Genomic DNA, 56,187 nt, shown 5'->3' on the forward strand with positions numbered 1-56,187 from the left:
TTGCCCGTCTGACAGTTCCTCCTCGATCAGCCTTTCAAAAATGGCCTGCTTCGCGCTGTTCAGCTCGGCGACAGTATTGGCATAGTCGGGGTCGCCACGCTGGCGCTCGGGGCAGCAGGCTTCGACGAAGCGGTACGGATGGTCAACGATATAGCGTCGACAGATGTCGCGGCGCAGGCCCAGCAACGCGTCCTTGGCGGGGCCCTTGTCCATCAGGAAAAACACGTCCACCTGATTCAAGGCTTTCACTGCCTGCATCGTCAAGTAGTCCGGATCGCCTGCTCCGATGCCAATCACTAAAAGTTTTTTCATCATGGTGCCTCCAAGGCTCGCAAGCGCCAGACCTCGTTGAATCGCAGGTCAACGACGCCAAGGGGCTCGATATCGATACGGTTGAACATGGCAGGTGAACAGCCCAGCACATTCACCAAGGCGGCGCGGATCACGAATGGATGGGTCACGGCCAAGCAATGGCCCGGGGTCGTTTCCAGGGTCGTCAGCCAGTCACCGACACGCCGACATAATTGATTGACGGATTCACCGCCGTGCGGCGCGGCATCCGGATCGTCACGCCAGGTCCTCAGGTGTTCCGGCTCGCTCGCGAGCAACTCGTCGACGGACAACCCGCGCCATCGTCCGAAATCGCAATCGGCCAGCGCCGGGACCACACGCTGTGCGTCGCCCAACAAGGCCGCCGTCTGGCGCGTGCGCAACTCGGGCCCGCAGAGCAGATGCCGGACATCACGGTATTGGCGACCGACCCCGGGGCGCTTCGCCAGCCAGCCGGCATCCAGCGGTTCGTCCAGGCCGAAGCGAGCGCTTTTCTGGGCGGCGGTGCGGCCATGGCAAATCAAGGTCAATCGGGTGGTTTGCACGCTGCGTACTCGGGCGAGTGGATGGCGTTGGTGACAGGAAAATCCCGCCATTTCTTGTACATCACCTTATATGAAGTTAAATAAACTTGGACAAAAAGGCGTTATGTCTGACACCAACATCGGCGATACCTGACATACGCGGGGACTTCAACCAAACCCTTGCCCTACAAGGGCTACACATAATCAAAGACTTTTTAAACGGAACGTAAAAACCTCTGGACACGTAGCACCTGCTACCCAAATACTATTTTCGACTTAAGGAAAAACAACCCTGACACCCATCCAGGCAAGGAGCACGGATGCCTCTCTCCAGAGACCAGACCAGCGATCCGTGCCTGTTTTTATCGCCATCGGGACGCCAGGCCACAGGAAGCCTGCGCGAGTGGATGTTGTTCGAAGCTGCGTCCAGCGCGCCGGTTCAAACCAGTCCTGCCTTGGAGGCCCGGGAGCCGGCCTTGACCCAGGCGCCGCCACCTGCCGAACGTTGTGAACACTATGCGTGAATTCATTGAATGCGCCGAATCGGGCCTATACACCAAGCCTGCTTTCCGATTGATGCGGGAAGAGTCTGAGCACCCGCTGCTGCTGGTTTGTGAACACGCCAGTCGATTCATCCCAGGCGAGCTGAACGACCTGGGCCTGGATGAGACGGCTGCCCAGGAACATGTCGCCTGGGACATCGGCGCACTGGCCTTGGCCGAGCAACTGTCCGAAACCCTTGGTGCGACATTGCTGTCGGCCAACTACTCGCGGCTGTTGATCGACCTGAACCGCCCATTGCACGTCCCCGACAGCATTCCGGCGCAAAGCGAGATCTACCAGATCCCCGGTAACCACTCGCTGGACGACGCCACGCGCGAATACCGCCAGCAGTGCCTGTTCCATCCATTCCATGAACAATTGCGAACCTTGATCGATCGTCGCCTGGCCGACGATCGGGTCGTGCGAGTGGTAGGTATCCACAGTTTCACCCCGGTGTTCTATGGCCAGCCGCGCGCGCTCGAGGCCGGCGTGCTGTTCGGCGAAGCCAGGGAATACGCCGAGCGCATCGTCGAGGGGCTGGGCAGGCATTCGCTGCGGGTGGCCGGCAACCAGCCCTACAAGGTCAGCCCGTTGAGTGACATGACGGTTCCCGTCCATGGCGACGGCCGCGGCCTGGATTCGGTGTTGATCGAAGTGCGTAACGACCAGTTGCGCAGTCCCGAGTCGGTTCGGACCTGGAGCACCTACCTCGCCCCCCTGCTATAAACACGACAGTTTAGAAATTTCAGCCGCAAGGCTAACAATGCGTGGACAACGACAGTGATCGTCAAGCCCGGTCTACATCAGCGGGCTCTTTGGAACAGGAGTGCAATCCATGCTGGCTTTACGTCCAGTTCAATTGACCGATTTGCCGCAACTGCAGCAGCTGGCCCGCGATAGCCTGGTAGGCGTCACTTCGCTTCCTGACGACATCGATCACCTGCGGGAAAAAATCCTCGCGTCGTGTGCTTCGTTCGAAGCCGAAGTGCACAGCCCAGGTGGGGAGAATTATTTTTTTGTCTTGCAGGACCTGGAATCGGGCCACCTCGCGGGCTGCTCTGAAATCGTCGCCACCACGGGGTGCGGCGAACCGTTCTACAGCTTGCGTAACCGACCGTTTTCCAGTGAATCCCGGGAGCTGAACATCCAGCACGGCGTACCCGCGCTGTCACTCTGTCAGGATCTGAGCGGCCAAACGCTGCTGCGGGGGTTCCACATCGACGCTTCACGTGTACGCACGCCGCAGTCGGAGTTGCTTTCCCGGGCACGGCTGATGTTCATCGGCGCCCATCCCCGGCGCTTTGCCGACTCGGTGATTACCGAAATCGTCGGTTTCAGCAGCGAGGACGGCCAGTCGCCCTTCTGGAACGCCGTGGGGCAGCATTTTTTCGACCTGCCCTACACCGAGGCCGAACGTCTTTGCGGGCTGCGCAGCCGGACCTTCCTGGCGGAGCTGATGCCTCAATACCCGATTTACGTCCCCATGTTGCCAGCGGCGGCCCAGGCCTGTATTGGGCGAGTCCATCCAGACGGCCAGGAAGCCTTCGATATCCTCGAGCGCGAGGGTTTTGAAACCAATAGCTACGTGGATATCTTTGACGGCGGCCCCACCTTGCACGCCCGAGTCGCGAACATCCGCTCGATCACCCAGAGCCACTTGGCTATCGCGCGCCAGAGCCGACAGATCGACGCCACGGGTCGTTACCTGGTCAGCAATGATCGCCTGGGTAATTTCCGCGCCATCGTCGCCGATCTGGAAGTCAACGTCGAAAGCCCTGTTTTTCTACCTCCCGACATGCTGGCCGCACTGGACATCGCAGAGGGTGACCGGATCCGGGTGGCCAGCTTATGAAAGCCCGGCATGATCAAGGAGCGACACCATGATTGTCCGCCCGGTCGCCCTGACCGACCTGCCTGCACTGATGGACCTGGCGCGCTGCGCCGGCCCTGGGTTTACCAGCCTGCCGGCGAATGAGGAACGCTTGGCGCACCGGGTGCGCTGGGCCCAACGAACCTTCGCCGGGCAGGTGGAACGAGCCGATGCCGACTACCTGTTCGTGCTGGAGGATGACGACCGGCAAGTGGTGGGGATCAGCGCGCTGACGGGTGCGGTTGGGGTGCGCGAGCCCTGGTACAACTATCGCGTGGGTGTGACGGTCAGCTCGGCGCCCGAATTGGGCATCCAGCGGCAGATCCCGACACTATTTCTCAACAACGAAATGACCGGGCAATCGGAAATCTGCTCGTTGTTTCTCCACCCCGTACAGCGCCGCGGCCACAACGGGCGCCTGTTGTCGTTGGCACGCTTGTTGTTCGTTGCCGAGTTCCCGACACTGTTTGGAGAAAAACTCATTGCCGAACTGCGCGGCCATGCCGATGAACAGGGCTGCTCACCCTTCTGGGACAGCCTGGGAAGGCACTTCTTCCAGAAGGATTTCAGCTACGCCGATCAGCTGTCCGGCATGGGTAACAAGTCATTCATCGCCGAGCTGATGCCACGCCAACCACTCTATACGTGCCTGCTCACCGAACAAGCCCAGGCCGTGATCGGCAAGGCTCATCCCAATACCGAACCGGCCTTGAAGATTCTCAATGCCGAAGGCTTCGCCCATAAGGGATATGTTGATATTTTCGACGGTGGCCCTGTGGTCGAAGCACCTGTCTCGAAGATCCGTAGTGTCCGTGACAGTCAGTCGCTGACGTTGGCGATCAGTACACCGGACGATCAGGCACCGGTCTGGCTGATCCATAACCGACGCATGGAAAACTGCCGCGTTACCAGCGCCAGGGCCCATCAGCATGGCCATAGCCTGCTTGTCGACCGCGCCACCGCCCAACGCCTGCAGATGCAACCGGGCGATACCGTACGCGCGGTGCCGTTGCTCAGGCCGCGGCAACAGGCGCAAGCGGCGTAACTCCCTGGCCGTCCGTCCGCGCACGTTGCCCATTTTTGCTAGTGACGGCGAACCTCCCCGGCCTGCCGTCTTTTGGTGCACTGCAAAGCATGGCCCATGCGCGTTCGTCATAATCTTTTATCCCTGCGGCATGATAGCCTTTGGCTCTTTGGCGTTGACACTTTTGCTCAAGCCTTTCCATTCCATTGGTGGATCTCATATGTCCAGGCTTTCCCATCAAGATTTGCGTCGCAACTTCCGCCAATTGCTGGCTTCGAAAACGTGCTACCACACCGCGTCGGTATTCGACCCAATGTCGGCCCGCATCGCTGCCGACCTGGGGTTTGAAGTGGGTATCCTCGGCGGCTCCGTCGCGTCCTTGCAGGTGTTGGGCGCACCGGACTTTGCCTTGATCACCCTCAGCGAATTTGCCGAACAGGCGACTCGGATTGGCCGCGTGGCACAATTGCCGTTCATTGCCGACGCTGACCACGGCTACGGCAACGCCCTAAATGTGATGCGTACCATCATCGAACTCGAACGCGCCGGCGTGGCTGCGCTGACCATCGAAGACACCTTGCTGCCGGCCCAGTTTGGCCGCAAATCCACCGACCTGATCAGCGTGGCCGAAGGCGTCGGCAAGATCCGCGCCGCCCTGGAAGCCCGCGTCGATCCGGAGATGGCAATCATCGCCCGGACCAACGCAGGGATACTGCCGGTCCAGGAAATCATCAGCCGCACCCAGCAATATGAACGTGCCGGCGCCGACGGGATCTGCATGGTGGGCGTACAGGATTTCGAGCATCTGGAAAAGATCAGTGAGAACCTGAACGTGCCGTTGATGCTGGTAACTTATGGCAATCCGCTGCTGCGCGACGACAAGCGCCTGGCAGAGCTGGGTGTTCGGATCACCATCGATGGGCACGGTGCCTATTTCGCTGCGATCAAAGCCACTTACGACAGCCTGCGGGAGCAGCGTCAGATCTTCACCCAGGCATCAGACCTGAGCGCCACCGAGCTGACCCATACCTATACTCAACCCGAGGAATACATTCGTTGGGCCGAGGAGTACATGAGCGTCAAAGAGTGACTTGATCGCTGTGCATCAACCGGCCATCGCGAGCAGGCTCACGATGGCGGTGCCAGCGTGAACGAACTTCAGTGCCCGCTGCGCAACATCTCCTTCGGCACGTATTTGCCGATCTCGAACTTGCCGATAGCGGCGCGGTGGACTTCATCCGGGCCGTCGGCCAGGCGTAGCGTGCGCTGCATGGCATACATGTAGGCCAGTGGAAAGTCGTTGGAAACCCCAGCCCCGCCGTGAATCTGGATCGCCCGGTCGATGACTTTCAAAGCCACGTTCGGCGCAACGACCTTGATCTGGGCGATTTCGCTCTTGGCGACTTTGTTGCCGACGGTGTCCATCATGTACGCCGCCTTCAATGTCAGCAGGCGAGCCATGTCGATTTCCATACGCGAGTCGGCGATCTTGTCGATATTGCCGCCCAGGCGCGCCAACGGCTTGCCGAATGCGGTGCGACTGATGGCGCGCTGGCACATCAACTCCAATGCGCGCTCAGCCATGCCGATCGAGCGCATGCAGTGGTGAATTCGACCTGGGCCGAGGCGGCCTTGGGCAATCTCGAAACCGCGGCCCTCGCCCAACAGGACGTTTTCGTACGGCACCCGCACATTGTCGAACAGCACCTCGGCGTGGCCGTGGGGCGCATCGTCATAACCGAACACCGGCAATGGCCGGACGATCTTCACACCGGGGGTGTCCACCGGCACCAGGATCATCGAGTGCTGGGCGTGACGGGGTGCATCGGGATTGCTAAGGCCCATGAAAATCAGGATTTTGCAGCGCGGGTCGCAGGCGCCTGAGGTCCACCACTTCTTGCCGTTGATCACCCACTGGTCACCGTCGCGCTCGGCACGGGCGGCCATATTGGTGGCGTCGGAGGAAGCGACGTCCGGTTCGGTCATGGCGAAGGCCGAGCGAATTTCGCCGCGCAGCAATGGCTCGAGCCAGCGTTGCTTCTGTTCTTCATTGGCGTAGCGCACCAGCACTTCCATGTTGCCGGTATCCGGCGCCGAGCAGTTGAACGGCTCCGGCCCCAGCAGCGAGCGCCCCATGATCTCCGCCAGCGGCGCGTATTCCAGATTGGTCAGGCCTGCGCCCAGTTCGGATTCGGGCAGGAACAGATTCCACAGCCCCTCGGCCCTGGCCTTGGCCTTGAGCTCCTCCATGATCGCCGTCGGCTGCCAGCGGTCGCCTTCAGCCACTTGTCGTTCGAAAACCGCTTCGGCCGGGTAGACATAGGCATCCATGAACGCGGTGACACGCTCACGCAGTTCCTGCACCTTGGGGGAATAGGCAAAATCCATGGGAAGCACCTTCTTGGCAGAGGTTGTTTTTAGGTCATGAAATCGATGCTAGTTGAGCTACGAAAATTTACCTAACCTATTCTCGGCGTGTATTAACATTCATCACCGATATATGGTTCACTGATTTGCATCGCCACCCGGCACCTCATACAAGCCCAAGAATAAGAGTGCAGCGCCATGAATCTGAGCAAGGTCGACCTCAACCTTTTCATTGTCTTCGATGCGATCTACACCGAAGCCAACCTGACCCGCGCCGGGCAGATCGTCGGCATCACTCAGCCCGCCGTGTCCAATGCCCTGGCGCGTTTGCGCGAGACCTTCAACGACCCACTGTTCGTGCGCACCGCCCAGGGCATGGTGCCCACGCCGATGGCCCAGAACATTATCGGGCCGGTGCGCAACGCCCTGTCGCTGCTGCGGGTGTCTGTGCAGGAAAGTCGGATCTTCAATCCGCTGCAAGCGGTCAAGACTTATCGCATCAGCATGACCGACCTCACCGAGGGCGTGATCCTGCCGCCATTGTTCCAGCGCCTGCGTCGGCTGGCGCCGACCGTGGCCATCGAAAGTTTCCTGTCCAAGCGCCGGGAAACCACAAAGGAACTGGCCGCCGGGCGCCTGGATTTCGCGGTCGACGCCCCGCTCAACACCGACCCGCAAGTGCGCCACGTCAAGCTGATGGAGGACCGTTACGTCTGCGCCATGCGCAAGGGCCATCCGCTGGCGAACAAGGAAAAACTGAGCCTCGACGATTACCTGGCCCAGACCCACGTGCATATTTCCAGCCGCCGCAACGGGCTGGGTTATGTGGACCTGGCCCTCGGCAAAATGGGCATCCAGCGCAAGATCGCCCTGCGCTCCCAGCATTACCTGATGGCTTCCCAGGTGCTTCAACAAACCGACATGGTCATGACCGTTCCCGAGCGCTTCTCGCGCCGCCATGACTTGCACGCGTTCCTGCTGCCCGTCAATGACGTGCCGCCGGTGGAAACCCATCTCTATTGGCATGAAAGCACCGATCAGGATCCGGCCAACCGGTGGATGCGCGAGCAGATGATCGAGCTCTGCCAACAGGTGACGGCCCATGAGAAGAAGCTAGAGAAGGTTTAGGACGGTCGGAAGATTGTGGGAACGAGTTCGCTTGCTCCCACAGGCCCCGATTGCTTGACGTGAACGTCAACCTGCCATTAGCTTAGCGCCAACTCCTATCGTTTCGAGCGCTTCCATGAGCAGCCAGACCTACAGCATCTCCGATCTCGCCCGCGAATTGGATATCACCACCCGAGCCATCCGCTTCTATGAAGAACAGGGCCTTTTGCGTCCGGAGCGTCGAGGCCAGGAACGCGTCTACTCGCCACGGGACAAGGTCAGCCTGAAACTGATCCTGCGCGGCAAGCGCATTGGTTTTTCCCTCGCCGAATGCCGTGAGCTGATCGAGCTGTACGATCCCACCAGCGGCAATCAGAAACAGCTGCACAGCATGCTGGCAAAAATTGCCGAGCGTCGCGAGCAACTCGAACAGCAACTACTGGATATCGAGCAGATGAAACTGGAACTCGACACCGCCGAGGAACGTTGCATCCAGGCGCTGGAGCAGACGATCAAGGGCGAGGAAATCGTCCAGTAAGAACATCGTCCCACACCGAGCCCACCTTTATTACTACAGGTCAATCGCCATGTCCCTCCCCTCTTTTGTACGCCTGATCGAAGTTGGCCCCCGCGACGGCCTGCAGAATGAATCGCAACCGATCAGCGTTGCCGACAAGGTCCGCCTGGTGGACGCCCTGAGTGCCGCCGGCCTGGGTTATATCGAGGTCGGCAGTTTTGTCTCGCCCAAATGGGTGCCGCAGATGGCCGGTTCGGCTGAAGTGTTCGCGCAGATCCAGCGCAAGCCCGGTATTACCTACGGCGCGCTGGCGCCGAATCTGCGGGGGTTCGAGGACGCGCTGGCGGCAGGCGTCAAGGAGGTAGCGGTGTTCGCGGCGGCGTCCGAAGCTTTTTCCCAGCGCAACATCAACTGCTCCATCAAGGAAAGCCTGGAACGCTTCGGTCCGATCATGGCGGCAGCGCAACGCAACGGTGTCAGCGTGCGCGGTTACGTCTCTTGTGTACTGGGTTGTCCCTATGAGGGCGCGGTCTCGGCCGAGCAAGTCGCCTGGGTCGCCAGGGAACTGTACGACATGGGCTGCTACGAGGTTTCCCTGGGCGACACCATTGGCACTGGCACCGCCGGCGCCACGCGCAAGATGTTCGAAGTGGTTTCGGCCAACGTCCCTCGGGAAAAGCTGGCAGGGCATTTCCATGACACCTATGGCCAGGCAATGGCCAACGTCTATGCCAGCCTGCTGGAAGGCATCGCAGTGTTCGACAGCTCCATCGCCGGCCTTGGCGGTTGCCCGTATGCCAAGGGCGCCAGCGGTAACGTCGCAACTGAGGACGTGCTGTACCTGCTCGATGGCTTGGGTATTGAAACCGGTGTCGACCTGGACGCATTGATCGCCGCGGGCCGGCAGATCTGTGACGTGCTCGGCCGCCCGTCCGGTTCGCGCGTCGCCAAGGCCCGTAACGCACACTGAGGTGTTACCGCTGGCTTTGTAACACCGGTGAAACGAGTAACACGGAAACAATTTGTCAGGTTTGGGCCAATGGATTTTTCAGACATAATTCTCAACTCATTGTTTTATAACAACTTTTAAAAGTTGGCACGGCACCTGCTATATCTCCTGCACAACAAGAATAAAAAAAGCAGCAACCCCAATAAAAACAAGACGAAACGACTCTGGCATAACAAAAACAACACGGCAGAGACGCAGCTAACAGATTTTTTTGGAGAAGGTGTGCTTTTCAGGGTGCTTCCAGGAGCAACCCGCAACCGGGCAGAGAACAATAAAACTACCTTCAGGTAGCTCCCGAATCGGTTGGATCGCCAGGCGAAAAAGCAGATCAGCGCTCAAAAAAATACGTTTGCTCTTGATCCCGGATGGGGATCGCCAAAAACAGCGGTAAAGGGCCACGGCTACCAAAAACAACAACAGGCCGCCCCTCAATAATAAGAAAAGAGCACGCGACGACAAAATTAAAGGGGAGCTTCGGCTCCCCTTTGTGCTTTCCGGGATTTTTATTTTTCGATCAATCCTTGAATGCGGCGTGTCAGTTTCGACGTTTTGCAAGACACACCGCATCGCGAGCAAGCTCGCTCCCACAGATGTTACTCAGCCGTCACGATCGCGCAGTTCCTCCATGCTGATCTCCCGCATGCGGAATTTTTGGATCTTGCCGGTGACTGTCATCGGAAACTCTTCGACAAATTTGAAATGACGCGGCGTCTTGAAGTGAGCAATGCGCTCCTTGCACCACGCCTGCAGTTCCTGCTCGGAGGCGCTGTGGCCGGGATGGAACTTGATCCACGCGACGATTTCCTCGCCATAGCGCGAGCAAGGAATGCCGATTACCTGCACATCGGCCACGGCGGGATGGGTGAAGAAGAACTCCTCCAGCTCACGGGGATAAACGTTCTCTCCGCCGCGGATGATCATGTCCTTGTTCCGCCCGACAATGCGCACGTAACCCTGCTCGTCCATGGTCGCGAGGTCGCCGGTGTGCATCCAGCCCTGGGAATCGATGGCCTCGGCGCTGCCCTTGGGGTTGTTCCAATAGCCGAGCATCACGCTGTAGCCCCGGGTGCACAGCTCACCGATGGTCCCGCGAGGGACGATATCGCCTGCCGTGTCGATGATCTTGCTTTCAAGTTGCGGCTGGGTACGTCCCACTGTGGTCACGCGTAATTCCAACTCATCCGTAGGACCGGTCTGCAACGACACCGGACTGGTTTCCGTCATGCCGTAGGCAATCTGCACTTCAGCCATGTGCATCTCGTTGATGACACGCCGCATCACCTCGATGGGGCATGTGGCGCCAGCCATGATCCCGGTGCGCAGGCTGGACAAGTCGAAATCCCCTCGCTGTGGCTGATCGAGCATGGCGATAAACATAGTGGGAACGCCGTACAACGCAGTGGCCTTTTCCTCGGCAACGGTGCGCAGGGTCAGCAACGGGTCGAAAGCATCGTTGGGGTAGATCATGGTGCTGCCGTGCGTCACGCACCCCAGGTTGCCCATGACCATGCCGAAGCAGTGATACAGAGGCACCGGGATCACCAGTCGGTCGCCAGCGGTCAAGCCCAGGCTTTCGCCGACCATGTAGCCGTTATTGAGAATATTGAGGTGACTGAGGGTCGCGCCCTTGGGAAACCCGGTGGTGCCGGAGGTGTACTGGATATTCACCGGTTGGTCGAAATGCAGGCTCTCCTGGCGCTCGGCCAGTTGCCCCGGCGACACCGCAGCGCCGAGGGCAGCCATCTGCGACCAAGGCAGAAAGCCCGAGGGCGGCTGCGAATCGAGGCTGATCACACCGCGTAGATCCGGCAGGCGCTCGCTTCGCAATTGCCCGATCGATTGTTCTGCCAGCTCTGGTGCCAATGCTTGCAACATGGCGTGGTAGTCCGAGGTCTTGAACGCTCCCGCGCACACCAGCCATTGGCAACCGGATTGCTGGAGCACGTACTCCAGCTCTGTGGCGCGATACGCCGGATTGATGTTGACCAGAATCACGCCGATCTTCGCAGTGGCAAACTGACTGACGCACCACTGCGCGCAGTTGGGCGCCCAGATGCCCAAGCGGTCGCCGACCTGCAAGCCCAGCGCCAGGAAGGCCCGGGCGTGCAGATCGACAGCTTCGGCCAGTTCTCGCCAGGTGTAGCGCAGGGACTGGTGACGCACCACCAGCGCCTCGCCGTCGGGGAATTGCGCTACAGTCTGGTCGAACGCCTGGCCGATGGTCTGCGCGAGCAAGGCCTTGGCCTGGGAGCCGCGGGTATAGCTGGGTTGCGGGTGAGAACCGGGTTGATCCATGACGCGCCCTCTTATCTTTATTAGTGGGGGTATCTGTGAATCTCATGCAAAAGCGGCCCTACTCTCGCCCAAGTTGACGTTAACGTAAAGAGCAATTGACAGCCGTTCGTCACAGGCTTACGTTAACGTAAAGGTGAGAGCAGTCCTGCTACTTTCCGCACCCGACAAAAAAGCCAAAAGGTGTTCCATGAGCTACCCATCCCTGAATTTTGCCCTCGGCGAAACCATCGATATGTTGCGCGACCAGGTCCAGTCCTTCGTCAAGGCAGAGTTGACGCCTCGGGCGGCCCAGATCGACATCGACAATCTGTTCCCTGCGGACATGTGGCGCAAATTCGGTGACATGGGCCTGCTGGGCATCACCGTGCCGGAAGAATACGGCGGCGCCGGCCTGGGTTATCTGGCCCACGTGGTCACCATGGAAGAAATCAGCCGCGGCTCGGCCTCGGTCGCCCTTTCCTACGGCGCTCACTCCAATTTGTGCGTCAACCAGATCAACCGCAACGGCACCCATGAGCAAAAGAGCAAATACTTGCCCGAGCTGATCAGCGGCGAACATGTCGGCGCCCTGGCCATGAGCGAACCGAACGCTGGTTCCGACGTTGTTTCGATGAAGCTTCGAGCCGACAAGCGTGGCGACCGCTACGTGCTCAACGGCAGCAAGACCTGGATCACCAACGGTCCGGACGCCAACACTTATGTCATCTATGCCAAGACCGACCTCGAAAAAGGCCCGCATGGCATCACCGCTTTCATCGTCGAGCGCGACTGGAAAGGTTTCAGCCGCAGCAACAAGTTCGACAAGCTCGGCATGCGCGGTTCGAACACCTGCGAGCTGTTCTTCGATGACGTCGAAGTGCCGGAGGAAAACATCCTCGGCGTCCTCAATGGCGGCGTGAAAGTGTTGATGAGCGGCCTCGACTACGAGCGTGTGGTTCTGTCCGGCGGCCCGACCGGCATCATGCAGGCCTGCATGGACCTGATCGTGCCGTACATCCACGACCGCAAGCAGTTCGGCCAGAGCATCGGCGAGTTCCAGCTGATCCAGGGCAAGGTCGCCGACATGTACACCCAGCTCAACGCCAGCCGCGCCTATCTGTACGCAGTGGCTCAGGCTTGCGAGCGCGGCGAAACCACCCGCAAGGACGCCGCCGGGGTCATCCTCTACAGCGCCGAGCGCGCCACGCAAATGGCGCTGGATGCCATCCAGATATTGGGGGGCAATGGCTACATCAATGAATTCCCGGCTGGCCGTCTTCTACGGGACGCGAAGCTGTACGAAATCGGCGCCGGCACCAGTGAGATCCGTCGCATGTTGATTGGACGCGAACTGTTCAACGAAACCCGCTAACGGAGCTGACCATGGCCACGCTGCACACTCAGCTCAACGCTCGCTCACCGGAGTTCATCGCCAACCGCGATGCGATGCTCGGACAAGTCGAGGCCTTGCGCACCTTGCTCGCTCATGTCCAGCAAGGTGGGGGCCCCAAGGCACAGGAGCGGCACACTTCCCGGGGCAAACTGCTCCCACGCGAGCGCATCAATCGCTTGCTGGACCCGGGTTCGCCCTTTCTCGAAATCAGCCCACTGGCGGCCTACGAAGTGTACGGCGAAGACGTGCCGGCGGCCGGGGTAATCGCCGGCATCGGTCGCGTGGAAGGCATCGAATGCATGATCGTCGCCAATGACGCGACGGTCAAAGGCGGTTCGTATTATCCCCTGACGGTGAAAAAACACTTGCGGGCCCAGGCCATCGCCCAACAGAACCGCCTGCCGTGCATTTACCTGGTGGACTCCGGCGGCGCGAACCTGCCGCGCCAGGACGAAGTGTTTCCCGACCGAGAGCATTTCGGTCGGATCTTCTTCAACCAGGCCAACATGAGTGCCCAAGGCATCCCCCAGATTGCCGTGGTCATGGGCTCCTGCACGGCGGGCGGCGCCTACGTGCCGGCGATGGCGGACGAGGCGATCATGGTCCGCCAGCAGGCGACGATTTTTCTCGCCGGCCCGCCCTTGGTAAAAGCAGCGACCGGCGAAGTGGTCAGCGCCGAAGACCTGGGTGGCGCCGATGTGCACTGCAAGATTTCCGGGGTAGCCGACCATTATGCCGACAGCGACGAGCATGCCCTGGCATTGGCCCGTCGCAGCGTGGCCAACCTCAACTGGCGCAAGCTTGGCGATGTGCAGCAGCGCGCGCCGATCGCGCCGTTGTATTCGTGCGACGAGCTCTACGGTGTGGTTTCAGCCGATGCAAAACAACCGTTCGATGTGCGGGAGGTCATTGCGCGGCTGGTGGACGGCTCGGTGTTCGATGAATTCAAGGCGCTGTTCGGAACGACCCTTGTGTGCGGCTTCGCCCATTTGCATGGGTATCCGATCGCCATCCTCGCCAACAACGGCATCCTGTTCGCCGAGGCCGCGCAGAAAGGCGCGCACTTCATCGAACTGGCCTGTCAGCGCGGGATCCCGTTGCTGTTCCTGCAAAACATCACCGGTTTCATGGTCGGGCAGAAATACGAAGCCGGCGGCATCGCCAAGCACGGCGCAAAATTGGTGACCGCAGTGGCCTGCGCCCGGGTGCCGAAATTCACGGTGATCATCGGCGGCAGTTTCGGCGCTGGGAACTACGGCATGTGCGGTCGCGCCTATGACCCGCGCTTCCTGTGGATGTGGCCGAACGCGCGGATCGGCGTGATGGGTGCCGAGCAAGCTGCCGGCGTACTCGTGCAGGTCAAGCGCGAACAGGCCGAACGCAGCGGCCAGCCCTTCAGCACCAGCCAGGAAGCCGAAATCAGGCAACCGATTCTCGATCAATATGAAGAACAGGGACACCCCTATTATTCCAGCGCGCGACTGTGGGACGACGGCGTCATCGACCCGGCGCAAACCCGCGACGTGCTGGGGCTGGCCCTGTCCGCGTCGCTGAACGCGCCCATCGAACCGAGCCGCTTCGGCGTGTTCAGGATGTGACCTGGAAAATGCCCATGAATCATTACAACACGCTCGAACTGCTCACCGACCCTCGCGGCTTTGCCACCCTGTGGCTCAGCCGCGAGTCGAAAAACAACGCTTTCAACGCCGAGATGATCCGCGAGTTGATTCTCGCCTTGGACGAGGTCGGCAGCGATCCAACCCTGCGTTTTCTGTTGCTCCGCGGTCGTGGCAAACACTTCAGCGCCGGCGCCGACCTGGCCTGGATGCAGCAGTCCGCCGAGCTCGATTACCACACCAACCTGGACGATGCCCGGGAACTGGCGGAGCTGATGTACAACCTCGCCAAGTTGAAGATTCCTACCTTGGCGGTCGTCCAGGGTGCGGCGTTTGGCGGAGCGCTGGGCCTGATCAGCGCCTGCGACATGGCCATCGGTGCCGACGAAGCGCAGTTCTGCCTGTCGGAAGTGCGCATCGGCCTGGCCCCGGCGGTGATCAGTCCGTTCGTGGTGCAGGCCATCGGTGAGCGCGCGGCGCGACGTTACGCCCTGACGGCCGAACGCTTCGGCGGGCAACGTGCGAAAGAAATCGGCTTGCTGTCGGAAAGTTACCCGGCCGAGGCGTTGAACGATCAGCTCGGGCAATGGATCGACAATCTGTTGCTCAACAGTCCAGCGGCCATGCGCGCCAGCAAGGAGTTGCTGCGTGAAGTCGGCAACGGTGCGCTCACGCCTGCGCTACGCCGCTACACCGAAAACGCCATCGCCCGGATACGTGTCAGCCCTGAAGGCCAGGAGGGCCTCCGGGCGTTCCTGCAAAAGCGCGCACCTGGCTGGCAAACCGAGTCGAACAACAAGGAGCCGCGTCAATGAGCGCCCCTGCCCTCACTACGTTACTGGTCGCCAACCGGGGTGAAATCGCCTGCCGCGTCATGCGCACAGCCAAGGCCATGGGCCTGACCACCGTTGCCGTGCACAGTGCCACGGACCGTGACGCGCGCCATTGCCGTGAAGCCGATATCCGGGTCGACCTGGGTGGAAGCAAGGCCGCCGACAGCTACCTGCAAATCGACAAAGTGATCGCCGCAGCCCAGGCCAGCGGTGCACAGGCCATCCACCCTGGCTACGGTTTTCTTTCCGAGAATGCCGGGTTTGCCAGGGCTATCGAAAAAGCCGGGCTGATCTTCCTTGGCCCTCCTGCCTCGGCCATCGACGCCATGGGCAGCAAATCCGCCGCCAAGGCCTTGATGGAAACCGCCGGCGTGCCACTGGTGCCCGGCTACCACGGTGAAGCCCAGGACCTGGAAACCTTCCGCGCCGCTGCTGAACGCATCGGTTATCCAGTGCTGCTCAAGGCGACCGCGGGCGGCGGCGGCAAGGGCATGAAGGTCGTTGAAGACGTCAACCAATTGGCCGAAGCACTGGCATCGGCGCAGCGCGAAGCGCAATCGTCGTTTGGCGACGCGCGCATGCTGGTGGAAAAATACCTGCTCAAGCCGCGCCACGTGGAAATCCAGGTGTTCGCCGATCAACACGGCCACTGCCTGTACCTCAACGAACGCGATTGCTCGATCCAGCGCCGGCATCAGAAAGTCGTCGAGGAGGCGCCCGCTCCCGGCCTCAGTCCGGCGCTGCGCCGGGCAATGGGCGAGGCCGCCGTGCGCGCCGCCCAGGCCATCGGTTATGTCGGCGCGGGCACGGTGGAGTTCCTGCTGGATTCGCGGGGCGAGTTCTTCTTCATGGAGATGAACACCCGGCTGCAGGTCGAGCATCCCGTCACCGAAGCGATCACAGGCCTCGACCTGGTGGCCTGGCAAATCCGCGTGGCCCAGGGCGAGCGGCTGCCCATCACGCAAGAGCAAGTTCCGTTACAGGGCCATGCCATCGAGGTGCGGCTCTACGCCGAGGATCCGACCAACGATTTCCTCCCCGCCACCGGTCGCCTGGCGTTATACCGCGAATCTGCTGGGGGCGAAGGTCGACGGGTCGACAGCGGTGTCGAGGAAGGTGACGAGATTTCGTCCTTCTACGACCCTATGCTGGGCAAGCTGATCGCCTGGGGTGAAAACCGTGAACAGGCCCGTCTACGGTTGCTGGCCATGCTGGACGAGTTCGCCATCGGTGGCCTCAGGACCAACATCGGCTTTCTGCGGCGCATCGTCGGCCATCCGGCCTTTGCAGCGGCGCAGCTCGATACCGGATTTATCCCACGCCACCAGGCGCAATTACTGCCTGAACCTGGCGAATTGGACGACGACTTCTGGTATGCGGCGGCCCATGCCTTTGCCTCGGGCATGACATCACGTGTTCGCGCTGATGACTTCAATTCTCCTTGGGCCGATAACACCGGGCTGCGCCTGGGACTGCCCAGGGAAACCACCCTGCATTTGAGCTGTGACGGCCAGGATCGGGCGGTGACGATCGACGTTACCACCCGTTGTGCCGAGCTCAAGGGCGAGCATCTGGTCATCGAACGCAACGGTCTGCGTCGCAGCCATCGGGCTATTCGCCAGGGTGACAGCCTTTATTTGCAATGGGGAGGCGATCTGCATCGCATCGATTCCTACGACCCCTCAGCCGCCGCCGAAGCCAGCCACAACCACCAGGGCGGCCTGCTCGCCCCCATGAACGGCAGCATCGTCCGGGTGCTGGTGACAGCAGGTCAAACGGTGGAAGCCGGCACGCAGTTGGTGGTGCTTGAAGCCATGAAGATGGAGCACAGCATCCGCGCGCCCAAGGCTGGCGTGATCAAGGCGCTGTATTGCCAGGAAGGTGAGATGGTCAGCGAGGGCAGCGCGCTGGTGGCACTGGAAGAATAGGCATCGGCCCGTATCCCGGGCCGATACGCTTCAGAACCTGATGGTTGCCTGCACAACCACGCCGATAATGCGGCATTGCTCGGTGTACAGGGTTTTCGGGTAAGTAGGATTGAGCGGGACCAGATAACGCTGGCCGCTCTCTTCGATCAGTTTGCGAAAAGTCGCATCGCTGCTACCGGGCAGTTGGGCGATCACCAGTTTGCCGGGCTCCGCCTCGATGGCAGGATCAACCAGGATCGACATGCCTTCGGGGATGCTCAGCCCGCTCGGCGCGGTCATCGCGTCACCCACCACGACCAGCCAGAAAGCGTCTCCCTGGGCATGGTAGTCCGTCAGCTCGTAGCGCGGCGGCTGGTATTCGACCAAGTCGCCCTCGCGGACCGCGCCGATGTCATGCCAGTCGTTGACCGGGTAGCGGAAGTACGGGTTGTACTTCTGCGCCAGCGCCATGCCTTCGTCAGTGGAGGTGTCTGGTTCGCGGATCACCATTGCCACTTCCAGGAACTCGAGTCCGAGCTCCTGAAGCACCCTGTTCATGTCTTCAAGACTGGGTTGCCGACGCTTGGTCAGCCAATGGCCGACACCGCCCTGGGACATCCCCAAACGTTCTGCAAGCACCACTTGAGTGATGTGCAGCTCCTTCATCTTGGCCTTGACCAACTCTATCCATTTATCCATGAACGGCACGATACGTGGATGACCACGCCCATCAAAACACAAATTGTAGTATTTAAATCGTCGTCACAATTACGATGCGTACTAAGCTGGGATTCAGGATCTCATACCAACACGGAGCAACTCGACACCATGGACAAGCCCAACAAAGACGAGCCCGCCCTCCTTCCAGACGGCCATTTCCCCTCGCTTCAGGATTGCCCTGCGGCCAAACGCGCCCTGGACTATTACTTGAAACCGGGTATTGCGGACGCCCAGGCGGAACATCGTTTCTTCGACGTGAACCGCAACATCAGCGGGGAGGAAGCCCTGGTCCATGCCTGCGACCTGCTGCGCTGCGCAGCCGCTACCGCCCAGGAATCAGCCAGCCGCCTCAGCGGCCCGAGCCGCGACCTGGCATTTTCGGTGGTGCACATGATCGACCTGGTCAAGGTCATGCTCGATCGGTCCCTGGACGGTTACCCCACTCGCTCGGCGTAACGCCTGGAGAGGGTCCGCATGCGGACCATGGGAAATAATTTCCAATAGGTGCAATAAAAACATTTGACTTGCAAATGATAATGATTATTATTGCATCAACTGATCGCGAGATCAGTCGATAGGCCAGAAGACCTTGGTCGGACTTCTGGAATATCTCCTCATCAGGCTAATCACGGTTTTTGACCCGGCTTTTTGCCGGGTCTTTTTTTTGCCGATTTTCGGCTTATGGCTTCAGGCTAATGAAGTCTTTAGGTGTCGCTAAATTCGGTGTCGGCGATGATAGCAAACGCACATTCGTTTAAAAACGCCCTGTGCTGCGTCGGTAGGAAATGATCGACAGGCAGCACTTGAGAATCAGTCAACGACCCCCTAACCTGCTAATGCGTCCAGGGAGGACGCCCCCTTTCCTCGGCAGCAAATCATCCCGGTTTTCCCTTCCTTGCGTGTAAAGTAACGGTCATGAAAATCCCAGGCAGGAATCGTGACCGTGGCTAAATCTTCCTTTGATATCAGCGCCAGTTTCGACAGCGGCAACATTGAGGTGGTGGACGTCAGCAATCCCTTGCAATCGTTGCTGAAGATCAGACCCGACACCCGCAGCGCCCATTTCCAGTGGTTCCACTTCAAGGCCAGCGGCTTGCACGTCGGCCAGGAATATTCCTTCCGGCTGCTCAATGCCAGCCAGTCCTCCTACAACAAGGCATGGACCGGCTACCAGGCTGTCGCTTCCTATGACCACGTCAACTGGTTCCGTATTCCTACCCAATTTGAAGGCGATGCCCTGCGCTTTTACCTGGAAGCCGAACAACCTCACGCCTGGTTTGCCTATTTCGAACCTTACAGCCGCGGCCGCCACGATTGGCTGATCGAACAAGCGCAGCACAAGGCCGGTACCGAACTGCTGGCGACTGGCAAAAGCGTCGAAGGCCGCGACATTCAATTGCTGCGCAAGGGCAGTGGTGCAGAAGGACGGTGGAAAATCTGGATCATCGCGCAGCAACACCCCGGTGAACACATGGCCGAATGGTTCATGGAAGGCATCATCGAACGCCTCCAGCACCAGGACGATGCCCAACTGAACCGGTTGCTGGCCAAGGCCGATCTGTACCTGGTGCCCAATATGAATCCCGACGGCGCGTTCCACGGCCACCTGCGCACCAACGCGATGGGGCAAGACCTGAATCGGGCTTGGCAGAGCGCCAGCCCGGAAGTCAGCCCTGAAGTATTTTTCGTACAGCAGCAAATGGAAAAGTATGGCGTCGATGCGTTCCTGGACGCTCATGGCGACGAAGAAATCCCCCACGTGTTCACGGCAGGTTGCGAAGGAAACCCCGGCTACACGCCGCGCATCGCCGAACTCGAAGAACGTTTTCGCAGCCACCTCAAACGCCAGACCAAAGATTTCCAGACCGCCCACGGCTACATGCGCGACGAACCAGGCCAGGCCAATATGACCTTGGCCTGCAATGCCGTCGGCCAGAAATACGACTGCCTGTCCCTGACCCTGGAAATGCCGTTCAAGGACCACGACGACCATCCGGCCCCACGCACCGGCTGGTCAGGCAAACGTTCGATGCAACTGGGCAAGGACGTGTTAAGCACCCTCGAATCCATGGTCGACGAGTTGCGTTGACGAGCCAACACCCCGGTACTCGTGGCGATAGAGCTTGTTCTTTCGCCACGGGTCGTACGGTTAGTCCCTGCCCCGCAACATGCTGTCCAACACCTCATCCCGGCGCACCCACCCGTGAAACAGCGCCGCCGCCAGATGCACCAGCACCGTCAGGAACAACAGGTAAGCCAGGTAGCCATGAGCCTTGCGCAACAGTGCAAAGGTCTGGGCATCCGCGGGCAGGATGGAAGGCAACCGAAGCGATTCGCTGAGCATCACCGGGTCTCCCGCCGCCGATATCATGGCCCAGCCCAACAGCGGCAGCACCAGCATCAGGGCATACAACAAGACATGCGAAGCCTTGGCCGCCAAAGCCTGCCAGCCCGGAAGGTCGGCCGGCAGCGGTGGTACCTGCGTAGTGAAGCGCACCAGCAGGCGCAAAATCACCAATAGCAAGATAGCGATGCCCAGGGGCTTGTGCAGTTGGAGCAACCACGCATGGCGCTCAGACACCGAGGCGACCATGCCAGCGCCGATGAACAACATGGCAATGACCATCAGGGCCATCAGCCAATGCAGCAGCCGAGCCAGCGGCGCAAAATGTCGAGGGGCGTTCATGGACGGGACTCCTGAATGGCGGGCAACTGGCTGACTTCGCTGGTACGGCGCAGATACGAACTGGCGTAGGCAGCCGAACGCGCGGCCAACAGCGGATCATCGGAGCCTTCGATTCCGCTGGGCAGGATCAGCGGGTCATAGTTGATGTCACGGCAATCGCCGTTGTCCTGCGCCTGGGCGCGCTCCAACACCAGGGTACCGGCGTTGAGCACCTTGCGGTCGGCGGGCCAGGCCTTGCTGGCGTCGTTGACCGGATCGCCAGGGTTGGCCAAGGTGATATTCAGCTGCCAGCGCAGTGGCCCGGCAGCCAAGCGTTTGGTCAGGTCCTGTTCGAGAAAGTCGGCGCCTTGGGGTGGGGTCGCATCCGCCGCGTCCTGGCTCATGGGTGCCACGCCCCAACGCACTGCCTGGCGTTGTCCGCCTGGGCCAACCAGGTAGAACGCATTGATGCCGTTGTAGGTTTCAGTGGCATAGCTGGCCGAAGGCTTGGCCGTCTTGATCCATTGCAGGAACGGCACTGCCTCGGGATGCGCGGCGAAGAATGCCGGCACTGCCGCGGGGTTTGGCTTGCCCGTGGCCGGGTCCGGCGACTGGGCCTGTTGAAACTGATAGAAGGCCTCTGGCGTAGCCACGGGGAACACCGGCATGCTGTTCATACCCGTGCGCCATTGCTGTCCGTCGGCCTGGGTAAAACGCAACGCCAGGCTCCGGATCGGCACACTGCCGTCCGGTGCGTAGGGGTTACCGCTCGGCAGCGCAAAGCGGCCAACCACCGGCGTGCGCGGCTCATTGAACACCCCTGCGCTGGAGTAGGCGCGGGCCTCGCCACTGCTTTCAAAATAGCCGGCAACGCAGACGCCTTTGGAGTGATTGCGTCGGAACCCGGGGTGAGCCCCATTATTCGTTTCGAGGACATTGACCAAGGCCTTGGGAGTCAGGCGTTGTGGGTCGAGCGTGCCATTGACGTAGGCAAACGCCCCGGCCAACGCAGCAACGACTACCGCAATGGCCGTCAGGCGCAATGTCAGGCTGGCGGCGCTCAACGGCCGCTGGCGTTCAGAAGAAGGGTCAACCATTGGGAGACTCCAAGGCACAAGGCCGTTTGTGGAAAGGACCCGTCAGACGAAAGCCCAACGGGTTTATTCCCACGCTCCATATTTATTTTTCCTTCGCTGGAATAATCTGGCTCCCGGATCGTCTTCCCATCCAACGCAGTCACTGCCCAGCGAAGCCACCGGCTCATGAACGAACTCGACGACCAACTGCGCCTGCTCATCCCACGGCTACGACGTTTTGCCGTGTCGCTGACACGCAACCCCAGCAATGCCGATGACCTGGTCCAGGCTTGCCTGGAACGGGCCTTGTCGAAATGGAACGACAAGCGTGTGGACGGTGATTTGCGGGCCTGGCTGTTCTCGATTCTCTACCGGCAGTTCCTCGATGCCCATCGTCGTTCAAGACGGTACGCGCGCATGCTGGAGTTCTTCACCGGGCGCGACGATGCTCATCCGTCCGCCGAGCGCAGCGTCATTGCCCAATCGTCACTCCAGGCTTTCGATCAGCTACCTGCCGAACAGCGCGCGCTACTGCTGTGGGTATCGGTGGAAGGCTTGAGCTACCAGCAAGTGGCCGACATCCTGGACGTACCGACCGGCACCGTGATGTCGCGCCTGTCACGCGCCCGCCAGGCCTTGCGTCAACTCAGCGACGGCGAAATCGCCCGCCCTGCCCTGCGAATACTCAAATGATCAGCATGCCCCCCAGCGACAACGACTTGCACGCCTACGTCGATCATCAACTGAGCGAAGCCGACCGGCAGCAAGTGGAGACTTACCTGGCCAACCACCCTGCCGCGGCCAAGCGCGTGCGAGCCTGGCAGGACGCGCAGCACCTGCGCACGACCCTGAGCGCAGCGTTGCACCAGCCCGCCAATCCGAACCTGGATCCGGCGACCATCCGTGAACGCCTCAGGCATCGAACCCACCGCCAATTGGCCAACGCGGCGGTGTTGGTAGTGGCAATGGGAGTCGGTGGCTTCGGTGGCTGGCACGCCCGGCAAATGACCCTCCTCAGTGCCGCAGCGCCCATGGCTGACGCCCTGCAGGCGTATCGATTGATTGCCCAGCAAGGCGTCTTGCCCGCCGACTACCAGTCGGGCGACGAGCAGGATATGCAAGGTTGGCTGGATCGCTATTTCACCCAGGCCGACCGCTTGCCGGACCTCACGAGAGCGGGTTTCAAACCGGTCAGCGGACGATTGCTCAGCACCGATCAAGGCGCGGCTGCGATGGTGGTCTATCAGGATGCCAGCGGGCAGAAGATCAGCTTCTATATCCGCCCACCAGGCCCGAGAAATTTCCTGCTGCCCCGTGGCAGCCGGCGTGACGGTGAACTCCAGGCCGAATACTGGTCCGGACCTGGGTACAACTATGCGATGGTCATCCCAAGCGATACGCCGGCGGCGCAGACGCTCAAGCAGACCCTGGACTTCTGACAACACCTGTCCCCTGCAACAGTCCGGAAGACTTCATTCAGCCCTGCCCGAACACCTGCGAAGGCCTGCGCAGCAGCGGGTCGAACGGGTTGATTCGCGGTCCGATCAGGGCGGCTTCGCGCTGGAGCATTTCCACCACCGTCGGCAAGCGATCCGGCCCGAGCCGGTCGCTGATCGTCGCCACGCTCAACGCCGCCACCGCCCGACCTTCGCGATCGAGAATAGGCACGGCCACCCCGGCCATGCCTTGCAGCACACCGGTGTTGCGCCCGGCATAACCCAGCGTGCGGACGTTTTCCACTTCCGTGCGCAGGAAGACCTCGTCGTACAGATGAAAATCCTTGAGCCGCGGCAAGTTGTATTGAATCACCGTGTCACGCTCTTCCTCTGGCAGGAACGCCAGGATCGCCAGGCTGCCCTGCCCCACGCCCAAGGCCACCCGGCCGCCGATGTCGCCGGTGAATGTACGGATCGGAAACGGCCCCTCGCTGCGATCCAGGCAGATCGCGTCGAAGCCACAACGTGCCAGCAGAAATAGCGAATCCCCCAGCGACGCTGACAACCGCAACATCGCAGGCCTGGCCAACTCCCGCAGATTGCCGGTGTTGCCGGCGCGGGCGGCCAGGGCAAAGAAATCCAGGCTCAAGCGGTAGCGTTTGCTGCGCGCATCCTGCTCGACCATGCCCTCATCCATCAGGTTGCGCAGCAAGCGGTGCGTGGTGGGCTGGGAAAGACCGATGCGTTGGGCAAGTTGCGTGACGCGCTCTCCCCCCTCAGCGGTCTCGCCCAGGCTCCGCAGCACGGCAAACAACCGGGAGACCGAGCCGACCCCAACTTCACCCTTATCAATATTCCGATCAGTGGAATCCGACATATAGTTTCTCTTAAAATAATTTACTCACTGAATGAATATGAAAATAATCATCGCTTCAGTGAAATAGTCTGTTGAGCCCATCCTATTCTTCGTCCTACTCTGCGTCCAGACAGGGGCGATTCGAACAACAGCGGCAGCCGACTTGAAATCGAGCGCCAACGCACCCCGCGACATCCTTTCGTATCTGCCCATACAAAAAAGCGCGCCTCGCGGCGACGCATAACAATCTCAGGTGGAGCGCAGTCATGGCTTTCGTGCAACTTCAAGACTTGAGCAAACGTTATGGCGAACTGGACGCCGTGGTCGCCACCAACCTCTCGGTGGAGAAAGGCGAATTCGTCTCCCTGCTGGGGCCGTCCGGTTGCGGCAAGACCACCACCCTGCAGATGATTGCCGGCTTCGTCGAAGCCAGCAGCGGCCGCATCCTGCTGGATGGGCGCGACATCACCCACGCCAAGCCCGCCAGCCGAGGCCTGGGCGTGGTGTTCCAGAGTTACGCGCTGTTTCCCCACATGTCCGTGAAGGACAACGTCGCCTTCGGCTTGCGCATGCGCAAAGTACCCGGCGCCGAGTTGCAGTCGCGGGTTGATCGCGTACTCAAGCTGGTGCGCCTGGACCGGCATGCCGAGCGTTACCCACGAGAGCTTTCAGGCGGCCAGCGCCAGCGAGTGGCACTGGCCCGCGCGCTAGTCATCGAGCCTCCGGTGTTGCTGCTCGACGAGCCGCTGTCCAACCTCGACGCCAACCTGCGCGAAGAAATGCAGTTCGAAATCCGTCGTATCCAGCGCGAAGTCGGCATCACCACGCTGATGGTCACACACGACCAATCCGAGGCGCTGTCGATCAGCGATCGGGTCGTGGTCATGCAGGCCGGCCGTATCACCCAGATCGACGCGCCCTACACTCTTTATGAACACCCGCGCACCGAGTTCATCTCCGGCTTCGTCGGCAAGGCCAACCTGCTGCCCGGCGAACGTGACAGCGCCGGAATCGTGCAAGCCAGCAGCGCAGGTAAAGGCGAGCTGACCTTGAGCCTGCGCCCGGAAAAAATCGATCTGTGCGACTCCGGCTCGGGACGGCTGCAAGGCACCGTCACCAACCGTTTTTTTCTCGGCAGCCAATGGCTTTACGGCGTCTCCACCAGCCTGGGCGAACTCAGCGTAGTGCGGCGCAACGACGGCTCGGCGCCCCTGGCCGAAGGCACCGCCGTCGGCCTGGACTGGGATCCGGCGTTGCTGCGGGTGTTGAGCGCCGACGAGGTGCTGGCATGAAGCTGCTCGACGCCATGAAGCGCGGTCGCCAAGGCTACTGGATGTCCGCGCCGGCGCTGGCCTTGTACCTGGGCCTGCTGGTGATTCCCCTCGGCCTGACGCTGGTGCTGTCGTTCAACGTCTTCGACTACGGCTCGGGCATCAACAGCGAGGCGTACACCTTCGAGCACTACACCAGCCTGTTGGGCGACCCGTACTTCTACGAAATCTTCCTGCGCACCTTCTGGATCAGTGCCCTGACCACGCTGCTGTGCGTGGTGATCGGTGTACCCGAGGCCTACATTCTCAGCCGGATGGGTGCGCCGTGGCGTTCAATCTTCCTGATCCTGATCCTCACGCCGTTGCTGATCTCGGTGGTGGTACGAGCGTTCGGCTGGAGCTTGCTCCTCGGCGCCGATGGCCTGGTCAACCAGACGCTGCAAGCCCTTGGCGGCTCGCCGATGAAACTGCTCTACACCCCGTTCGCGGTGGTCATCGCGCTGGTGCACGTAATGCTGCCGTTCATGATCATTCCGGTGTGGACCTCACTGCAAAAACTCGATCCAGCCGCCGAACAGGCCGCCCTGTCCCTGGGCGCGAGCCAATTCACCGTGATCCGCAAGGTGGTGCTGCCACAGATCATGCCTGGCGTGTTGTCCGGCACGTTGATCGTGTTCGGCCTCGCCGCCAGTTCGTTCGCCATTCCCGGCCTGCTCGGCGGGCGTCGCTTGAAGATGGTCGCCACGCTGATCTACGACCAATACCTGTCGGAACTGAATTGGCCGATGGGTGCCGCCATCGCCGTCGCGCTGTTGCTGCTCAACCTGCTGATCATGCTGTCCTGGAACCGCATGATCGAAGGCCGCTACAAGAAGTCATTGGGGTAATTCTTCATGTCCAGGAACGGTCCTTTCGCCCTGTTGTTTCATGCCTTGGTGGTGGTGTTCATGCTGGCGCCGCTGGTGGTGGTCTGCCTCGTCGCCTTCACGCCGGAAAACACCTTGAGCCTGCCCACTACGGAATTTTCCCTGCGCTGGTTTCGCGCCGTTTTCGAACGCGCGGACTTTGTCGATGCGTTCTACAACAGCCTGATCCTGGCGTTCAGCGCGGCCTCGCTGGCGACCCTGATCGCCGTGCCGGCGGCGTTGGCGATCACCCGGCTGGAATTCCCTGGCCGGGACTTTTTCAACGGCCTGTTCCTGTCACCGATCATCATTCCGCATCTGGTGCTGGGCGTCGCGCTGCTGCGGCTGTTCGCACTGATGGGCGTGAATGGCAATTTCAGCTGGCTGATCTTCGCCCATGTGCTGGTGATCACGCCGTATGTGCTGCGCCTGGTACTGGCGTCGGCCATCGGCCTGGATCGCAGCGCCGAGCAAGCCGCGCAGTCATTGGGGGCTGGTCGCTTCACGCTGTTCAGGCAGATCACCTTGCCGATGATCCTGCCAGGGGTAGCCGGAGGCTGGCTGCTGGCGTTCATCAACAGTTTCGATGAAGTCACGCTGTCGATCTTCGTCACCTCGCCGGCCACGCAGACTTTGCCAGTACGCATGTACGTCTACGCCACCGAATCCATCGATCCGATGATGGCGGCGGTGTCGGCGCTGGTGATCGCGCTGACCGCGCTGACGATGATTCTGCTCGACCGGGTCTATGGCCTGGATCGGGTCCTGGTAGGCAAACAATGAGGGCGCCATGGCTCTGCTGAAACGACTGGCCGAAAGCGATCGCCCGGCCCTGGACTTCATGCTCGACGGCGAACCGGCCAGCGGCTTGCTGGGCGATACCGTGCTGACCGCCGTGCTGACCTGCAGCGAACACCTGCGTGGCAGCGATTTCAGCGCAGAGCCCCGTGCCGGCTTCTGCCTGATGGGCGCGTGCCAGGATTGCTGGGTCCGCCTGGGCGACGGCCGCCGCGTGCGCGCTTGCTCGACAATGCTCGAAGCCGGCCAGCAGATCAGTCGCGAACCGGGGCGCCAGGTATGAAACCTATCGTCATCATCGGCGCCGGCCCCGCCGGTATCCGCGCCGCGCAAACCCTTGTCGCCCATGGCCTCTATCCGGTCCTGCTGGATGAAGCCGCGCGCGGTGGCGGGCAGATCTACCGGCGCCAGCCCGCCAACTTCACCCGGCCGGCGGACAAGCTGTATGGCTTCGAAGCAGCAAAGGCCAACGCTATCCACCAGACGCTGGAGGAGCTGCGCAAGCAGCTCGATTACCGTCCCGACACGCTGGTATGGAACGCCGAAGCCGGTCAGTTGGACACCTTGCACGAGGGTCGCGCCGCTCGCCTGGACTACGCCAGCGTGATCGTCGCAACGGGCGCCACCGACAGGATTTTGCCGGTGCCTGGCTGGACGCTTCCCGGTGTCTACAGCCTGGGCGCGGCGCAGATCGCCCTGAAGTTCCAGGGTTGCGCCATCGGCGAGCGAGTGGTGTTCGCCGGCAGCGGGCCCCTGCTCTACCTGGTGGCGTACCAATACGCCAAGGCCGGTGCCAACGTCGTTGCCGTGCTCGACAGCTCGCCGTTGAGCGCCCAGATTCGCGCCCTGCCCGGTCTGCTCGCGCAACCGGCCACGCTCGCCAAAGGCCTCTATTACCGCGCCTGGCTGACGACTCATGGAATCCCAGTACATCAAGGCGCCAGCCTCGGGCGCATCGACGGTGCGCGTCGGGTGCAATCGTTGAAATGGCGCAGCAAAAAAACCGAGCGCACCCTCGATTGTGATGCTGTCGCCTTCGCCCATGGCTTGCGCAGCGAAACCCAACTGGCCGATCTGCTGGGCTGTGAATTTGCCTGGAGCCCGCTCAACCGTGCCTGGCTGCCGCAACGCGACAGCGCCGGACGCAGCCGCTCGGCCGGTGTCTACCTGGCCGGAGACGGCGCCGGGATCATGGGGGCCGACGCCGCCGAAATGGCCGGAGAGCGGGCGGCCCTGGCGCTGCTCGAAGACCTCGGTTACCGAGTCGATCCGCAACGTTGCGCCCAGCTGGAACAGTCCCTCGAACGCATCGGCCATTTCCGCCAGGGCCTGGAGCGGGCCTTTGCCTTTCCCGAGGATTGGGCGAGTCGCACGACTGACGACTTGATGATCTGCCGCTGCGAAGAAGTCAGCGCCGGAGATATCCGCCAGGTGGTGGGCGAAGGTCACTGGGAGATCAACCGGGTCAAGGCTCATTGCCGGGTCGGCATGGGCCGCTGCCAGGGGCGGATGTGCGGTGCGGCGGCGGCAGAAATCATCGCCCATGAAAGTGGCCGCGCCGTACGGGACATCGGTCGCCTGCGAGCACAGGCGCCAGTCAAACCCGTGCCGTTTGGCCTGGAGGTCGAGCCATGATCGAGGTCGATGCGGTGATCATCGGTGGCGGCATCGTCGGCGCCTCGGCGGCGTTGTTCCTGAGCAAGGCCGGCCGTCGCGTGGCGCTGCTGGAGCGGGACTTCTGCGGCTCGCATTCCAGCGGTGTGAACTACGGTGGCGTGCGGCGCCAGGGCCGTCCGTTGTCGCAACTGCCGCTGTCGCAACGGGCGCATGAGATCTGGGGGCAATTGCCGCAGTTGATCGGCATCGACGGCGAGTATCAGCGCAGCGGCCATTTGAAATTGGCTCGCAGTCTCGATGACTTGCGTGCGTTGCATGACTATGCCGCCAACAGCCAGGGCTTTGGCCTCGATTTGCAACTGCTGGATCGCGACGAATTGCGCAGGCGGTTTCCGTGGGTCGGCACCGTCGCGCTCGGCGCCTCGCTGTGTCCGGATGACGGTCATGCGAATCCACGCCTGGTCTCGCCAGCATTTGCCCAGGCGGCCCGCAGGCATGGCGCGCAGGTGCACGAACAGTGTCCGGTCAACCAAGTGACGCACGACGGCCAGTGCTTTGCCGTGCGCACCGAAACCGATGTCGAATTCCGCGCACCTTGGCTGCTGAACTGCGCCGGGGCCTGGGCGAGCCGCTTCGCCGCGCAGTTTGGCGAAGCAGTGCCCATGCACGCCGGGCATCCGGCGATGCTGGTGACCGAGCCGCTGCCGGTGGTGATGGACGCCAGCACCGGCGTCGAGGGCGGCGGCATCTATGCCCGACAAGTCGCCCGGGGCAATTGCGTACTGGGCGGCGGCCAGGGTTTTGCGCTGGACGATGCCCGCGCCCGTCCCGGCCAGAGCGCGGTCATCGAGATCCTGCGCCAGGCCGTCGAACTCTATCCCTTCCTGAAGGGCGCCCAGGCGATCCGCACCTGGAGCGGCACCGAAGGCTACCTGCCCGATCGCCAACCGGTGATCGGCCCCAGCAGCATCCAACCCGGTCTCCTGCACGCGTTCGGCTTTGCCGGCGCAGGCTTCCAGATCGGCCCGGCGGTGGGCCAGGCGCTCACCGAAATCATCTGCAGCGGGGCCTCGTCCACGCCGCTGGATGCGTTTTCAATCACCCGGTTTCACTCCATCTCCGTTGCTTGATAGAGGAAGGTCGCGCCAATGAATAACGTCAAACGCAGTGCACTGTTCGGTTTCTGCTCGCTGGGCTCCGCTTGCCTGGGCGCGCTGCTCCCGGTCACCCAGGCCTTGGCCGAGCCGACGCTTTACCTGGGCATGAACGGCGGCACCATGGAGCGGCTGTACGCCGACAAAGTCCTGCCGGCCTTCGAGAAAGCCAACAACGTCAAGGTGGTAATCGTGCCGGGCACTTCGGCCGATATCCTGGCCAAGGTCCAGGCCAGCAAGGGCAATCCGCAGATGCACGTGATGTTCCTGGACGACGGCATCATGTACCGCGCCATCGCCATGGGGCTGTGCGACAAGCTGCAGGACAGCGCGCCCCTGGCGCAGATCCCGGCCAAGGGCCGCATCAAGGATCAGGCCGTCGCCGTCAGCCTCGGCGTCACCGGCCTCGCCTACAACACGCGGCTGTTCAAGGAAAAAGGCTGGAACACACCGACCTCGTGGATGGACCTGGCAGACCCACGGTTCAAGGACAAAGTAGTGTTTCAATCCGTGGCCTCGTCCACCTTCGGCCTGCACGGTTTCCTGATGTTCAACCGGATCCAGGGCGGCAGCGAAACCGACGTCGAGCCAGGCTTCAAGGCCTGGCCGAACACGGTCGGACGCAACGTGCTGGAGTACATTCCCAGCTCGGCGAAAATCTCCGAGATGCTGCAGACCGACGAAGCGGCGCTGTTCCCACTGACGCCGACACAGGTCACCGCGTTGAAACTCAAGGGCATGCCGGTCGAATACGCACAACCGAAGGAAGGCGCGGTGGTGCTGAACGTCGCCGAATGCGCCATCGCCCAGAACAGCGAACCTGAACTCGCGCAAAAACTCGCCGCGTTCCTGCTGACGCCCGAAGCCCAGGCCATCGCCCTGGAAGAAGGCGATCAGATTCCGTCCAACCCCAACACACCGACCACCGACAAGACGCGTGGCCAGGTGGAAGCAATGAAGCAGTACCTGGAAACCGCGATCGCGGTGGATTGGGATCAGGTCAACGAACAACGTCCGGCCTGGAACGCACGCTGGAACCGCAGCATCGAGCGCTAGGCCGCTGCCGCTGCGTTTTTTGTTTATCATGCGGGCCTGCGCGGGTTTCACCTGCGCTCGGCCCCTTGATAACAGCGATCTCCACCATGCACACCCTCACCCAACTCCAAACCGGCCAACTATCGGGCATTACCCGACTGAAGCTGTCATGCGGCCTGACGGAGTTTCCCCCGGAAATTTTCGATCTCGCGGACTCGCTGGAAATCCTCGACCTGAGCAACAACCAGCTCGACACGTTGCCAGCGGATCTCCATCGCCTGACTCGCCTGCGAGTGTTGTTCTGTTCGGATAATCGCTTCGTCGAACTGCCCGAATGCCTGGGCCGCTGCAGCGCATTGACCATGGTCGGCTTCAAGGCCAACCGCATCGAGCGCGTGAGCGGCGCAGCCTTGCCGCCCCTGCTGCGCTGGCTGATCCTGACCGATAACCGCATCAGCCAGCTGCCGGAGGAGCTGGGCCGCCGTCCCCACCTGCAAAAGTTGATGCTGGCCGGCAACCGCCTGCGGCAGTTGCCGCAAAGCCTTGCACAATGTCATCGCCTCGAATTGCTGCGTGTTTCCGCCAATCAACTGGCCGAGCTGCCGTCGTGGTTGTTGGAAATGCCGAGTCTCAGTTGGCTGGCCTACGCCGATAACCCACTGGAAGCCGAAGCCGATGCCCAAGCGCTGCATGTCGCCACACCGATCGACTGGTCGCAATTGAGCGTGCAACAGTCATTGGGCGAAGGAGCATCGGGCGTGATCCACCAAGCGCTATGGCAACCGCCAGGCCAGGCCGGGCGCGACGTCGCGGTGAAGCTCTATAAAGGCCAGATGACCAGCGATGGCTCGCCGCTGCATGAAATGCATGCGTGCATCACCGCTGGCAAGCATCCAAACCTGATCGAGGTGTTGGGTCAGGTCAACGGTCACCCTGAGCAGCAGGAAGGGTTGGTGATGGCCCTGATCGGCCCTGACTACCGCAACTTGGCCGGGCTGCCGAGCCTGGAATCCTGTACGCGTGACGTCTATCCCGATGAACTGCGCCTGAGCGCCGATGTGGCCGTGCGCATCGCCCAAGGCATTGCCCGTGTGGCAGGTCACCTTCATCGGCGAGGTCTCACCCATGGGGATCTCTATGGCCACAATATCCTCTGCAATGACCAAGGCGATTGCTTGCTGGGGGATTTTGGCGCGGCGTCTTTCCATGCCCCGATTGATGACCGGCAGGCCCGCGCGTTGCAACGCATCGAGGTGCGCGCCTTCGGGATTCTGCTGGGGGAGTTGCTGACGCGGATCGAGCCGGCCCTCGGTATCGAGGATCTTGCACGATTGACGGATCTGGAGGCGCGCTGCTGCCAGCCGGATGTGCTGGCGCGGCCGGGGTTTGACGAGATTGAAAGTCTACTGCGCTAGCGTGGCGAGGGAGCTTGCTCCCTCACCACCGCGGCTTCGGCTTAACCCGCCAGGCCGACAAACATGTCCTGCACGTCGTCATGATTGTCGAGGCCTTCGAGGAACGCCTCGACTTCGGCCATCTGCTCGTCGGTCAGGCCACTGACCGGGTTCTTCGGCTGATAGCCCAACTTGGCGGACAACACCGTGAAGCCCTGCTCCGGCAACGCCTTTTGCACGGCATCGAGGTCGGCGGGATCGGTGATGAACAATGTCGCGCCTTCTTCGCCCGGTTCGAAATCCTGGGCACCGGCCTCGATGGCAGCCATTTCCGGATCAGCTTCGGGGCTGTCAGGGGCGGCTTCGATCATGCCCACATGGTTGAAATCCCAGGCTACCGAACCCGACGCGCCGAGTTGGCCCTTGCGGAACGCAACGCGAATCTCCGCCACGGTACGGTTGATGTTGTCGGTCACGCACTCAACGATCAGCGGCACCTGATGCGGTGCGAAGCCTTCGTAGGTCACACGATGGTATTGCACGGTTTCGCCAAGCTGGCCGGAACCCTTCTTGATCGCACGCTCCAGGGTCTCGCGGGGCATCGAAGCCTTTTTGGCCTGCTCGACCACCAGCCGCAGGTGTGCGTTGGTGGCGACATCGGCACCGTTTCGCGCCGCAATGGTGATTTCCTTCACCAGTTTGCCGAAGATCTTCCCCTTGGCGTTGGCAGCCGCTTCTTTGTGTTTAACCTTCCACTGTGCGCCCATTACTCACTCTCTTGTCTGACGCGCCGAGACATCTGCCGGCCGGCGCTGTGGCGCAAGTTTATACGCCCTAAACCGGCTGATCGACCAAAAAATCGCGACGGCCCCATCGACTTTTTCACAACATGTTGTAGGGGGTTTCTGAAATAGCGATTTGGGGACAGCGTCACGCGCCGGGGTTTCGTACCCTTTGTACTCTCTCCCTCAGCCAGGATGTGCCGCGATGCGCAACGACACGGAACACCCTTTCAGCCTGACGATCATTCAAAGCGATATGCGCCTGCAGGTCCTGAGGCTCCACGGTCGGGAAGCTCTCAATCAACCGTACCGCTTCGACCTCGACCTGATTGGCCTGATGCCGCCGATCAGTCCTGACGTTTTGCTGGGGCAAGCAGCCTTCCTGCGCCTGGAGGGTCAGGCGGTCATACATGGCGTTGTGCACAGCATCAGCCTGACCGCGGGCTCTGCGCATCGCGTTGGTTATCGCATGACGCTGGTGCCTTACCTCCAGCAGTTGGAACAAGGCCCGCGGCGGCGGATCTTTCATCGGCTCAGTGTCGTAGAGATCTTGCAGAACCTGCTGGAAGACAACGCACTGCCTGCCCATAGCTATCGCTTCGAACTGCCAAATGGGCAGTATCCGCGTCGCCCGTTTTGCATCCAGTACGAGGAAAGCGACCTGACGCTGCTGCAGCGCTTATGCGAAGAGGAAGGCATTCACTACCACTTCGAACACTCGCCTCAAGGCCATGTCCTGGTGTTTGCGGAGGACCCAAAGAGTTTTCCTTTACAGTCGGCTGGACTGCTCCCGCACGCAGAGGCGGATAAGCGCGGCACTATCACGCGGTTGTATCAACGCCATCATTCGATCCCCCCTGGGCCGCCCGACGGGTTTCGTGATCGGGCAGTGGCCGAAGAAACCAACCCCACGTTACCGTCCTGCCAGGATTCAACGCACGAAAGAATGCGTGACGACCCCGCGAAAACCCACCGTTTCCAGGCGGGCCGGCGGCGTCTCGAACGCTTGCGCTATCGAAAACGGGAGATCCACGGACATACCACCTCATCGGCCATGCGCAGCGGTCATATCGCACAGATCGATGGGCATCCGGTATCGACGTTCAATGATCAATGGCTGATTACCGAGGTCCGGCACCGTGGACGGCAATTTTCCATCCTGCAGAGGAACCTGCCGGACACGCCAGCGGCCAAGCACTACCGTAACCGGTTCAGCGCGATCCCCTGGTCTTCCGTGTACCGACCGCCCATCAAGCATCCCAAGCCATGCATACCCGGTTATCACCTCGCCTACGTGCTTGGCCCGCCAGGTCAGGTCGCGATACCTGACAAACAAGGCCAGATCATGGTCAGCCTCTGGCGTCGCGATGACGAAGGCGTAGCGCTGCCGGTGTCGCACCTGGCAGCAGACAACCTCCCTTCATGGGTGGGCGGCAGCGAGGTACTGGTGAGTTTCCTTGACGGCGATCCCGACCGGCCGGTGTTGTGCGCAAGATTGCTCGAACCCGGCCCGGACGACGGCGGCACCTCATCGGCGCCCCCTTCGGCGCCGGGCGACAACGATGTGAGCCTTCTATTTGACTGGCTCTTGAACCCACCGGATATGACGCCTTGAGGAACCCCATGGCCTGGCCGAGAAACTGGCTCCCCCCGGGCCGCATGACAAGAACATTCTGCGAGCGAATCATAAATTCATGAGGTCAACTTGATCTGCCTCATGCGAACCCAACGAAACGGGCTTACAGTCCAAGCACAACGCTGCTCTAGACAGCGCTTTACCCTGATGACTGGAGATACCCGCATGCCCTGGAAAAATTCCGCAAACCGCTACAGTACCGTCACGGTCACTTTGCACTGGTTGATGCTGGTGCTGCTGGCCGTGGTTTATGCCTGCATTGAGTTCCGGGGGATTTTCCCGAAGGGCAGCGACGGTCGAACGTTGATCAAGGAAGCGCACTTCATGCTTGGCCTGACCGTGTTCGTGCTGGTCTGGCTGCGCCTGTTCGCCCGGAGCATGGGCAAGGCACCCGCAATCTTTCCGGCTTCGCCCGCATGGCAAACCTTCCTGGCGCGCCTGATGCACTGGGCGTTGTACCTGTTCATGATCGCCATGCCACTGCTGGGTTGGCTGATCACCAGCGCCGAAGGGCATCAGGTGATGTTCTACGGTTTTGACTTGCCATTGCTTGTCGAGCCGGACAAGGCGTTTGCCGAGCAACTGGAAGACTGGCATGTGCTTGGCGGCACCGTTGGTTATTGGTTGATTGGCCTGCATGCGTTGGCCGGGCTGTATCACCATTATGTGGTGCGCGATAACACGTTGCTGCGGATGATGCCCAAGCGCGGTTGACCACCCCTTACTGAAACCCCCGGCGGCCCTGTAAACCGCCGGTGTGAACGAAGATCAAGCGAGTGCCCGGCTCGAACGCACCGGCCTCGACGCGAGCCTTGAGCAACATCAGCGCCTTGCCGGTGTAGAGCGGCTCCAGTTCGATGGCCTGGGTGGTTTCGATGAACGCGGCGAGATCACTGTCCACCCGGCCGAAACCACCACGGCTGCCGTCAAACAGCTCATAAAGCGGATCGGCAAGGCCCGCTGCACTAACGATGCATTCGACGTTCTGCCTGACGCCGTGATCTTCGGGCACCGCCAGGACGCCATGCACCGGGCGCCGGCCTGCTTCAGCCAGCACCAGGCCCGCCAGCGATGTTCCGGTGCCGCAGGCCAGCCACCAGCCGTGATAGTCCTCCCAGCCCAACGCTGCCAGTTGGTCACGGGCACAGCTTGCCCAGGTCATGCAGCCTTGTGCACCGGGCAGTCCCGCCCCGCCTTCCGGCACGGGCCAGAAGCCAGGGTATCGTGACTGCCAAGGCGTCCAGAAATCTGCATCATGACGCCTGCGGTATCCTTCGTAACCCAACCAGTGCAACGTCATGCCGAACGCTTTCAGGTCCAGTACTGTCGGCGTCTCCTGAGCATGACCACGCAACAGCCCCACCGTTGGAAAACCGAAGCGCTTGCCCACAGCGGCCAGGGCGTGCAAATGATTGGAATAAGCGCCGCCCAGGCTCATTACACCTGCGGCACCGGCCTGATGGGCAGCGAGCAGGTGATGAAGCAGCTTGAACCATTTGTTGCCGCTGATCAGCGGATCGATCCGGTCCAGGCGCAATACCGCCACCTCGACGCTGGCGTGGGCGAGCCAGTCCAAGTGAAGGCGTTCGAGGCGAGGTTGGGGATGCCAGTCTAGAGCGGGAAGAAGCATGGCTGCGGGCCGGGACGCAAAGGAGCCGGCATCTTAACAGCTTGGTGGCGGGTGGTTTCGGGATCTGGAAACTCCGCGTGGGAGCGAGCTTGCTCGCGATTGCTGTGAGTCAGCCACTGGATGATTTGACTAACCTGACGCTATCGCGAGCAAGCTCGCTCCCACAGGAAGGGCAAGACTTTCGGCCTGGTGCCTACAACTGCGCAGCCAACCGCGAACCCTGATTGATCGCACGCTTGGCATCCAGCTCCGCCGCCACGTCGGCACCGCCGATGAGGTGGACCGTTTGCCCAGCCGCTTCCAGGCCTTCCTGCAATTCGCGCAGCGGATCCTGGCCGGCGCAGATGACCACGTTGTCCACCGCCAACACTTGCGGCTCGCCCGTTTCGCCGATGCGAATGTGCAGGCCCTCATCGTCAATCTTCAGGTATTCGACGCTGTTGAGCATCTGCACCTGCTTGTTTTTCAGGCCCGTGCGGTGAATCCAGCCGGTGGTCTTGCCCAGGCCATCGCCGACCTTGGACTTCTTGCGCTGCAACAGGAACACCTGCCGCGCCGGCGCATGGGGTTGAGCCTTGATGCCGGCCACGCCGCCGCGGGCCTCCAGGTGCGTATCGATCCCCCACTCCTTCCAGAACGCTTCGCGGTCCTGGCTGGTGGCAACGCCCTGATGCACGAGGAACTCCGACACGTCAAAGCCGATCCCGCCGGCACCAATGACCGCAACGCTACGGCCAACCGGTTTACGCTCGAGAATCACGTCCAGGTAGCTCAACACCTTCGGATGCTCCACGCCTGGAATCGCCGGGACACGCGGTGCGATGCCGGTGGCCAGGATGATCTCGTCGAAACCGCCATTCACCAGTTGCGCCACGTCGACCCGGGTGTCGAGGCACAACTCGACGTGGGTGGTCTGCAACTTGCGCTTGAAATAACGCAGTGTTTCGAAAAACTCTTCCTTGCCTGGCACACGCTTGGCAACGTTGAACTGCCCGCCAATTTCACTGGCCGAATCGAACAGCGTCACCTGATGGCCGCGCTCGGCCGCTACGGTGGCAGCAGACAACCCGGCTGGGCCGGCGCCGACCACGGCGATTTTTTTCACCTGGGTCACGGGCAGGTAGTTGAGTTCAGTCTCATGGCACGCTCGCGGGTTCACCAGGCAACTGGTGAGCTTGCCGCCGAACGTATGGTCCAGGCAGGCCTGGTTGCAGCCAATGCACGTATTGATTTCATCCGCCCGGCCAGCGGCAGCCTTGTTGACGAAATCCGGGTCCGCGAGGAAGGGCCGTGCCATGGATACCATGTCGGCGTCGCCCTCGGCCAGGATCTGCTCGGCGACCTCGGGCGTATTGATGCGGTTGGTGGTGATCAGCGGAATGCTCACCGAACCACGCAGCTTGGCAGTGACTTTACTGAACGCCGCCCTCGGCACCTTGGTGGCGATGGTGGGAATACGCGCTTCATGCCAACCGATGCCGGTGTTGATGATTGTCGCGCCGGCCTGCTCGATGGCCTTGGCCAACTGGACGATCTCTTCCCAGGTGCTGCCCCCCTCCACGAGATCGAGCATCGACAGACGGAAGATGATGATGAAGTTCGGACCGACCGCCTCGCGTACGCGACGCACGATTTCCACGGGCAGGCGCATGCGGTTTTCGTAGCTGCCACCCCAGCGGTCGGTACGGTGGTTGGTGTGGGCCGCCAGGAACTGGTTAATGAAATAGCCTTCCGAGCCCATGATCTCGACACCGTCGTACTCAGCCTTCTGGGCCAGTACCGAACAGGTGACAAAATCGCTGATCTGCTTTTCGATGCCCTCTTCATCAAGCTCTTTTGGCTTGAACGGGTTGATCGGCGCCTGGATCGCGCTCGGTGCCACCTGCTTGGGGCTGTAGGCATAGCGGCCGGCATGGAGAATCTGCATGCAGATCTTGCCGCCCGCCTCATGCACCGCCCGCGTCACGATCTGGTGCTTGAGCGCTTCTTCTTCGGTGGTCAGCTTGGCCGCGCCGGAATAAACGCCACCCTCGTCGTTAGGGCCAATCCCGCCGGTTACCATCAGGCCCACGCCGCCACGGGCGCGCTCGGCAAAATAGGCCGCCATGCGCTCGAAGCCGCCGGGCTTTTCTTCAAGGCCGGTGTGCATCGACCCCATCAGGGTACGGTTGCGCAGCGTGGTAAAGCCCAGGTCCAGCGGGGCCAGCAAATGCGGGTAATGAGGGGCGGTCATTGGCAACTCCACAACGGGCGATCACGGAAAAATGTGGAAGCTCTGTGGCTTCCATCAGTCATGGCTGACAGCGTAAGAGTCTGAACCGGAGCGCTCAATGACCGAAACTGACAAGTTAATGATCAAAATACGCAACGCAGTCGGCACGCCAACACAGCACTACTGCTCGACAGACGGCTGCCCGCCCTTTCGCTAATCCTTTGTTTTACCGTACCCTGCCCGGTGTCCTGATGAAAAATCACGAACCTGTAAGCGGCCGTTGACTGTCCCCATGCGCAAATTTCTGTACCTGCTCCTCTCACTGGCCTTGATGGCTGCCGTTATCACCTACGCGCTGTGGACAGTGGACCGTCCGGTCGGCCATTACCTGTCAGACCTGCGCATCAACCTGGCGGTCGACCAGGGTACGCCCGTCGATCGCGGCAACTTGCTCGGTATCCAACCTGAGCTCTTTCCCACCGACTACCAAAGTCCTGAACGCCTGCGTCGCAAGTTGGCCGCCTATCTGCAGGCGGCGCGCGACCAGGGACTTCTCAATGACAAAACCATTGTGGTCCTGCCTGAGCACATCGGCACCTGGCTGATGGTCAGCGGCGAAAAAGACGAGGTGTATCAAGCCGCCACGTTGAAACAAGCCATGCATTGGCTCGCCGTCAGCAATCCGCTGGCCTTTCTTCGTGCACTGGCGGGCGCCAAGGGCGATAGCCGCCTGGACGATGCTTATCTGCGGATGAAAGCAGACACCATGGCCCAGGATTACCAGGCGCTGTTCGGTGGCCTGGCGAAGGAGTTCGGCGTGACCCTGGTGGCCGGTTCCATCGTGCTGCCCGAGCCGAGCGTCAGCGAAGGTGAGCTGAAGATCGGTCGCGGCGCGCTCTACAACAGCAGCCTGGTGTTCGGCCGCGATGGCCGTCCGATCGGCCAACCCGTGCGTCAACGCCATCCGGTATTCGACCAGCAAGAGGTGCTCGGGGCGGAAGAAACCCAGGCTTTCGAGGCCATCGATACCCCTGCCGGCCGGCTGGGCGTGCTGATCGGCAGCGACAGTTGGTATCCGCTTCATTATCGGCAACTTGATGAGCAACACGTGCAATTGATCGCCGTGCCTGCCTTTGTCATTGGCCGCGATACTTGGGACAAGCCCTGGGCCGGCTACAAAGGCCTTTCCACGCCAAGCGAAGTGAGCCTCAAGCCCGGCGAGATAACCGAAGGCCAGGCTTGGCGTCGCCTGACGTTGACCAGCCAGGTGCCGGTCAGCCAGGCCAAGGGTGGCGTCAGTGTGTTCTTGCGTGGCCAGTTCTGGGACAACGGCACAGCCGGCCAAAGCTTTATCAGCCATAGCGGCCAGCAGGTCCCCGATGGCGAAGCGCGTGGCGCTCGCCTGTTGAACCTCTGGCTGTGAGCATGAAGCCCCAGCCGATGCGCCTGGGCGACCTGTCCGTGGGTTTCGTCCATAGCCTTGCCGACGCAGTGACCAGCCATGGGAAGGATCCGCAGCCATTGCTCGAACAATACGGCCTCGACACGGCGCGCCTGGCCGAACCCGGGGCGCGCCTGTCGATTCCCCGATACATGCGCCTGGGGCATGCCGCGATCCAATTGACACAAGACCCGGCCCTGGGGTTGCTCATGGGGCAGCTCAGCCGTTTGAGCCAGGCCGGGCTCGCAGGTGTTACCGCCGCGCAGGCGCCGACTGTACGAGAAGCCGCACGGTGCATGATCCGCTTCGAGCCGCTGTATGGTTCCAACTATCGCGGGCAATCGAGCTTCCATGAGGATGCCCGAGGCGCGTGGCTGCGGTTCTACTCCATCAGCCCCTATAACACCTATAACCGCTTCGTCGTGGATTCGATCATTGCCGGCTGGCTCACGCAGTTGTCCAGCGTGAGCGAAAGAGTGCTGCACGCCGAACGCGTCGACATCGAATTCGAGGAGCCTGCCTATGGGCAGGCCTACCAGATACTTGGCAACTGCCCAATCCAATTCAGTGCAGGGCAAAACCAGCTGCGCCTGGGCCTGGAAAGCCTCGCCCAGCGCAACCCACAACACTGCCCCAGTACCTGGCGGCACCTGGTCCAGTTATGCGAAAGGGAACTGGAACAACTGACTCGCACGCGCACCTTGCGTGAACGCATCATTCAATTGCTGGGGCCTCTGCTCAGCGGCGGTCGGGAACCAGACCTTGAAGAAGTGGCGATGCGCCTGAAGCTGCCAACCTGGACGTTACGCCGCAAACTTGCGCAAGAAGGGACGCAATTCAGGGCGATCCTCAACGATACCCGTCGAGACCTGGCCATGACGTACATTCGCGACACTGAACTGGCATTCGGCGAGATCGCCTACTTGCTGGGGTTCGCCTCGGCGGAAGCCTTCCAACGCGCGTTCAAGCGCTGGAACAACCAGACACCGGGGGATTTTCGCCGCAGCCGCAAGGGAACATGAGCGTCAGCTCCCAGAGCCAGCCGTCTTCATGCCTCGTTGTTCCAAGCTAATACCGGCGCTGGCCCCTACAGCTCAGTCGCGTCTTCCGCGGGCTCCAACGGGTCCAGCTCATAGGCCTGGTATTCCAGCAGCTCTTCCTGATAGTCGTCCATTGCATGTCCTTCCAAATCGTTGAACCAAAGCCTGATGGCCTGGAATCAGCATAAAGCCGCCATGTGAATAAAACATGAAGCCAAGGCCTCATGAATTAAACGTAGCACAGCATCGGGAATTTAAAGCCAGGACATGTAGCAAGGGATTACCACCCTTGCTACAGCGACTCAGGAGGCCGGAAGCGGTTGGATCGGCTCTGTCGGCGCAGGCAGAGTGCTGGCCGGTGGCGGAGTGATGGTTTCCGTTGAAGACGGCGCGTAGGACTCGGGCTCGCTGGGTGCGATCGGCGCGGGCTCGACGGGCGGCGCAACCGGCTCCGATGCTGCAGGCGCAGGTTCGACCGGCACTGGGGCAGCCTGCTCGACCGGCGCGGCGGGGGCTGGCGCAGGCTCCGGTGCTTGCAATGCCGCAGGGGCTGGGGCCGGAGCCAAGGCAGCCGGTTCGGTCTTGGGTTCCGGCACGCCAAGCTCGGTTTTCGGCTTGTCGACGTTCTCGACGGCTTTCTTGGCTTCCGGCGGCAGGAACAGCTCCACCAGTGCAAAGAAGCGCTCATAGAACTTGGCCGCCGAAACGGTCTCACTGGCCACCTTGACCATGGAATCGTCCGATGAACCGATCGGCATCGAGACCGATCCCAACACGCCTACGCCCAGGCTGGCGGAGTTGTTGATTTTCTTCAGGGCGTAACGGTCCTGCAGGGCGTTGGCGAACATGGTGGCGCGATGGCCCGGGCCACCATCCTCGGCGCAGACCAGGTTGAAGCTGATCTCCATGTGGGTATCGCCAGTCTGCTGGAAACTCTTGTGGCCGCTGACCAGCTTCGGGTCACTGCTGGTGATGATGTAGCCCTGGCTGAGCAATGCCCGACGCCCTGCCTCACAGGTCGCCACGTCAGTCACCGGATAGGTTCGCGAGAACGTACCGGAATCATCAAAGTTCTCGTGCTCGTAAATGGCCGCTTTCTTGGAAGAACAGCCGGCTGCGACAGTCAGCAGCAATGCCAGCCCAACGGTGCGCATGTGAAATGATCTGAACATTGAACATCCTGGAGGAAACAGTCCGGCGCGTATTGTGCAACAGAACGCCGCCGGGCAGCTTGGGTAATCGTGTCTCAAAGGGGTTACAAGTCTACGGGGGCTTGCCGACGGGAAAAAGACACACGGACGACGAATTGACGAACATCCCCGCTTGCGGCAATACACAGATACAAAAAGACCCCGGCATTTCGGCCGGGGTCTCGTCGCAACGCATCAGGTTTCTCAGAAGCGCTTGATGTCCGCCTCGCTTTCCAACTGCTTGCGGAACGCCGCGAAGTCCTGCTGACCGACACGGGACGCCAGGTAGCGGCGGTACTCGGCCTTTTCTTCCTCGGTCGGTGCCGCGCCTTCGTTGACGCCGTTCAAGCGCAAAACCGTCACGCTGCCGTCAGGCAGGGTTACGCTCGCGAACGTCGGTTTGTCCTTGGACTCCGGCTTCGACATGCGGAACAGCGCCTGCAGCACAGCAGGATCGATGCCTTCCTGGCTGCGGGTCGCCGCTTCGACAGCTTTCCAGGGCTGGCCATTGACAGGCTTGTCCAGGGCAACCTTGCCATCGCGCAGGCTGGCGATCAGCTCGTCGGCCTGAGTCTTGGCACTGGCGCTGGCCTGTTCCTTGGCCAACTGCGCGCGTATAGGACCGGACACGCTTTCCAGCGGGATCTGCGCAGGCTTGCGGTGTTCCTTGGCACGCAGCACCACGACCGTTTCCGGGTCCAGCTCGATGGCCGTGCTATTGGCGCCCTCTTCCAGCACTTCCGGGCTGAACGCAGCAGCGATAACGGCGCGATTGGCCGCAATCCCTTCGCCACCTTCACGACCGAACGGTGCCGATGTGTGCACGGTCAGCTTGAGGTCCTGGGCAGGTTGCGCCAAGTCCGAGGCCTCGAACGAAGCGTCTTCCAATTGCTTGGTCGCCTCGACGAAACGCTGCTCGACCTGCTGAGCCTTCAGCTCGCGCGTCAGTTTGTCCTTCAGGCTGGCAAAGGTCGGGACTTCAGGCGCTTCGACACCCAGCAGCTTGATCAGATGCAGGCCGAAGTCGGTGCGCACCGGTGCCGAAACCTGATCCTTGCCCAAGGCATACAGCGCCTTTTCAAACTCAGGATCGTAGACGCCAGGACCGGCAAAGCCCAGGTCGCCACCATTGTTCGCCGAGCCCGGATCCTGGGAATACTCTTTCGCCAAGGCTTCGAACGATTCGCCTTTGGCCAGGCGGGCCTGGATTTCCTCGATCTTCGCCTTTGCCTGGGCTTCAGTGACCTTATCGTTCACTTCGATCAGGATATGCGCCGCACGACGCTGCTCGGACAAATTGGCGATTTCTTTCTGATACGCCGCTTGCAAGTCCTCGTCCTTGACGCTGACCTGATCGAAGAAAGAGGCCTTCTTCAGCTCGACGTAATCGATGACCACCTGATCAGGCGTCATGAATTCCTTGGCGTGCTGATCGTAGTAGGCCTTGACCTCGTCATCGGTCAGCTTCACCGCCGATGGGTCAGCCTTGAGGGTGAGCGTGGCAAAGTCGCGGGTCTGCTTTTCCAGGCGGGCAAACGCCAGCACCTGGGCATCGGTGACAAAACCGCTGCCGGCGAGACCGGCACGCAGTTGGCCGATCAGCATTTCCTGCGCCAGCATCTGGCGGAATTGCAGACGACCGTAACCCAACTGACGGATGACCTGGTCGAAACGCTCAGGACTGAACTTGCCGTCGACCTGGAATTCAGGCGTCTGCAGGATCACCTGATCCAGCGCGGCTTCGGAAAAAGCGAACTTCGCGTCATGGGCGCCTTGCAGCAACAGCTTGCGGTCGATCAGGCCCTTGAGCGCCGAGTCGCGCAGCATCTTCTCGTCCAACAAGGAAGCGTCGAAATCCTTGCCCAGCTGTTGCATGAGCTGGCGGCGTTGCATGTCGACCGCTTGGCTCAGCTCGTTCTGGCTGATCTCCTCGCCGTTGACCTTGGCCGCTTCATTGCTGTTCGAGGTGGCTTGAAAAATGGCTTCGAAACCGGTCAACGCCATCAATGCGACGATGATCCCGATGATGGTCTTGGCAATCCAGCCTTGTGAATTGTCCCTGATATTCTGCAGCATGCGTCCCCCAGAAACGGTTGAACTTCAAATTTAGGCAACCGTGGAGCGTGGGTAGAATCCGGATAGAAGAAAGGCGCATCCGAGGATGCGCCTTCTCGTAACTGGCGAAGCGGACCGGGCTCGAACCCGCGAGCCTCGGCGTGACAGCCCGGATGTTACCGGACGCATTACCGCTCCGCTGCCAAGCCAGGCATGACCCCGACCCGGATAAACTCAGTGAAACCTTAGTTAACGGCTTCTTTCAGCGCTTTACCAGCCTTGAAGCCTGGCTTTTTGGCAGCAGCGATTTGCAGCGTCTTGCCAGTCTGCGGGTTGCGGCCAACACGTGCTGGACGATCAGTCACGGAGAAGGTGCCGAAACCAACCAGAACAACGGAGTCGCCGGCCTTGAGAGCGCCAGTGACGGATTCGATTACAGCGTCCAGCGCACGGCCAGCAGCAGCTTTCGGGATATCAGCGGATGCAGCGATAGCATCAATCAGTTCCGACTTGTTCACTCTAAGTCCCCTTATATCTATTTGAGATGATTCTAAGTTTTTTTTGGTGAAAGCAAAAACGAGTGCTGAATGGCCTGCAGACACTTAAGAGCCGCTTTATAACAAGGGCTCTAAAAAACTGTCAAGGAAGGCCCCCCAGGCAAATGCGTATTAATGCGTGCTAATTCTTTCCTTAGAGTCAGACTCTCGCTTTTCTTCCTTCGCGACAATCTCCGGAGCCACATCCGGCAAGGGCTCCGGCGCGTATTGCAGCGCAATTTGCAGGACTTCGTCAATCCATTTAACGGGTTTGATCTGAAGATCCTGCTTAATGTTGTCAGGAATTTCCTTCAGATCACGGACGTTCTCTTCAGGAATGATCACAATCTTGATCCCACCGCGGTGAGCCGCCAGCAGTTTTTCCTTCAAGCCGCCAATTGCCAGGACCTGGCCGCGCAGGGTGATTTCCCCCGTCATCGCCACATCGGCACGCACCGGAATACCGGTCAGTGCGGAAACCAGGGCGGTGCACATGCCCACGCCGGCACTCGGTCCGTCCTTGGGTGTTGCCCCTTCCGGCATGTGGATGTGGGTGTCGCGCTTCTCATGGAAATCCAGGGGAATGCCCAGGCTCCGAGCACGGCTGCGGACAACCGTCAGCGCCGCCGTGATCGATTCCACCATCACATCACCCAGGGAACCGGTCTTGATCAACTGGCCCTTGCCCGGTACCACGGCGGCTTCGATCGTCAGCAGCTCGCCACCGACCTGCGTCCACGCAAGGCCGGTCACCTGGCCGATCTGATCCTGCTGTTCGGCAAGGCCGTAGCGGAATTTACGCACGCCCAGGAAATGCTCCAGCAGATCTGAAGTGACCTTGACCGCAAAGCGTTTCTCCAGCGCATGCTCTTTCACCGCCTTTCGGCAAACCTTGGCGATCTGCCGCTCCAGCCCACGCACGCCGGCTTCGCGGGTGTAGTAGCGAATGATGTCGCGGATCGCTTCCTCGTCGAACTCCAATTCGCCTTTCTTCAGTCCATTGGCCTGGATCTGCTTGGGCGAAAGGTATTTGACGGCAATGTTGATCTTCTCGTCTTCGGTGTAGCCCGGCAGACGAATCACCTCCATCCGGTCCAGCAACGCAGGCGGGATGTTCATGGAGTTGGAGGTGCAGAGGAACATTACATCCGACAGGTCGTAGTCGACTTCAAGGTAGTGGTCGTTGAAGTTGTGGTTCTGCTCGGGATCGAGGACCTCCAGCAACGCGGACGCAGGATCGCCACGCATATCGCTGCCCATCTTGTCGATTTCATCCAGAAGGAACAGCGGATTGCGCACGCCGACCTTTGTCATTTTTTGAATCAATCTTCCCGGCATCGAACCGATGTAGGTACGACGATGACCACGGATTTCCGCTTCGTCGCGCACGCCGCCAAGGGCCATGCGCACGAATTTACGGTTGGTGGCATGGGCGATCGACTCCGCCAGGGAAGTTTTACCAACCCCAGGAGGACCAACCAGGCACAGGACCGGGCCACGAATCTTTTTCACGCGCTTTTGTACAGCGAGGTATTCAAGAATACGTTCCTTGACCTCTTCGAGACCGTAATGGTCGGCATCAAGGATGTCTTCGGCACGCGCCAGGTCCAGGCGTACCTTGCTCTGGGCTTTCCACGGCACCTGGACCAGCCAGTCGATGTAGGAGCGCACCACGGTGGCTTCGGCCGACATCGGCGACATTTGCTTGAGCTTGTTCAGCTCTGCCTGGGCCTTGGCGAGGGCATCCTTCGGCAGACCAGCGGCATCGATGCGCTTTTTCAGCTCTTCGATTTCGTTGTGACCTTCATCGCCATCGCCGAGCTCTTTCTGAATGGCCTTCATCTGCTCGTTCAGGTAGTACTCGCGCTGGCTGCGCTCCATCTGTTTCTTGACGCGGCCACGAATACGCTTTTCAACCTGCAGCAGGTCGATTTCGCCGTCGAGCAAAGCCAATACGTGCTCGACGCGGGCCGAGAGGTCGATGATCTCGAGGATTTCCTGTTTCTGCTCGATCTTGAGGGCCATGTGGGCCGCCATCGTGTCGACCAGGCGTCCGGGCTCGTCGATGCTGTTAAGCGACGACAGCACCTCGGCAGGTACCTTCTTGCCCAACTGCACGTACTGTTCGAACTGCGACAGCAGGCTGCGCACAAACACCTCGGATTCACGCTCCGGCGCATCGACCTCGTCGATCAGCGAGACTTCGGCACGGCAGTGGCCGTCGACTTCGCTGAAACGTTCGACCGCCCCGCGCTGCTCGCCCTCGACCAGCACTTTCACCGTGCCATCGGGCAGCTTGAGCAGCTGCAAGACCGTTGCAATCGTACCTACGCGATAAAGTGCGTCTTCACCGGGATCATCGTCGGCAGGATTTCTCTGAGCGATCAGAAGAATCTGCTTATCACCCGTCATCGCGGCCTCCAGGGCTTCGATGGACTTCTCGCGCCCCACGAACAGCGGGATAACCATGTGCGGATATACCACGACATCGCGCAATGGCAGGAGAGGCAATTCGATGGTTGTCTTCATGATTTCGCCTCTACGGCGGCCGTAAGGCCGTAAACAGATGGAAGTAAGCTTGAAACCAAGATGGGGGCAGCCTTCAAAAAAAACAAGCGCTAAGACACGTCTAAAACGCGCTAATAGCAAAGGGGCCCGAAGGCCCCTTCTTTTATTTCAACTGCGGGACACTCAAGCGTCCGGTGCAGCCTTGGCAGCCGGCTCACTGTTTTCGTAGATATACAGTGGCTTGGACTTGCCTTCAATGACGCTTTCGTCGATCACGACTTTACTCACCTCGGACTGCGAGGGGATTTCATACATCGTATCGAGCAGCACGCCTTCGAGAATCGAGCGCAACCCACGGGCACCGGTCTTACGCTCCAGGGCTCGCTTGGCGACCGCTTTCAACGCGTCGGAACGGAATTCGAGATCGACATCTTCCATTTCGAACAGCTTGGCATATTGCTTGGTCAGGGCGTTTTTCGGCTCTGTCAGAATCTGCATCAACGCTGCTTCATCCAACTCATCCAATGTGGCCAAGACCGGCAGACGACCAACGAACTCCGGGATCAGACCGAACTTGACCAGATCGTCAGGTTCGACTTCACGCAGGGACTCACCAACCTTCTTGCCCTCTTCCTTGCTGCGGACTTCGGCGTTGAAACCGATGCCGCCACGGGTGGAGCGGTTCTGGATGACCTTTTCGAGGCCGGAGAACGCACCGCCGCAAATGAACAGGATGTTACGGGTATCGACCTGCAGGAACTCCTGCTGCGGATGCTTGCGACCACCCTGGGGCGGTACGGAAGCGACCGTGCCTTCGATTAACTTGAGCAAGGCCTGCTGCACGCCCTCGCCGGAAACATCCCGGGTAATGGACGGGTTGTCGGACTTGCGGGAAATCTTGTCGATTTCATCGATGTAGACAATGCCCATCTGGGCCTTTTCCACGTCGTAGTCGCACTTCTGCAACAACTTCTGAATGATGTTCTCGACGTCCTCGCCCACATAACCCGCCTCGGTGAGGGTGGTTGCGTCGGCGATGGTGAACGGAACGTTCAGCAAGCGGGCCAGGGTTTCGGCAAGCAGGGTCTTACCCGAGCCTGTCGGGCCGATCAGCAGGATGTTGCTCTTGCCGAGCTCGACCTCGTCATTCTTTTTGTCACGCTGGTTCAGGCGTTTGTAGTGGTTGTACACCGCTACGGCCAATACCTTTTTCGCGCGTTCCTGACCAATAACATACTGGTCAAGGATGCCGCTGATTTCTTTAGGCGAAGGCAACTTATGCGCGCTGCTTTCGGCCTGGGCTTCCTGCACCTCCTCGCGGATGATGTCATTGCACAGGTCGACGCACTCGTCGCAAATGAAGACCGAGGGACCGGCAATCAATTTGCGTACTTCATGCTGGCTTTTGCCACAGAAGGAGCAATAAAGCAGTTTGCCGTTGTCCTCGCCGTTGCGGGTGTCAGTCATTCGATCGATCCAAATCCGATAGGCTTGCAACACAAGATGAAGGCAATTGCGGGCTTTTTCAAGCCCGCAGGTGATCGGACCTGCCGACCAACCTCATTTTGAGCTGCTTATTTTAAGCGGGGCGCTGGCTGATCACTTCATCGATCAGGCCATACTCACGTGCAGCTTCAGCGCTCATGAAATTGTCGCGATTGGTATCACGCTCGATTTCTTCAAGCGTGCGCCCGCTGTGCTTGGCCATCAAGGTATTGAGGCGCTCGCGGATGAAGAGAATTTCCTTGGCATGGATTTCGATGTCCGATGCCTGGCCTTGGAAACCGCCCAGTGGCTGGTGAATCATCACGCGCGAGTTCGGCAGGCAATAACGCTTGCCATGGGCACCGGCGGTCAGCAAAAACGCACCCATGCTGCAAGCCTGACCGATACAGGTCGTCGAAACGTTGGGCTTGATGAACTGCATGGTGTCGTAGATCGACATGCCTGCGGTTACCGAACCGCCAGGGGAGTTGATATAGAGATGGATATCCTTGTCCGGGTTCTCGGCTTCAAGGAACAACAGTTGCGCACAGATCAGGTTGGCCATGTAGTCCTCTACCGGCCCCACCAAAAAGATCACGCGTTCCTTGAGCAGACGCGAATAGATGTCATAGGCACGTTCGCCACGGGCGGACTGCTCGATAACCATAGGGACCAGACCGCCTGCGGCCTGGATGTCAGAGCTCTGCTGATAAAAAGAATTGCGGGACATGTCTCGCAGTCACTCCCAAATAGTTATGTCTTGAATACGCATAAGCCAGCGCGAAGGCTGGCTTATGGTGTGTATTTCTTACCGCAGAACCATCAATCGGCTTGTGGAGCTTCCACCGGCTTGACCGCTTCTTCGTAAGAGACCGCTTTGTCGGTCACGCTAGCTTTCTGCAGAACAGTATCCACAACTTGTTCTTCCAGCACAACCGAACGGACTTCGTTCAGTTGCTGGTCGTTCTTGTAGTACCAGGACACCACTTGCTCAGGCTCTTGATAAGCCGAAGCCATTTCCTGGATCAGCTCGCGAACGCGGGCTTCGTCAGGCTTGAGTTCGAACTGCTTGACCACTTCAGCGACGATCAGGCCCAGTACGACACGGCGCTTGGCCTGCTCTTCGAACAGTTCGGCCGGCAGTTGGTCTGGCTTGATGTTGCCGCCGAACTGTTGAACGGCCTGCACGCGCAGACGGTTCACTTCGTTGTCCAGCAGGGCCTTCGGCACTTCGATCGGGTTGGACGCCAGCAGACCGTCCATGACCTGGTTCTTGACCTTGGACTTGATGGCCTGGCGCAACTCACGCTCCATGTTCTTGCGAACTTCGGCGCGGAAACCTTCCAGGCCGGTTTCCTTGATGCCGAACTGGGCGAAGAATTCTTCGTTCAGCTCAGGCAGCTTCGGCTCGGAAACGCTGTTGACGGTCACGGTGAACTCGGCGGCCTTACCAGCCAGGTCCAGGTTCTGGTAGTCCTCAGGGAAGGTCACGTTCAGGACGCGCTCTTCACCAGCCTTGGCGCCAACCAGGCCATCTTCGAAACCTGGGATCATGCGACCGGAGCCCAGCACCAGCTGAGTGGCCTTGGCGGAACCGCCGGCGAACACTTCACCATCGACCTTGCCGACGAAATCGATGTTCAACTGGTCTTCGTTCTGGGCAGCACGATCAGTCGTTTCGAAGCGAGTGTTCTGCTTGCGCAGGATGTCGAGCATCTTGTCCAGGTCGGCATCCGAAACGTCGGCGCTCAGGCGCTCGACAGCAATGGATTCGAAACCGGCAACGGTGAACTCAGGGAACACTTCGAACGTGGCAACGAACTCGAGGTCCTTGCCTTTTTCCAGCACTTTAGGCTCGACGGAAGGAGCGCCAGCCGGGTTCAGCTTCTGCTCGACCACTGCTTCGTAGAACGAAGACTGGATCACGTCGCCCACGGCTTCCTGGCGCGCATCAGCTTCGTAACGCTGACGAATCACGCTCATTGGCACCTTGCCTGGGCGGAAACCTGGGATTTTGGCCTTTTGGGCAGTCTGCTGCAGACGCTTGTTGACCTGAGTCTCGATACGCTCAGCTGGCACGGTGATGCTCATGCGGCGCTCAAGAGCAGATGTATTTTCAACAGAAACTTGCATGGATATTCCTCGTTGCACAGACGTTGGCCGGGCGTTTCCGACCCCAGAATCAAGGGCATGCATTCTAGTAGGTCAAACTCAAGAAGTCACCCTACTGAAAATGCACTGGAAACAGGCTCCGGATTTAGGACGGGACAAACGGTCATGCCCCGCCCGGATTGCAAATAAAGCGGATTCAGCCCAGGGCTCTGCGCCAATGCTTCTATATATAGAAGCGACTTGTCCGGTCACACATTGTCCAGCCTCGCAAAGAGACCGACGGACGCGTCACGCATCATCACGAAACACATTCGCGACGAACCAACCACTGCACACCGCTTCGAAAACGGCGCCGAACAGCGAAACCAAAAACGCTGAAAACAAAAACGGCGCAGCCCTTTTCAGGTTCTGCGCCGTTCTCTGCTAATTAAATAGCGACTTGTATGGTGCGGACGGAGAGACTCGAACTCTCACACCTTGCGGCGCTGGAACCTAAATCCAGTGTGTCTACCAATTCCACCACATCCGCGTATCAAGCTTTTAAAGCAAAGGCGCCAGACTGTTAAATCTGGCGCCTTTCTAGAATATGGGGTGGACGATGGGGATCGAACCCACGACAACGGGAGTCACAATCCCGTGCTCTACCAACTGAGCTACGCCCACCATATTGCCTTGTTGCCTTACTTGTGCCAAAGCTGCCTAATGGCGCACCCGGCAGGACTCGAACCTGCGACCATCCGCTTAGAAGGCGGATGCTCTATCCAGCTGAGCTACGGGCGCCTTTTTAATCTGTATTCTTGGACGATTACAAACTAAGTGCTTTCAGCTTCACCGAGTTTAAACAACCAACTCCGCTCCACCTTCTTAACCAGTGCTAGGCTGTGCCCGACAAGTGCGACGAATGTTATAGACGGCCCGATAGGTCGTCAACTCTTTTTTAAAAAAAATTCATTTAATTAAAGGGGTTAGGGGAATTTACAGACCAAGCGCCTTTGCCCTCACGCCTCGGCATGCGAGAATGCGCTCTCTTTTTTTCCCCTCTCGATGGTTAACCACGCGCAATGACTGCACAACTTATCGACGGCAAATCGATCGCCGCCAGCCTGCGCCAGCAGATCGCCCAACGAGTCACCGAGCGCCGCCAGCAAGGCCTGCGCACGCCCGGCCTTGCGGTGATCCTGGTCGGCAGCGATCCTGCCTCTCAGGTTTATGTCTCGCACAAGCGTAAAGACTGTGAAGAGGTCGGCTTCCTTTCCCAGGCCTACGACCTGCCTTCCGAAACCACTCAGCAAGCGTTGACCGATCTGATCGACCGCCTCAACGATGACCCGAACATCGATGGCGTCCTTCTCCAGCTGCCCCTCCCTGAACACCTGGATGCTTCGAAGCTGCTGGAGCGCATCCGCCCCGACAAAGACGTCGACGGTTTCCACCCTTATAACGTCGGCCGCCTCGCGCAGCGCATTCCATTGCTGCGCCCGTGCACGCCCAAGGGCATCATGACCTTGCTGGAAAGCACCGGTGTGGACCTTTACGGGCTCGACGCCGTGGTAGTTGGCGCCTCCAATATCGTTGGCCGCCCGATGGCCATGGAGCTTCTGTTGGCCGGCTGCACCGTCACCGTAACCCACCGCTTCACCAGGGACCTGGCTGGCCACGTCGGCCGGGCCGACCTGGTGGTGGTTGCCGCCGGCAAGCCTGGCCTGGTCAAGGGCGAATGGATCAAGGAAGGCGCCATCGTCATCGACGTGGGCATCAACCGCCAGGACGACGGCAAGCTGGTCGGCGACGTGGTGTATGAGACAGCCCTGCCCCGCGCCGGCTGGATCACTCCGGTGCCTGGTGGCGTTGGCCCGATGACTCGCGCCTGCCTCCTGGAGAACACGCTGTACGCGGCCGAGACGCTGCATAGCTGACAGCTGCCCCAAGCCAACCTGTGGGAGCGAGCCTGCTCGCGATAGCGGACACCAGCCAACATACCCGTTGGCTGACACGCCCCTATCGCGAACAAGCTCGCTCCCACGGGTGTTTCAGGGGCTGGCGCTTTGATCAGACTCATGGCGCTCGAACTACATTTTTTTCAGATTCAATTCGCCAGAATCAGCCTTCCATTAAACTTTATTTATTCAAGCGTCCCAGTGGCACCGGCATATAGCGCCGTCTTCACCCATACTCATAAAATGCGGCGGTTTTTCAACAAGCCACTGCTCAACGGGCATTCTTAACTCTATCGAGTCTACTCGCGTGAAAATCCGTCTTTCGATCATCAGCCTGTTTTTTGCTTTCACAGGTCCTTTCATCACGCAAAACGTCAGCGCGCAGGAAACCATTGCGGCTCCACGGGACACTTCGAAACTGCAAGTCGCTTCCGGCAGCGCCATCCTGTTGGACCTGCAGAGCGACAAAGTGGTGTATTCGAGCAATCCCGATGTCGTGGTGCCGATTGCGTCGGTGACCAAGTTGATGACTGGCCTGATCGTGCTGGATGCCAAGCAGAACCTGGATGAATACATCTCCATGACCATCGCCAACACGCCAGAAATGAAAGGCGTGTTCTCCCGGGTCAAACTCAACAGCGAACTGTCGCGCCGGGATACGCTACTGATCGCACTGATGTCCTCGGAAAACCGCGCCGCGGCTAGCCTTGCTCATCATTACCCCGGTGGCTATGCGGCATTCATTGCGGCGATGAACGCCAAGGCCAAGGCCCTGGGCATGACCAGCACCCATTATGTCGAACCCACCGGCCTGTCCATCCACAACGTATCGACCGCCCGGGACCTGACGAAACTGCTGATCGCCGCTCGCAAATACCCTTTGCTAAGTGAGCTGAGCACCACCAAGGAAAAGACCGTAACGTTCCGCAAACCGGTCTACAGCCTGGGCTTTCGCAACACTGATCATCTGGTTCACAAGGCCAACTGGGATATTCAGTTGACCAAGACCGGTTTCACCAACCAGGCAGGCCATTGCCTGGTATTGGTGACCAAGATGGGCAATCGCCCGATGGCGCTGGTCATTCTCGACGCGTTTGGCAAATACACCCATTTCGCCGATGCAAGCCGCATCCGTAGCTGGGTCGAGACAGGCAAGAGCGCCAGCGTCCCGGCCGTGGCCCTGCAATACAAAGCCGCGAAGAACCTCAAGAGTCGCCAGAGCGGTGTGGTGGAAGCGTCCAAATAGGACGGGACAGGCCAGCAAATGAATAGCCCCGACTCGTCGGGGCTATTTGCATTCAGGGCTTCAAATCACCCAGCGGGTCATAAGGCCTGGAAGAAGGCGGATCCTGGTCCTTCTCGTCCCGGGGCGCCTTGGCCGGCCCTATCGGGTCGACTTGAGGGTCGTCGAGGTCCGGGGAGTCGGGATCGAATCCCAGGTCATCGTCGCCGGATGAATGTTCGGAAGAATGCGGTCCCGAAGGTGTTTTCGACTGTGCCATAGCTGCCTCCTCGAATCATGGCCCGGAGATTCCAGGCCCTGACGGTAAGAACCCGAGGCATGCCGAGTCGTGCCCGGCAGGTGACGAACGGGGCCGGCACTCAGCGGGCGGCGCCCAACGCCTTGGTGGCACGCGCTGCCGCCTGTTCCTGCCCTGCCCCGGCCAACTCATCGGCGGCTTTCAACCAGCGCTGTGAATCGACATTGGCCGGCAGTTGCCCAGGCTGCTGGATCAATACCGCCCAACCGCCAGCGCCTTTGAAAGCCGACTCGAACGCACTGAAACTCATCAAAGAGCGGCGATTCATGCCTGAGCGCAGCAGCACCGTGCGCTTCTGTCGGTTATAACCGGCAAGGATCGCGTAGCGCGGCTCAGCCCAGAACGCCGAGCCCTCGGTATAGCGCAGCAACACCGGGTAACCGGCAGCCACCTGTTCGAGCAATGCACCAAGCTCACCGTCGAGGGGATACACCACCAGCCCGTATTCACGCGCCAGGGTTTGCAGATTCTGCTGCAAACGGCCCTCGCCGCCGGGCAGGTGCAACGGTTTTTCCAACAGCCCTGGGGTAATCACGGTGCCTTGCAGCGTCAACAAGGCCGCAAGGGATTGCGGCGCCCCCTGGAACATTTCGCCACGGAAGAACGGCACGCTGTTGAGTTCGACCCGTTCAGGCAGACGCTTGATCTGTGGCGACACGCTTCCCGCACAACCCGCCAGGGCGGCGAGACACGCCATCGCCACTACCAGTGATCGAAAAGATGAAATTACCGACGACATGATGACTCTCTTATTCAGACAGCCCCGGCGTCAGGGCCGGGCTTGGGCCGACGATCATAAGTCGCGCGCCGGCCTGGGTATAGCCATAAGCGACAGTTTCGACACCGCGATAGAACCAACCGATCCGTTGCGAACGCCAGGGATCGACTGCCCGTAACACTTGAGCGACTAGACTGTCCATTGTAGTGAGTGCATAGCCCGGTTCCGGGCAGAAGGAGGCACAGATGAGCCTGATGACGACTATTCTGATGCTGGTATTCGGCTGGCTGAGCGTAGCGGCGGCCATGTTGTGGGGCGTGCTGCGAATCGCCCGCCGTCACCATCCCGCCCCAAGGCCGGAAGCGCAGCACACCCCGAAATCTTCCAGGCGCCACGCCACCGCGCACTAGATTTCCAATGCCATGAAAAAGCCGCCCGGGGTTCAACCCGGGCGGCTTTTGTGTGCCTTGGATCAGGCTTCGTCGACCAGGGCCTTCTGCTTGGCGCGACGGGACAGCATGTTCAGCACTTCAATAGCCGCCGAGAAGGCCATGGCCGCGTAGATATAGCCCTTCGGCACATGGGCACCGAAGCCTTCGGCGATCAGCGTCATGCCGATCATGATCAGGAAGCCCAGGGCCAACATGACGACAGTGGGGTTGTCGTTGATGAATTTCGCCAGCGGCTCGGCGGCCAGCAGCATCACCAGTACCGAAACCACTACGGCAATAATCATGATCGGTAAGTGCTCGGTCATGCCCACCGCCGTGATGATGCTGTCGATGGAAAACACCAGGTCAAGCATGAGGATCTGGCCGATCGCAGCGGCAAATCCCAGGGTCACGCCAGAAGTGGCCGATTTCGGGTCATCGGGCGCCGGATCCATGCTGTGATGGATCTCGGTGGTGGCCTTCCACAATAGGAACAGGCCGCCGGCGATCAGGATCATGTCCTTCCAGGAAAACGCCTGGCCGAGGATTTCGATGACAGGCTCCGTCAACTGCACGATGAAGGCAATGGTGCTCAGCAGGCCCAGGCGCAGGATCAACGCCATGCCGATACCGATCCGCCGCGCCTTGGCACGGTGTTGCTCGGGCAACTTGTTGGTCAAGATCGAAATAAA

53 protein-coding genes and 3 tRNA genes (2 of these 56 cut by a window edge) are annotated in these 56,187 nt (G+C 60.3%); 31 read left to right on the forward strand and 25 right to left on the reverse strand.

Translation table 11 applies throughout. From position 1 onward, the window contains the following. Positions 1 to 312, reverse strand: partial view of a precorrin-6A synthase (deacetylating) gene (gene cobF / locus J3P79_RS16870; protein WP_434604379.1) — the beginning only. It extends 441 nt beyond the left edge of the window; 312 of the gene's 753 nt are visible here — the first part of the coding sequence; its start codon is at positions 310 to 312; its stop codon lies beyond the left edge, outside the window. Further along, a complete protein-coding gene (locus J3P79_RS16875) occupies positions 312 to 875 on the reverse strand; it encodes a histidine phosphatase family protein (RefSeq protein ID WP_434604381.1) in 564 nt (187 codons plus the stop codon). The genes cobF and J3P79_RS16875 overlap by 1 nt, the downstream gene beginning before the upstream one ends. Before the next feature lie 299 nt (positions 876 to 1,174). On the opposite strand from J3P79_RS16875, the gene J3P79_RS16880 reads away from it, so the two are divergent. The 5 genes from J3P79_RS16880 to J3P79_RS16900 all read left to right on the forward strand — a co-directional run bounded on the left by J3P79_RS16880 (position 1,175) and on the right by J3P79_RS16900 (position 5,381). Next, positions 1,175 to 1,378, forward strand: coding sequence for a hypothetical protein (locus J3P79_RS16880; protein WP_434604383.1), 204 nt, complete (start codon positions 1,175 to 1,177; stop codon positions 1,376 to 1,378). Then, the gene (locus tag J3P79_RS16885) at positions 1,371 to 2,123 is read left to right on the forward strand and encodes an N-formylglutamate amidohydrolase (RefSeq protein ID WP_434604385.1); all 753 of its coding nucleotides are present in this window, start codon (positions 1,371 to 1,373) and stop codon (positions 2,121 to 2,123) included. The genes J3P79_RS16880 and J3P79_RS16885 overlap by 8 nt, the downstream gene beginning before the upstream one ends. Before the next feature lie 109 nt (positions 2,124 to 2,232). Further along, positions 2,233 to 3,249, forward strand: coding sequence for an arginine N-succinyltransferase (locus tag J3P79_RS16890; protein WP_434604387.1), 1,017 nt, complete (start codon positions 2,233 to 2,235; stop codon positions 3,247 to 3,249). A 28-nt stretch (positions 3,250 to 3,277) separates the two neighbouring features. Then, positions 3,278 to 4,312, forward strand: a complete 1,035-nt coding sequence (gene astA / locus J3P79_RS16895) for an arginine N-succinyltransferase (RefSeq protein ID WP_434604389.1) — start codon at positions 3,278 to 3,280, stop codon at positions 4,310 to 4,312. A gap of 199 nt (positions 4,313 to 4,511) precedes the next feature. Next, positions 4,512 to 5,381, forward strand: coding sequence for an isocitrate lyase/PEP mutase family protein (locus tag J3P79_RS16900; protein WP_039589169.1), 870 nt, complete (start codon positions 4,512 to 4,514; stop codon positions 5,379 to 5,381). Between the two features lie 68 nt (positions 5,382 to 5,449). Here J3P79_RS16900 and J3P79_RS16905 read toward each other — a convergent pair whose 3' ends face one another. Then, positions 5,450 to 6,679, reverse strand: coding sequence for an acyl-CoA dehydrogenase (locus J3P79_RS16905; RefSeq protein ID WP_434604392.1), 1,230 nt, complete (start codon positions 6,677 to 6,679; stop codon positions 5,450 to 5,452). Positions 6,680 to 6,856: 177 nt separating this feature from the next. Between J3P79_RS16905 and J3P79_RS16910 the strand changes: the two genes are divergently transcribed. The 3 genes from J3P79_RS16910 to J3P79_RS16920 all read left to right on the forward strand — a co-directional run bounded on the left by J3P79_RS16910 (position 6,857) and on the right by J3P79_RS16920 (position 9,252). Further along, entirely contained in the window at positions 6,857 to 7,786 is a 930-nt protein-coding gene (locus tag J3P79_RS16910) for a LysR family transcriptional regulator (protein WP_039589167.1), read from the forward strand. Between the two features lie 115 nt (positions 7,787 to 7,901). Continuing rightward, a complete protein-coding gene (locus tag J3P79_RS16915; protein WP_434604394.1) occupies positions 7,902 to 8,303 on the forward strand; it encodes a MerR family transcriptional regulator in 402 nt (133 codons plus the stop codon). Between the two features lie 49 nt (positions 8,304 to 8,352). Beyond that, on the forward strand, positions 8,353 to 9,252 hold the full coding sequence (locus J3P79_RS16920) for a hydroxymethylglutaryl-CoA lyase (protein WP_434604396.1): 900 nt from the start codon (positions 8,353 to 8,355) through the stop codon (positions 9,250 to 9,252). 636 nt (positions 9,253 to 9,888) lie between these two features. Here J3P79_RS16920 and J3P79_RS16925 read toward each other — a convergent pair. Beyond that, the gene (locus J3P79_RS16925) at positions 9,889 to 11,586 is read right to left on the reverse strand and encodes an AMP-binding protein (RefSeq protein ID WP_434604398.1); all 1,698 of its coding nucleotides are present in this window, start codon (positions 11,584 to 11,586) and stop codon (positions 9,889 to 9,891) included. A gap of 187 nt (positions 11,587 to 11,773) precedes the next feature. Here J3P79_RS16925 and J3P79_RS16930 point away from each other — a divergent pair, with 187 nt between their 5' ends. From J3P79_RS16930 to J3P79_RS16945, 4 genes are read left to right on the forward strand one after another with little or no spacing between them, the layout of a single operon-like run. Further along, positions 11,774 to 12,937 (forward strand): isovaleryl-CoA dehydrogenase, encoded by a 1,164-nt coding sequence (locus tag J3P79_RS16930; RefSeq protein WP_434604400.1) that lies wholly within the window; start codon positions 11,774 to 11,776, stop codon positions 12,935 to 12,937. Positions 12,938 to 12,948: 11 nt separating this feature from the next. Then, positions 12,949 to 14,556, forward strand: a complete 1,608-nt coding sequence (locus tag J3P79_RS16935; protein ID WP_434604402.1) for a carboxyl transferase domain-containing protein — start codon at positions 12,949 to 12,951, stop codon at positions 14,554 to 14,556. Between the two features lie 14 nt (positions 14,557 to 14,570). Continuing rightward, complete coding sequence (locus J3P79_RS16940) at positions 14,571 to 15,389, forward strand: gamma-carboxygeranoyl-CoA hydratase (protein WP_434604404.1); 819 nt, start codon at positions 14,571 to 14,573, stop codon at positions 15,387 to 15,389. Next, on the forward strand, positions 15,386 to 17,335 hold the full coding sequence (locus J3P79_RS16945) for an acetyl/propionyl/methylcrotonyl-CoA carboxylase subunit alpha (protein WP_434604406.1): 1,950 nt from the start codon (positions 15,386 to 15,388) through the stop codon (positions 17,333 to 17,335). Before J3P79_RS16940 ends, J3P79_RS16945 begins: the two co-directional genes overlap by 4 nt. Positions 17,336 to 17,365: 30 nt before the next feature. Here the strand turns inward: J3P79_RS16945 and J3P79_RS16950 are convergent, their stop codons facing one another. After that, positions 17,366 to 18,013, reverse strand: coding sequence for a LexA family protein (locus J3P79_RS16950; RefSeq protein WP_434604408.1), 648 nt, complete (start codon positions 18,011 to 18,013; stop codon positions 17,366 to 17,368). A 129-nt stretch (positions 18,014 to 18,142) separates the two neighbouring features. Here J3P79_RS16950 and J3P79_RS16955 point away from each other — a divergent pair, with 129 nt between their 5' ends. Further along, positions 18,143 to 18,490, forward strand: coding sequence for a DUF6124 family protein (locus J3P79_RS16955; RefSeq protein ID WP_434604410.1), 348 nt, complete (start codon positions 18,143 to 18,145; stop codon positions 18,488 to 18,490). A 481-nt stretch (positions 18,491 to 18,971) separates the two neighbouring features. Then, positions 18,972 to 20,123 (forward strand): M14 family metallopeptidase, encoded by a 1,152-nt coding sequence (locus J3P79_RS16960; protein WP_434604412.1) that lies wholly within the window; start codon positions 18,972 to 18,974, stop codon positions 20,121 to 20,123. Positions 20,124 to 20,183: 60 nt separating this feature from the next. Here J3P79_RS16960 and J3P79_RS16965 read toward each other — a convergent pair whose 3' ends face one another. Together J3P79_RS16965 and J3P79_RS16970 are read right to left on the reverse strand one after the other, a co-directional pair. Next, positions 20,184 to 20,720 (reverse strand): cytochrome b, encoded by a 537-nt coding sequence (locus J3P79_RS16965; protein ID WP_434604414.1) that lies wholly within the window; start codon positions 20,718 to 20,720, stop codon positions 20,184 to 20,186. Beyond that, on the reverse strand, positions 20,717 to 21,796 hold the full coding sequence (locus J3P79_RS16970; RefSeq protein ID WP_434604416.1) for a catalase family peroxidase: 1,080 nt from the start codon (positions 21,794 to 21,796) through the stop codon (positions 20,717 to 20,719). Before J3P79_RS16970 ends, J3P79_RS16965 begins: the two co-directional genes overlap by 4 nt. A 165-nt stretch (positions 21,797 to 21,961) precedes the next feature. On the opposite strand from J3P79_RS16970, the gene J3P79_RS16975 reads away from it, so the two are divergent. After that, positions 21,962 to 22,468: a sigma-70 family RNA polymerase sigma factor gene (locus J3P79_RS16975; protein ID WP_434604418.1), complete on the forward strand. Its 507-nt coding sequence runs from the start codon at positions 21,962 to 21,964 to the stop codon at positions 22,466 to 22,468. Then, complete coding sequence (locus J3P79_RS16980) at positions 22,465 to 23,214, forward strand: anti-sigma factor family protein (protein WP_434604420.1); 750 nt, start codon at positions 22,465 to 22,467, stop codon at positions 23,212 to 23,214. Before J3P79_RS16975 ends, J3P79_RS16980 begins: the two co-directional genes overlap by 4 nt. A gap of 37 nt (positions 23,215 to 23,251) precedes the next feature. Here J3P79_RS16980 and J3P79_RS16985 read toward each other — a convergent pair whose 3' ends face one another. Further along, positions 23,252 to 24,088: an IclR family transcriptional regulator gene (locus J3P79_RS16985; RefSeq protein WP_434604422.1), complete on the reverse strand. Its 837-nt coding sequence runs from the start codon at positions 24,086 to 24,088 to the stop codon at positions 23,252 to 23,254. Between the two features lie 245 nt (positions 24,089 to 24,333). Here J3P79_RS16985 and J3P79_RS16990 point away from each other — a divergent pair, with 245 nt between their 5' ends. The 8 genes from J3P79_RS16990 (at position 24,334) to J3P79_RS17025 (ending at position 32,262) form a co-directional block, all read left to right on the forward strand. After that, positions 24,334 to 25,359 carry an ABC transporter ATP-binding protein gene (locus tag J3P79_RS16990; RefSeq protein WP_434604424.1) on the forward strand — a complete coding sequence of 342 codons (1,026 nt, stop codon included), beginning with the start codon at positions 24,334 to 24,336 and terminating at the stop codon, positions 25,357 to 25,359. Then, positions 25,356 to 26,225 carry an ABC transporter permease gene (locus J3P79_RS16995; RefSeq protein ID WP_198725283.1) on the forward strand — a complete coding sequence of 290 codons (870 nt, stop codon included), beginning with the start codon at positions 25,356 to 25,358 and terminating at the stop codon, positions 26,223 to 26,225. Before J3P79_RS16990 ends, J3P79_RS16995 begins: the two co-directional genes overlap by 4 nt. A 6-nt stretch (positions 26,226 to 26,231) precedes the next feature. Further along, complete coding sequence (locus tag J3P79_RS17000) at positions 26,232 to 27,026, forward strand: ABC transporter permease (RefSeq protein WP_030140057.1); 795 nt, start codon at positions 26,232 to 26,234, stop codon at positions 27,024 to 27,026. Between the two features lie 7 nt (positions 27,027 to 27,033). After that, a complete protein-coding gene (locus J3P79_RS17005) occupies positions 27,034 to 27,324 on the forward strand; it encodes a (2Fe-2S)-binding protein (protein WP_434604427.1) in 291 nt (96 codons plus the stop codon). Next, positions 27,321 to 28,676, forward strand: a complete 1,356-nt coding sequence (locus tag J3P79_RS17010; RefSeq protein ID WP_434604429.1) for an FAD-dependent oxidoreductase — start codon at positions 27,321 to 27,323, stop codon at positions 28,674 to 28,676. The genes J3P79_RS17005 and J3P79_RS17010 overlap by 4 nt, the downstream gene beginning before the upstream one ends. Continuing rightward, the gene (locus tag J3P79_RS17015; protein WP_434604431.1) at positions 28,673 to 29,788 is read left to right on the forward strand and encodes an NAD(P)/FAD-dependent oxidoreductase; all 1,116 of its coding nucleotides are present in this window, start codon (positions 28,673 to 28,675) and stop codon (positions 29,786 to 29,788) included. Before J3P79_RS17010 ends, J3P79_RS17015 begins: the two co-directional genes overlap by 4 nt. 18 nt (positions 29,789 to 29,806) lie before the next feature. Continuing rightward, the gene (locus tag J3P79_RS17020; RefSeq protein ID WP_434604433.1) at positions 29,807 to 30,868 is read left to right on the forward strand and encodes an ABC transporter substrate-binding protein; all 1,062 of its coding nucleotides are present in this window, start codon (positions 29,807 to 29,809) and stop codon (positions 30,866 to 30,868) included. An 86-nt stretch (positions 30,869 to 30,954) separates the two neighbouring features. Then, complete coding sequence (locus tag J3P79_RS17025; RefSeq protein WP_434604435.1) at positions 30,955 to 32,262, forward strand: leucine-rich repeat-containing protein kinase family protein; 1,308 nt, start codon at positions 30,955 to 30,957, stop codon at positions 32,260 to 32,262. A gap of 41 nt (positions 32,263 to 32,303) precedes the next feature. On the opposite strand, the gene J3P79_RS17030 is transcribed toward J3P79_RS17025, so the two are convergent. Then, a complete protein-coding gene (locus tag J3P79_RS17030; protein WP_434604437.1) occupies positions 32,304 to 33,008 on the reverse strand; it encodes a YebC/PmpR family DNA-binding transcriptional regulator in 705 nt (234 codons plus the stop codon). 220 nt (positions 33,009 to 33,228) lie between these two features. On the opposite strand from J3P79_RS17030, the gene J3P79_RS17035 reads away from it, so the two are divergent. Further along, positions 33,229 to 34,638 (forward strand): type VI secretion system Vgr family protein, encoded by a 1,410-nt coding sequence (locus J3P79_RS17035; RefSeq protein WP_434604439.1) that lies wholly within the window; start codon positions 33,229 to 33,231, stop codon positions 34,636 to 34,638. A gap of 186 nt (positions 34,639 to 34,824) precedes the next feature. Continuing rightward, the gene (locus J3P79_RS17040) at positions 34,825 to 35,373 is read left to right on the forward strand and encodes a cytochrome b (protein WP_434604441.1); all 549 of its coding nucleotides are present in this window, start codon (positions 34,825 to 34,827) and stop codon (positions 35,371 to 35,373) included. 7 nt (positions 35,374 to 35,380) lie between these two features. Here J3P79_RS17040 and J3P79_RS17045 read toward each other — a convergent pair whose 3' ends face one another. After that, a complete protein-coding gene (locus J3P79_RS17045; RefSeq protein WP_434604443.1) occupies positions 35,381 to 36,289 on the reverse strand; it encodes a 1-aminocyclopropane-1-carboxylate deaminase/D-cysteine desulfhydrase in 909 nt (302 codons plus the stop codon). Positions 36,290 to 36,482: 193 nt separating this feature from the next. Then, a complete protein-coding gene (locus J3P79_RS17050) occupies positions 36,483 to 38,522 on the reverse strand; it encodes an FAD-dependent oxidoreductase (protein WP_434604445.1) in 2,040 nt (679 codons plus the stop codon). A gap of 271 nt (positions 38,523 to 38,793) precedes the next feature. On the opposite strand from J3P79_RS17050, the gene J3P79_RS17055 reads away from it, so the two are divergent. Both J3P79_RS17055 and J3P79_RS17060 read left to right on the forward strand, forming a co-directional pair. Next, positions 38,794 to 39,924: a nitrilase-related carbon-nitrogen hydrolase gene (locus J3P79_RS17055; protein WP_434604447.1), complete on the forward strand. Its 1,131-nt coding sequence runs from the start codon at positions 38,794 to 38,796 to the stop codon at positions 39,922 to 39,924. A gap of 2 nt (positions 39,925 to 39,926) precedes the next feature. Then, positions 39,927 to 40,964: an AraC family transcriptional regulator gene (locus J3P79_RS17060; protein WP_434604449.1), complete on the forward strand. Its 1,038-nt coding sequence runs from the start codon at positions 39,927 to 39,929 to the stop codon at positions 40,962 to 40,964. Between the two features lie 320 nt (positions 40,965 to 41,284). Here J3P79_RS17060 and J3P79_RS17065 read toward each other — a convergent pair whose 3' ends face one another. The 10 genes from J3P79_RS17065 to J3P79_RS17110 all read right to left on the reverse strand — a co-directional run bounded on the left by J3P79_RS17065 (position 41,285) and on the right by J3P79_RS17110 (position 51,648). Beyond that, entirely contained in the window at positions 41,285 to 42,154 is an 870-nt protein-coding gene (locus tag J3P79_RS17065) for a DUF2242 domain-containing protein (protein ID WP_434604451.1), read from the reverse strand. A gap of 222 nt (positions 42,155 to 42,376) precedes the next feature. Beyond that, complete coding sequence (locus J3P79_RS17070; protein ID WP_434604453.1) at positions 42,377 to 44,248, reverse strand: SurA N-terminal domain-containing protein; 1,872 nt, start codon at positions 44,246 to 44,248, stop codon at positions 42,377 to 42,379. A gap of 224 nt (positions 44,249 to 44,472) precedes the next feature. After that, positions 44,473 to 44,745 carry an HU family DNA-binding protein gene (locus tag J3P79_RS17075; protein WP_008077714.1) on the reverse strand — a complete coding sequence of 91 codons (273 nt, stop codon included), beginning with the start codon at positions 44,743 to 44,745 and terminating at the stop codon, positions 44,473 to 44,475. Between the two features lie 150 nt (positions 44,746 to 44,895). Then, entirely contained in the window at positions 44,896 to 47,292 is a 2,397-nt protein-coding gene (gene lon / locus J3P79_RS17080; protein ID WP_039589135.1) for an endopeptidase La, read from the reverse strand. A gap of 162 nt (positions 47,293 to 47,454) precedes the next feature. Continuing rightward, the gene (clpX, locus tag J3P79_RS17085; protein ID WP_039589134.1) at positions 47,455 to 48,738 is read right to left on the reverse strand and encodes an ATP-dependent Clp protease ATP-binding subunit ClpX; all 1,284 of its coding nucleotides are present in this window, start codon (positions 48,736 to 48,738) and stop codon (positions 47,455 to 47,457) included. Positions 48,739 to 48,850: 112 nt separating this feature from the next. After that, the gene (clpP, locus tag J3P79_RS17090; RefSeq protein ID WP_186609760.1) at positions 48,851 to 49,486 is read right to left on the reverse strand and encodes an ATP-dependent Clp endopeptidase proteolytic subunit ClpP; all 636 of its coding nucleotides are present in this window, start codon (positions 49,484 to 49,486) and stop codon (positions 48,851 to 48,853) included. 92 nt (positions 49,487 to 49,578) lie between these two features. Continuing rightward, entirely contained in the window at positions 49,579 to 50,889 is a 1,311-nt protein-coding gene (tig, locus tag J3P79_RS17095) for a trigger factor (RefSeq protein ID WP_039589133.1), read from the reverse strand. 423 nt (positions 50,890 to 51,312) lie between these two features. Beyond that, positions 51,313 to 51,397 (reverse strand) — tRNA-Leu (locus J3P79_RS17100). A gap of 58 nt (positions 51,398 to 51,455) precedes the next feature. Further along, positions 51,456 to 51,531, reverse strand: a tRNA-His gene (locus tag J3P79_RS17105). A 40-nt stretch (positions 51,532 to 51,571) separates the two neighbouring features. Further along, positions 51,572 to 51,648 (reverse strand) — tRNA-Arg (locus J3P79_RS17110). 281 nt (positions 51,649 to 51,929) lie between these two features. On the opposite strand from J3P79_RS17110, the gene folD reads away from it, so the two are divergent. Further along, entirely contained in the window at positions 51,930 to 52,784 is an 855-nt protein-coding gene (gene folD, locus J3P79_RS17115) for a bifunctional methylenetetrahydrofolate dehydrogenase/methenyltetrahydrofolate cyclohydrolase FolD (protein ID WP_434604458.1), read from the forward strand. Positions 52,785 to 53,112: 328 nt separating this feature from the next. Then, positions 53,113 to 54,051 (forward strand): D-alanyl-D-alanine endopeptidase, encoded by a 939-nt coding sequence (gene pbpG, locus J3P79_RS17120; protein ID WP_434604460.1) that lies wholly within the window; start codon positions 53,113 to 53,115, stop codon positions 54,049 to 54,051. A gap of 52 nt (positions 54,052 to 54,103) precedes the next feature. Here pbpG and J3P79_RS17125 read toward each other — a convergent pair whose 3' ends face one another. The 3 genes from J3P79_RS17125 to J3P79_RS17135 all read right to left on the reverse strand — a co-directional run bounded on the left by J3P79_RS17125 (position 54,104) and on the right by J3P79_RS17135 (position 55,266). Beyond that, positions 54,104 to 54,307 carry a DUF6021 family protein gene (locus J3P79_RS17125; RefSeq protein ID WP_039589130.1) on the reverse strand — a complete coding sequence of 68 codons (204 nt, stop codon included), beginning with the start codon at positions 54,305 to 54,307 and terminating at the stop codon, positions 54,104 to 54,106. A 100-nt stretch (positions 54,308 to 54,407) separates the two neighbouring features. Beyond that, complete coding sequence (locus tag J3P79_RS17130; RefSeq protein WP_434604462.1) at positions 54,408 to 55,085, reverse strand: peptidase C39 family protein; 678 nt, start codon at positions 55,083 to 55,085, stop codon at positions 54,408 to 54,410. A gap of 10 nt (positions 55,086 to 55,095) precedes the next feature. Continuing rightward, complete coding sequence (locus tag J3P79_RS17135; protein ID WP_434604465.1) at positions 55,096 to 55,266, reverse strand: hypothetical protein; 171 nt, start codon at positions 55,264 to 55,266, stop codon at positions 55,096 to 55,098. Positions 55,267 to 55,318: 52 nt separating this feature from the next. Between J3P79_RS17135 and J3P79_RS17140 the strand changes: the two genes are divergently transcribed. Beyond that, the gene (locus tag J3P79_RS17140) at positions 55,319 to 55,474 is read left to right on the forward strand and encodes a hypothetical protein (RefSeq protein WP_434611632.1); all 156 of its coding nucleotides are present in this window, start codon (positions 55,319 to 55,321) and stop codon (positions 55,472 to 55,474) included. A 62-nt stretch (positions 55,475 to 55,536) separates the two neighbouring features. Here the strand turns inward: J3P79_RS17140 and J3P79_RS17145 are convergent, their stop codons facing one another. Beyond that, on the reverse strand, positions 55,537 to 56,187 hold the 3' portion of the coding sequence (locus J3P79_RS17145) for a TerC family protein (protein WP_039589128.1). Its footprint extends 99 nt past the window's final position; 651 of the gene's 750 nt are visible here — the last part of the coding sequence; its start codon lies off the right edge, out of view; it ends in the stop codon at positions 55,537 to 55,539.

This window comes from Pseudomonas sp. R1-7, from assembly GCF_051132105.1.
GTDB lineage: Bacteria > Pseudomonadota > Gammaproteobacteria > Pseudomonadales > Pseudomonadaceae > Aquipseudomonas.

Excerpts from the sequence above, each read along its gene's own strand:
- J3P79_RS16950 (WP_434604408.1), bottom strand. The coding sequence starts at position 18,013 with ATGGATAAATGGATAGAGTTGGTCAAGGCCAAGATGAAGGAGCTGCAC.
- folD (WP_434604458.1), top strand. The coding sequence starts at position 51,930 with ATGACTGCACAACTTATCGACGGCAAATCGATCGCCGCCAGCCTGCGC.
- J3P79_RS17035 (WP_434604439.1), top strand. The coding sequence starts at position 33,229 with ATGCGCAACGACACGGAACACCCTTTCAGCCTGACGATCATTCAAAGC.
- J3P79_RS16885 (WP_434604385.1), top strand. The coding sequence starts at position 1,371 with ATGCGTGAATTCATTGAATGCGCCGAATCGGGCCTATACACCAAGCCT.
- J3P79_RS16915 (WP_434604394.1), top strand. The coding sequence starts at position 7,902 with ATGAGCAGCCAGACCTACAGCATCTCCGATCTCGCCCGCGAATTGGAT.
- astA (WP_434604389.1), top strand. The coding sequence starts at position 3,278 with ATGATTGTCCGCCCGGTCGCCCTGACCGACCTGCCTGCACTGATGGAC.
- J3P79_RS17140 (WP_434611632.1), top strand. The coding sequence starts at position 55,319 with ATGACGACTATTCTGATGCTGGTATTCGGCTGGCTGAGCGTAGCGGCG.
- J3P79_RS16925 (WP_434604398.1), bottom strand. The coding sequence starts at position 11,586 with ATGGATCAACCCGGTTCTCACCCGCAACCCAGCTATACCCGCGGCTCC.
- J3P79_RS16945 (WP_434604406.1), top strand. The coding sequence starts at position 15,386 with ATGAGCGCCCCTGCCCTCACTACGTTACTGGTCGCCAACCGGGGTGAA.
- J3P79_RS17015 (WP_434604431.1), top strand. The coding sequence starts at position 28,673 with ATGATCGAGGTCGATGCGGTGATCATCGGTGGCGGCATCGTCGGCGCC.
- J3P79_RS16955 (WP_434604410.1), top strand. The coding sequence starts at position 18,143 with ATGGACAAGCCCAACAAAGACGAGCCCGCCCTCCTTCCAGACGGCCAT.
- lon (WP_039589135.1), bottom strand. The coding sequence starts at position 47,292 with ATGAAGACAACCATCGAATTGCCTCTCCTGCCATTGCGCGATGTCGTG.
- J3P79_RS17060 (WP_434604449.1), top strand. The coding sequence starts at position 39,927 with ATGAAGCCCCAGCCGATGCGCCTGGGCGACCTGTCCGTGGGTTTCGTC.
- J3P79_RS17000 (WP_030140057.1), top strand. The coding sequence starts at position 26,232 with ATGTCCAGGAACGGTCCTTTCGCCCTGTTGTTTCATGCCTTGGTGGTG.
- J3P79_RS17025 (WP_434604435.1), top strand. The coding sequence starts at position 30,955 with ATGCACACCCTCACCCAACTCCAAACCGGCCAACTATCGGGCATTACC.
- J3P79_RS16935 (WP_434604402.1), top strand. The coding sequence starts at position 12,949 with ATGGCCACGCTGCACACTCAGCTCAACGCTCGCTCACCGGAGTTCATC.
- J3P79_RS16985 (WP_434604422.1), bottom strand. The coding sequence starts at position 24,088 with ATGTCGGATTCCACTGATCGGAATATTGATAAGGGTGAAGTTGGGGTC.
- J3P79_RS16975 (WP_434604418.1), top strand. The coding sequence starts at position 21,962 with ATGAACGAACTCGACGACCAACTGCGCCTGCTCATCCCACGGCTACGA.
- J3P79_RS16940 (WP_434604404.1), top strand. The coding sequence starts at position 14,571 with ATGAATCATTACAACACGCTCGAACTGCTCACCGACCCTCGCGGCTTT.
- J3P79_RS16900 (WP_039589169.1), top strand. The coding sequence starts at position 4,512 with ATGTCCAGGCTTTCCCATCAAGATTTGCGTCGCAACTTCCGCCAATTG.
- J3P79_RS17125 (WP_039589130.1), bottom strand. The coding sequence starts at position 54,307 with ATGGCACAGTCGAAAACACCTTCGGGACCGCATTCTTCCGAACATTCA.
- J3P79_RS16970 (WP_434604416.1), bottom strand. The coding sequence starts at position 21,796 with ATGGTTGACCCTTCTTCTGAACGCCAGCGGCCGTTGAGCGCCGCCAGC.
- J3P79_RS16995 (WP_198725283.1), top strand. The coding sequence starts at position 25,356 with ATGAAGCTGCTCGACGCCATGAAGCGCGGTCGCCAAGGCTACTGGATG.
- J3P79_RS17065 (WP_434604451.1), bottom strand. The coding sequence starts at position 42,154 with ATGTTCAGATCATTTCACATGCGCACCGTTGGGCTGGCATTGCTGCTG.
- J3P79_RS16890 (WP_434604387.1), top strand. The coding sequence starts at position 2,233 with ATGCTGGCTTTACGTCCAGTTCAATTGACCGATTTGCCGCAACTGCAG.
- J3P79_RS17020 (WP_434604433.1), top strand. The coding sequence starts at position 29,807 with ATGAATAACGTCAAACGCAGTGCACTGTTCGGTTTCTGCTCGCTGGGC.
- J3P79_RS16880 (WP_434604383.1), top strand. The coding sequence starts at position 1,175 with ATGCCTCTCTCCAGAGACCAGACCAGCGATCCGTGCCTGTTTTTATCG.
- J3P79_RS16990 (WP_434604424.1), top strand. The coding sequence starts at position 24,334 with ATGGCTTTCGTGCAACTTCAAGACTTGAGCAAACGTTATGGCGAACTG.
- J3P79_RS17005 (WP_434604427.1), top strand. The coding sequence starts at position 27,034 with ATGGCTCTGCTGAAACGACTGGCCGAAAGCGATCGCCCGGCCCTGGAC.
- J3P79_RS17055 (WP_434604447.1), top strand. The coding sequence starts at position 38,794 with ATGCGCAAATTTCTGTACCTGCTCCTCTCACTGGCCTTGATGGCTGCC.
- J3P79_RS17045 (WP_434604443.1), bottom strand. The coding sequence starts at position 36,289 with ATGCTTCTTCCCGCTCTAGACTGGCATCCCCAACCTCGCCTCGAACGC.
- clpX (WP_039589134.1), bottom strand. The coding sequence starts at position 48,738 with ATGACTGACACCCGCAACGGCGAGGACAACGGCAAACTGCTTTATTGC.
- J3P79_RS16980 (WP_434604420.1), top strand. The coding sequence starts at position 22,465 with ATGATCAGCATGCCCCCCAGCGACAACGACTTGCACGCCTACGTCGAT.
- J3P79_RS17135 (WP_434604465.1), bottom strand. The coding sequence starts at position 55,266 with ATGGACAGTCTAGTCGCTCAAGTGTTACGGGCAGTCGATCCCTGGCGT.
- J3P79_RS17050 (WP_434604445.1), bottom strand. The coding sequence starts at position 38,522 with ATGACCGCCCCTCATTACCCGCATTTGCTGGCCCCGCTGGACCTGGGC.
- J3P79_RS17040 (WP_434604441.1), top strand. The coding sequence starts at position 34,825 with ATGCCCTGGAAAAATTCCGCAAACCGCTACAGTACCGTCACGGTCACT.
- J3P79_RS17130 (WP_434604462.1), bottom strand. The coding sequence starts at position 55,085 with ATGTCGTCGGTAATTTCATCTTTTCGATCACTGGTAGTGGCGATGGCG.
- J3P79_RS16930 (WP_434604400.1), top strand. The coding sequence starts at position 11,774 with ATGAGCTACCCATCCCTGAATTTTGCCCTCGGCGAAACCATCGATATG.
- J3P79_RS16905 (WP_434604392.1), bottom strand. The coding sequence starts at position 6,679 with ATGGATTTTGCCTATTCCCCCAAGGTGCAGGAACTGCGTGAGCGTGTC.
- J3P79_RS17010 (WP_434604429.1), top strand. The coding sequence starts at position 27,321 with ATGAAACCTATCGTCATCATCGGCGCCGGCCCCGCCGGTATCCGCGCC.
- J3P79_RS17070 (WP_434604453.1), bottom strand. The coding sequence starts at position 44,248 with ATGCTGCAGAATATCAGGGACAATTCACAAGGCTGGATTGCCAAGACC.
- J3P79_RS16910 (WP_039589167.1), top strand. The coding sequence starts at position 6,857 with ATGAATCTGAGCAAGGTCGACCTCAACCTTTTCATTGTCTTCGATGCG.
- J3P79_RS17030 (WP_434604437.1), bottom strand. The coding sequence starts at position 33,008 with ATGGGCGCACAGTGGAAGGTTAAACACAAAGAAGCGGCTGCCAACGCC.
- J3P79_RS16965 (WP_434604414.1), bottom strand. The coding sequence starts at position 20,720 with ATGAACGCCCCTCGACATTTTGCGCCGCTGGCTCGGCTGCTGCATTGG.
- J3P79_RS16920 (WP_434604396.1), top strand. The coding sequence starts at position 8,353 with ATGTCCCTCCCCTCTTTTGTACGCCTGATCGAAGTTGGCCCCCGCGAC.
- tig (WP_039589133.1), bottom strand. The coding sequence starts at position 50,889 with ATGCAAGTTTCTGTTGAAAATACATCTGCTCTTGAGCGCCGCATGAGC.
- clpP (WP_186609760.1), bottom strand. The coding sequence starts at position 49,486 with ATGTCCCGCAATTCTTTTTATCAGCAGAGCTCTGACATCCAGGCCGCA.